The organism is Vibrio sp. 14G-20 (genome assembly GCF_026241515.1).
In the GTDB taxonomy this organism is placed as follows: Bacteria; Pseudomonadota; Gammaproteobacteria; order Enterobacterales; family Vibrionaceae; genus Vibrio.
This window is the reverse complement of record NZ_JAPHPW010000011.1, coordinates 57,516-115,186: the sequence shown is the minus strand read 5'-3', so window position 1 is coordinate 115,186 and position 57,671 is coordinate 57,516. Positions and strand designations below refer to the sequence as shown.

Here is a 57,671-nt window from a genome sequence, read left to right as displayed (position 1 = left end):
ACACGTTTGTCTACCTATAAGCGCATTGCGAGTGTGAGTGACACCGACGAATTGGCCGAGTTGAAAGTCGAGCTGATTGATCGCTTCGGCCTTTTGCCTGATGCAACCAAGAACTTGTTGTCAGTTTCTGAGCTAAAATTAGCCGCAGCGTCTATCAAAGCGAAGAAAATTGAGGCTCACGATAAGGGTGGATTCTTAGAATTCTACCCGGATGCTGACATAAACCCGGCCTACCTTGTTAAACTGTTGCAATCTCAACCGCAAAAGTTTTCAATGGAAGGACCAACAAAGTTCAAGTTTACGATACCATTGGTCGACAGACGGAAACGAATTCAATTTGTTAGTGATTTATTGGGCGAATTCAGACAAAACTTGCTGCCTTCAGCATAAAGCCCAATCCACTTGCACATATAAATTATCCAGCCGGTAGTTCGGCTGGAAGACGGAGTAAAAATGAAAAGACTGATCCCACTGCTACTATTGTTCGTCTCACTGCCAAGTTTGGCGCAGAGACAATTTGATATAGAAGTGATCATTTTTAAGCGCGCTGTTGATGCAGAGAAGGTGAACGAATCTTGGCCAAATACACAGCCTAAGATTTCACTTGAGCGCGTTGGTTCATTTCAAGATACCCAATACCGAGCAAAGAAAGGCGTTCAAATGCTGCCTTACTCGGAATACAAGTTAACGCCTCAGAAAGACAAGTTACGTAAACACGCTGGCTTTGAAGTTCTGATGCATACCGCTTGGCGTCAAGGTGACCAAGGTAAGAGCTCTGCACCTGTTTTCCACATTCAAGCAGGTAAAGATTTCTCTAAACAATTTAATGCTGATGGCTCTGAAAAAGGTGCGGTTACAACCACCACAGCTACAACAACAGGTGCTGATGGCTTCCAAGAAGAGACTATTGACAAACCACTCTACGAATTAGACGGCAAGCTACAAATCTACGTTCAGCATTACCTATACGCTGAAACGACATTGGATTTAAAAGCGCCAAGCGTTCGTGAAGTGACTCTACAAGAGCAACAAATCGAGCTAGATTCACCAGTAAGTGGTGCAGAAAGTAACGTTCAAGTGGGCAACCTAACTGAGATTTCTCCGACAGTTGAAGTACAAGAGTTCCTTAAGAGCTACCGCATGGACCAAAAACGTCGTATGCGCAGTACAGAAACTCACTATCTTGACCACCCACTTCTTGGAATGGTGATTCAAGTTCGACGCGTAGCGCAATAACTAGCGTAATAAGAGTAGCTCAACAACTCAGCTATTCTTATATAGAACTGTATCAATACGCCCTCCATTGTGAGGGCGTTTTATTAGTACAGGCTATATTCACGCCCTTACCTAACATTTACACGTTACTTGGTACGTCCTATGAGCCCTGAATTTCAGATCAACACAAAAAACCTTAGCCTTAAAATCATTGAGGCCTCAGATGCTCAAGAATTTTCTCAGCTGGTTAAGTCCTCCCCTAGCTTACTGCCATGGGTCGACTGGTATCGTAGCGAGTTTTCTATCGTCGAAGCCGAGAAGTTTATTCTAGCGACTCGCTTAAACTGGGTGAAAGCCGATGCGTTTGGCTTTGGCATCTTTGAACGAAAAAGCGACAAGTTAGTCGGTATGGTTGCGATCAATGAGCTTTACCACACCTTTAATATGGCGAGCTTAGGTTATTGGGTGGGTGATGACTTTCAAAAGAGAGGGATCGCCAAAGAAGCGATGCTCGCCCTATTTGAATTCTGCTTCGCGCAACTCAAGTTAACGCGTTTGGAGATTGTCTGTGATACCGAGAACCTACCAAGCCAAAAGCTGATAGAGAAGTGTGGCGCTGAGCGAGAAACCATTGCCAAGAATCGATTTCTGTTTAACGGTAAGTCAAAAGATGGCGTGGTTTATTCTGTGCTACCTCCAACGTCTTAACAGCAAAAGTTAGTTCAATACGAGTGATAGCACATAATCGACACGATCAAAAAAGAGCCCCGAAGAGCTCTTTTTTATTATCAGCGTAATGCACTTAGAAGGCTTACCTGATTAGTGAAGCTTCAGGTTTGGACGAAGTACACGGTTAATACGACCAACCAACATCATCAGTGATGTTTTGATCAAGCCGTGAAGCGCCATCTGGTGCATGCGGTACAAAGAGATGTAAACCACACGAGCAATACGACCTTCAACCATCATCGAACCTTTAGTCAGGTTACCCATCAAGCTACCTACCGTAGAGAAACGGCTTAGTGAAACTAGCGAGCCTTTATCTTTGTAGATGTAGTCTTTCAGGTCACGACCGTTCAACTTAGCAATGATGTTGCTGAATGCGCAGCTTGCCATTTGGTGAGCTGCTTGTGCACGTGGTGGAACGAATGAACCATCTGCTTGTGTACATTGTGCCAAGTCACCGATAGCAAAGATGTTGTCATCCAGTGTTGTTTGCAGCGTGTTTTTCACAACCAACTGGTTGATACGGTTCGTCTCAAGACCACCGATATCTTTCATGAAGTCTGGTGCTTTGATACCTGCTGCCCATACCATGATTTGAGCTGGGATCTTATCGCCGTCTTTGGTTGTTAAGCCGTCAGAATCCGCTTGAGTCACCATAGTATTAGTACGAACGTTCACACCAAGCTTCGTTAGCTCAGAGTGTGCTGCACTTGAAATACGAGGAGGCAGAGCTGGAAGAATACGCTCACCTGCTTCTACAAGGTTAACATTCAGCTTGCTTGAATCTAGATCACCGAAGCCGTAAGTGCGAAGCTCTTTAACTGCGTTGTGAAGCTCTGCAGAAAGCTCAACACCTGTTGCACCCGCGCCAACAATCGCGATGTCTACCGTACCTTGACCGTTCTTAGCGTGAAGCTTTAAGAACTGGTTGTTCATTTCTGTACGGAAACGGTGTGCTTGTTCTGGACTATCAAGGAAAATACAGTTGTCACGAACGCCTGGAGTGTTGAAATCGTTTGACGTAGAACCTAGCGCCATCACAAGAATATCGTATTCAAGTTCACGGCTTGGCATCAGCAATTCACCGTGGTCATCTTTCAGTTCGCTTAGTGCAATCACTTTACGTTCACGATCGATGTCGTTCAGGCTGCCCATTTGGAAATCGAAGTAGTGGTTTTTTGCATGTGCGCGGTAGCTTAATGCATCAACACCTTCATCCAATGAGCCAGTTGCTACTTCATGAAGTAATGGTTTCCATAGGTGGCTTGCTTTACGGTCTACCAGAGTAATCTGGGCACGTTTCTTACGACCTAAAGTGCGGCCTAGCTTAGTTGCTAGTTCTAAACCACCAGCACCGCCGCCTACTACGATAATTTTTGTCACAATGACAATCCTCTACAAAATGAATAAATGGGGTTCGGTTCGATTACTCCAACCGATAAATTCTATATATCTACTCGGCCTTGTTGATAAGGCTGTGACATATTGGATAACCGCGAAAAAGAATAACGACAGCTCACCGAGTAGTTAGAGGGGTTACAAACAACAAACATTCGTTTGTCGCTCTGCTCACATGGATAAAAAAGGCGCCTACCTGAGAGATAGAACACAAATTATGGGCAAGTTTTTTCACTCGCTCTCAATTTTTTTTGATATTTATCAAAATATTTTTCTTGGGAACATTATATATAGCAAACAGATGACCGCAACAAAAAAATCCTTACCCTCAATAAGGATTCGCGACTAATTAATTAACGTTTGTGCAAACTTATCTGTAAATGCTCAAACTCACCGATAAAACAGCGATAATTGTTTTATGAAACAAAATCTCTTGGGTTCAGATGTAAAAAAGCAGCGCTCATAGAGTGCTGCTTTTATAAAACATCCAGGTTGATTAAGCGTTTTTGAACGCTTTCATTGCTTGAAGATGTTGAGAGATTTTTTTGAATTTATGATTCTCTTTCTCATCCCAGATTACATCGTAGTAATCTTCTAGCGCGGCAGCTGTTTTAGTATTATCGTGAATTTCATCTTCACGAGAAAGCACAACTAAACAGCGTCCTTTGTTTTTCATGCGGTATTGAGCAACACATTTAGTTGCGATGTCTTCGTACTCTTCTGGGCGGTCAATTCGACCTACCATGTTGTTCTCTGGTTGCAGGTTCGGGTTGAACACCACCTGCTTAATCCCACATAAGAAACCAATACGCTCAGACCAAAAACCACCTAAACCTACACCACAAATAATGGGATGCGGATCATTGGATTGCTCTATCACTTTATGCACTTCTTTTAGCAGATGCTGCATATCGTGTTTTGGATGCAAAGTACTGTAGTTGATGAAGCGCACGTCATCATCAATGAATTGCAACTGCAGTATTTTTTCGTGATTGCCCGGGCTTGTTGAGTCGAAGCCATGTAGATAGATAATCATAGTACCTCCCCCGTTAAATATTGGTACGTTTTGATCAATCTAACACGAAAAACAAGGTTTTAAAGGTAACAGCTGAGAAATTATATTTTTCACTTCCTAAACGTGATCCTAGCTACATAAAGTGTGATTCAGAGCCTCCGCTTCACGCAGATAATTTTCATCACCCCAAAGCTGATGAGCAAGTAAATACCACAGCATCGCCATCATTTGGCTTCTTGGTAACCATGCTTCTACACCATCAAGCCAAGGCTGAACATCATAGATACCTCTTAGCTGACAGTACTTCTCAACCGCTTCTGTGACTGGCACTCCAGCAACAGCAATGGTTAATGTTAAGTCGAGCCTAGGGTCTGCTAGCGCAGCATACTCCCAATCAATAATATTAATGCCATCACTGTTTCTCACTAGGTTATAACCACCCAAGTCAAAATGGCATAAAGACAGGTCAACATTAGTAATACTCGGAGCCACACGCCACTCTTGATAAATCTTAGTGCAGGCTTCGGTCTTATGAGTCGCATCAAGCTGCAGCCAATAGTGATCGACTCGCGCCGTGAAACTGAATGGTTGCAGTGGTAATCGCGCAGTATTAACCAGATGTACAGAGATCAGCGTTTTCAACAGTTCATCGAGTTCTAGATCTTCGTAAAGTGTCTCTCCCGCAATCCACTCAACCAATAAACCCTGCTCATTTACCACCTTAGGGCTTGGTCCAATACCAAGACGTTCAATTGTCGAGAGCACTTGATACTCTTCATGACGAGAAATAAAGAAGGCTTTAGTGATCGGTGTGATTGGACGCCACACATAGGCAGTGTCCTCGGCATCAACCAACTTCCAACATCGATTGGTCAAACCGCCAGTTAATGTCTGCGCTCTAACTGGAGGCTCAGAAAAATAACCATCCAGCGAACTCAAACTGGTATCAAGAAGCTTAGCCTCAGACCAAGAAAAAATTGCCATTGCTCTTCCCCATAAGCGTCTTCATTCCCTACAAAAAAGACACTGACCAAAAGCCAGTGTCTCTTCACAAACAGCACATCATGCACTGCATTGGCGTGTGACCAAGCTATACGCTGTCAAGATTAAGCCTTGCCAATACTAGACATTGTCAAATCCAGCCGCGCATAGTTGGCAAGTAAGCGAAATTAAAGGCCTAGTAGGCTCTTAGATTGTTGCTTACGGATTTCAGTCTCGTCAGCCCATTCAATCAAGCCAGACTCAAGATCCATTAGACGCATCGTCATTTTGTAGTATACGTCTTCATCGCTACCCGCTTTCTTAACGATGCTTGATAGGTTGCCGTACAGCATGTACTGAGCACCAACCATTTTACCGAATTGAATCGCTGAACTTTGGTTTACAAGCTCATCGTTGTTTTGGAAGTTCAGTTGATCACGAACAGACTCTACACGGTCCATATCAACGAAACGGAACTTTCCAGAGTTCAGCATCTTAGTACTGATTGTGTCAGTGATTGACTCAGTATCGATGTGCTCACTTGTTTTGTTCTTGATTCGCTCAACGAACACGATTGGACGCTGTTCACGAGTAATGTAAGACACTGAACCAGAAGCCATCATGCTATCGACCATTTCACCCGCAATCGTTTGAAGGTCAGTTGAACCGAAATCGATTGTCGTGGTTTCTACTGCTTGTGCATCACCGTAGCTTACCTTGTTCGAACAACCGCCTAAAATAACCGCTAAACCTAGTAGCGCAATGACACTCTTTTTCATTTTTTTTCCTCAACTTATCACTGAGTGGGGTTACCCACACTCTTAAATTCTTGTCTGTGCGAATCAATGAATTCGCTTTCTGAAACTCTAGTCGATGTTAACTAAAGCCAGTTGTCACTAAATCTATTCTAATCGAGCTTACTGCTCTCGGAACTGAACTCGGAACTGAGTCGCTTTCGGGTTTACCGACACTTCCGACAACGAAAGGCTTTCAAAGCCACGAACAATCGCTTGTTTCCAAGGACCTTGTTTTAGGTTGACCTCAAGCCCGGCATCGTCGTACCAGTAAAAACGATAAAGGATATGTTGGTCGCCTTTATAGTTACTATTTAAACGCACGATTCCTCGCGTATGACCGTCGACTAGATCGGTGCGGATATCTTCAACCTGTAAACGGCTACCCAATACCTTGTCACCAAAGAAAACGTTCTGAGTCAGACTATCAACCCTTACGCCAGCTGTATTATCAGCACAACCAGCCAGAGCCATAACCGCTGCTAAGCTCACTAACCACTTTTTCATTACAGCCTCCCTAGCTGTTTATGCCACATTGTTGCGTTGTTTCCTTGTCGAGAAATCCACACCAAGGTGGTCTGCCCGTCTCGAATATCAAAGTCATACGTTCTAGCGCCCGCTTCCAACGTATATTGACCGCTGTTTGCTACAAACGTACTGCTCTTAATCTCTGCCGGTAATGATTGCCAACTACGAGTATCTGGTTGCTCTGTCAGTGTGTTCCACACGTTGAACAAAATATTACCGACATCATCGCCTTTGGTTGCTTCTTTACGAATGCGATCTTTCGCGACTACACGTAGCGCTTGGCGAATAACAATGCTTGTCATACGTTCCGATAAATCGTTCTGCGCCATCGCGTTTACATCAGTGATCAAATGCTCTTGTAGCGGCTGCCCGCTGATTCGCAAAGCAGAAAAGCGCTCAACGTTTTGACTTGGGTAATATGGCAGCGCAAGAGAGTATATTGCCCCCTGATCGCGACTGTCATAAACAGGTAAATCTAGTCGCCAACTGTCCATAGCTTGTACAGCGCTCTGCTCTTGAAGAACAATCACTCGCCCTTCACCTGCACTAAGTTTAGAAGATTGCTTATAGCGTTTTTCTAATGTTGCTAAATCTTGTCGCATCCCTAAACGAGCGGCTGTTGCCATGGTTCTATCGATGATTTCTTGGTTATCTGGCATCACAGCCAAAGCACGACGATAGTCAACGTAGGCGCTGTTTAAATCATTTGAAGCTTCATAAAGCAGACCAGACAAGAACATCAGATACGCATTCTGTACTGACTGCAGTTTCTTACCCGCATCAGGGTAATTGGCAAGGATGCTACCCACATTGGCAGACAAGCCTTGCTTCTTCGCATCGCTGGCTGCTTTGTCTAACTCAGCCTCGCGTTGCTTCTTCGCTTGTTCTTGAACTTGGTTGGCGCGACGCATTTCGATCACCGCACCTTCTAAATCGTTTTTCTTGAGGTAATTTAAACCGAGATACAGATGAAGAAAGCCCAACTCGTAATCGGCTGGCACATACTCGGTAATATTGTCATTCACAGCCAACGCACCCACACTGGTTGCACTGTCTGAGATTGAAATCACGGCTTTTCGTTGCTGCTCAGTCACTGCCTGATCAGCCACTTCAAACGAAGCCTTACTTTCAGGGTATTTTTGATCCAGCAGATTAATTCTGCCTCTTTCAAAGTTATCAAGGATGTCGCCTGCCGCGTAATCTGGTAGCTCTTGCTGAGCCTCTGAATAATCTCCAGATTTAACGGCTTGGTAGATCGCTTTGTTTTGTGCGCTGTAATGACTGAACAGGCTTCCTGCAGACATACTCGCACAACCTACGGTCAACGCCGATAACAGGGCAATGGAAGCGAATCTAAACTGTTGCTTCACTTATCGTCTCCGTGCATGTTTAAAATGCCAACTTTATTAGGGTCTGTTGACCCTTATTGGTCTCGTTATCAAAACGAAACGTGTTGTAAAAAGGATCTCAAGCCAGTTGAAACCCTACTGATATAGCCTCTGCCTAGGCGATGCCGACATTCAGACAACAGATAGAACTTAAAGTTGGCATACAAACTACAAATTTTCCAACTAACTACTTGTGTTAACCCACTAATGAGCGCGTTTAAACTAGCTCATTAGCTTTCATTAACTCGTTAGCTTTTCATTAGCTCATTAATAGGGGGCCAAGTGGACGGCCGCCAACCAAGTGCATGTGAATATGATAAACCTCTTGGCCACCGTGAGAGTTACAGTTCACGATAAGACGATAGCCATCTTCTGCGATGCCTTCTTCTTTTGCTAACTTGCGAGCAACGGTAAACATTCGCCCCATCATCGCTTCATCTTCGACTTCAACATCGTTGGTCGTTGGAATCAGCTTGTTCGGGATAATTAGGATATGACTAGGAGCGCGAGGGTTAATATCGCGAAACGCCGTTACTAAGTCGTCTTGGTATAGCAGATCTGCAGGAATTTCTTTATTGATGATCTTACTAAAGATGGTTTCTTCAGCCATGTTTTTCTCCGATAAAACATTTACTTTTTAATGTTTTGAGTATGCGCTATGCCGCAACAAACCACAATAAATCCGCTTTAAAGCATAATAAAAAACACCGTTCAAATCAAAGAAAACCAGTGTTAGCTCTCAAGAATGGCATGTTGATTATAACTGAGGGTTATTTTTGCCGTATGCGTCATAAAATGCGTAAGCGGAGCTCAATAGAATGCTGACAATTTTGTTAGTTTTACTTTGACCTGACATTAGGTCTGCATTTTTATTAGGGAGAAAGCCATGAAGGGATCTGTGATCAAGCGTATGTACGCTGGTTTCGCACTGATCATCATCATGTTCGCAGTCACGATAACCATCATGATGAACAGCATGAATCAGATACACAGCAATTTTGAGAGTGTCTCAGAAACCTCATTACCGCTTGTTGCGCTTTCAAATCAAACAAGTGTTCAATTGCTCTCTGCTGACAAGTCATTCAAAGACTTCTTAACTACACAAAACGCTGAACGCATGTCTGCAATGCGCACAGAGTTTGCTGCATCACAAAACTCTTTTTCTGAAGTTCTAAGCAATCTAGAAGCGGCAAGCCAGAACGACGCCACACTCATCGAACGCATCGCACAACTGCGAGCGATGGAAGAACGCTACTTTACAGAAGCAGACGAAGCGATGAACAACTACGTCGCGATGTTTGAAGCACAAGAACAAGTACAAAAAGCATCACGTGACTTCCAACGCCTACATTCAGAATTAACGGTTGGCATGAAAGAGTACGTTGCTGACCAAAAAAGTATCTCTGTAAAAGTAATGGCGAAGAGCTACTTCATCAAACTGCAAGACGCAGAGGTAATCACTTCAGATGCACTAGCAAGCTCTGATGTTGCCTTCGTACAGAAAGCCGTTAACCAAAACAAGAAGGCCGTGACTCACCTAAACTACGCATACCGGGGCTTGGCGACACAGCTGCCTGCTCTTAAAAACGTCTTCGATGAATCGGTTCAAAAATTCACCAAAGACGTTGGCCAAAAAGGCGGCGTGTTAGACAAACACAACAACTATCTACAAGCGAAACAAGCGCTGTATGTGAACATCGCCAACCTTGCAGTCGAAGTAGACCAAGCTATGGCGGTATTAGATTCATTCAACGTAACCGCAGAACAACAACTTAACGCTTCACTGGCAGACGCGAGCAGCATTTACGACAAAGGCCTATTCAACGCAATTGCAATTGGTATTGTTGTCACCGTATTCGCAGCCGCAATTGGTTACCACATTGCACACAGTGTAAGAGAGCCATTAACTCGTATTCTAGGAACATTAGAAGGCCTAACTGAAGGCGATATGACTCAGCGTATCGATATTCGCTACGACAACGAATTCAGCCGTGTGAGCCGTCACATCAACACCTTGGCCGACAATCTACGTAATATTCTCGTCAAACTGAATGACGCTTCAGATGACTTAACTAAGACGGCAAGCGTAAACCAGAAGACATCTTCTGAAACGCAGGCTCAACTGAACAGCCAACGCGAACAAACGGCAACCGTTGCAACCGCAATGACAGAGATGTCTCATTCTGTGCAAGAGGTGGCGAACAGCGCGCAAAGCTCACTCACCATGGTTCAACAAGTAGAATCGGCTTCTGAATCTGGACGTCAGATCATGAACACCAACATCAGTACCATTAATCAGCTTGAGGTTCGCCTTACTGAATCAGTGGGTGCTGTAGGCGAGCTACAACAGATGAGTAGTCAAATTGGTTCAATCCTTGACGTAATTCGTGGCATTGCTGAACAAACCAACCTACTTGCACTTAATGCGGCAATCGAAGCAGCGCGGGCTGGTGAACAAGGTCGTGGTTTTGCAGTCGTTGCCGATGAAGTCCGAGTGCTAGCGCAAAAGACCACTCAATCAACCTCTGAAATCGAGACCATGATCAGCAACCTACAATCAAGCTCGAAAACTGCAAGTAACGTAATTGAAAGCTGTATGAGCGATATGGACATGTCGGTTCAACAAGCTTCAAGTGCAAACAGCGCGATGGAAGAGATCCAAGCCTTGATTCTAGAGATTAGCCACATGAGTACACACATCTCTCAAGCAGCCGCTGAGCAGAGTGAAACGTCTGGTGATATCGCACGCAACATCGAAGACATCAACCACATCGCAGATAAGAGTTACCAAGCGATGTCTTCAATTGCGGAGGCAAGCCAAAACCTAACAATTCTGGCGAATCAGCAAGGTGATTTAGTACATCAATTCAAACTATAGATAAATGAAGAATCGATAGATATTTAGTGAGATTGTTGAGACTTCTTACCCAATAGTGGTAACTAATTGAGCTAGGGCAACTTTTATCAAGGGTTGCCCTTGTTTTTTATGAGCTTTGTCATTATATGATTATTAAGGCTTGCTGCTTCCCGTTTTTTTCTTTCACCTTTATGAGCGAGCCGCTATTAAGGAATTTATATGGCTGTTCATGTTGGCATTATCGATCAAGACCCCATTCGCTTGCTCACCCCATTACTTGATAACCGAACGGTCAGCACTCACATCGTGTTTATCGGCGACAAAAATCAAGTAAGTATGTACAAACGTTTAGACAGCGTTTTGCAGAAGCGCGACATTACGAGTGAGTTTTTCGAAATTCCGACCATCGTAAATACGTCCGTCATTAAAGAATCTATCCAAACCCTTGCCGAAGACCTCAAAGCACGAGGTCAAGAAGTGAAGCTCAACGCAAGTTGTGGCCTTCGTCACCGCCTACTTTCTGTGTACGAAGTATTCCGTACTTACCACTGGCCAATCTTCGTGGTTGAACCAAATAGCGACAAGCTTTGCTGGTTGTACCCGAATGGTAAAGAAGATGCACAGGTTCAAGACCGTATCACTATCGACGACTACCTGACTGTGTTCGGTGCTCGCGGTGAATTCAGCGATGTTCAGCTGTCTCCGCAACTGGATCAGAAACTTTATGAACTGGGTGAACGTTGGGCAAGTAATGCACTAGAACTCGGCCCTGGCCTTGCGACATTGAACTACCTAGCAACGACATGCCGTAAAGAACAAAAACTTGATGTAGGGCTATCTGAGAAGCAACAAGGCTATCGCGAGCTCAACATGCTGCTGAGCGATTTGGTTGAAGCTAAAATTGCGACTTACGACAACGGTATTTTGACCTTTGCCAATGAAGACGCACGCCGCTTCTCAAACGGTGAATGGCTTGAAACATTGGTTCACAGCACAGTTAAACAAATCCAAGACGACATGCCGACCATTCAAGACCGTTCTTTGAATGTTCAGGTATACCGTCAACTGGGCGAACGTGAGGTTCGTAATGAGCTTGATGTTGCCTCTGTGGTGAACAATAAGCTGCACATCATCGAATGTAAGACCAAAGGCATGCGTGATGATGGTGATGACACCTTGTACAAACTGGAATCGCTTAGAGACCTGCTAGGTGGTCTACAAGCACGTGCCATGCTGGTGAGCTTCCGCCCTCTTCGTCATAACGACATCACACGAGCAGAAGATCTTGGCCTTGCATTGATTGGCCCTGACGAATTAAAAGATCTTAAAACACACCTAACGGCATGGTTTACGGCTGCGGGTGGTAGCGAAGACCTAGAGTACTAAAATCAAATAAACTCATGAGAGCTCAATGCTCTTAAGCAGATTGTTAAAAAGGCGAATGACGATTAAGTCACTCGCCTTTTTTGTTGTCTGTTTTCTCTATTGATTACTTTCAGACGGCACAAAAAAATGGCCGCATCATTCGATGCGGCCATTTTCAAAATTTAATGTCACTTGAAGACTAAAAGCACTTTAATACTTAAAGCATTTTACGAGCAGCTTCTACAACCACTTTGATTGAGCGCGCTTCCGTTACTTTTAGAGTGTCGTGATCAGGCGTCTCTTTTTGAGTACGGTTGATGATTACACCAGCAACACAACCTGCTTTCAGACCAGAACTTGCACACATTGTTAGTAGTGTTGCAGATTCCATCTCGAAGTTTAGAACGCCCATGTCTTGCCATTCTTGCATAGAACCTTGGAAGCGCTTAACAACACGACCAGAGAACGTGTCGTAACGTTCTTGACCTGGGTAGAACGTATCACTTGATGCCGTTACACCCATGTGAACTGTTGCACCTGATTCGTCAACTGCCGCTTTCATTGCTGTTGCTACTTCGAAGTCAGCAACGGCTGGGAACTCCATTGGAGCAAAGTGCAGGCTAGCGCCGTCTAAACGAACAGAACCTGTAGAAACGATCATGTCGCCAACGTTTACGTGTGGTTGGATAGCACCAGTAGTACCAACACGAAGGAAAGTGCGAACACCCAGTTGAGCTAGTTCTTCTACAGCGATAGAAGTAGAAGGACCACCGATACCTGTAGAACATACAACAACTGGCTTGCCGTCTAGTTCTGCGCGGTAAAGTGTGTATTCACGATGGCTAGCAAGAAATACTGGATTCTCCATCTCTTCTGCAATTTTTTGTACACGAGCAGGATCACCAGGGATGATCGCAAGAGTAGCACCGTTAAGATCTGCTTCAGTAACACCTAAATGGAAAACAGCTTGAGACATAGTTCGCTCCTTTTGGCTTATTGGGCTTTTTACCCTTATTTAAGCTCATAGTAAATTCGTGGGGTACGAACACACTCTAACCAAGCTCACCACAAAATGAAGTGACACCCGTCACACGAATGATCGCAACAAGATTTCAAGTTTCACGAAAAACCGATTGGCATCACAAAAATAAGCAATCAATACGCCTGTGTTGCATACTAATGAGACAAAAAGCGCCTTTAACGTATTACCGCTAAAAGCGCTTTATATATTAAGAATGCTCTATGTTGATGAGCTCGATTTAATCCGCTTTAGATTTGAATCGAAGCAGACGCAATGCGTTCAATGTCACCAATGCCGTTGCACCACTATCGGCCAACACTGCAACCCACAGGCCAGTAATACCGAACAAGCTTGTCACCAAGAACACGCCTTTCAAACCGAGTGCGAGTGCGACGTTTTGACGGATGTTATTCATGGTCGCTTGCGATAGCTCAATCATCGCTGGCAGTTCCGTTAAGCGGTTATGAGTCAGTGCTGAGTCAGCCGTTTCTAAGGCGACATCAGTCCCTCCGCCCATTGCGATACCTACGTTAGCGGTTTTCATCGCTGGCGCGTCATTGATACCATCGCCGACCATCGCCACGTGCGACTGTTGAGACAACTCCTCAACGTAAGATACCTTGTCGCTTGGCAATAGGCTTGCCTTGTACTGCATACCAATCTTGCGACTGATCGCTGCCGCACTTCGCGGGTTATCGCCAGTCAGCATGATAGATTGAATACCCAAGTCATTGAGTCGTTCAATCGCAAGCTTAGCGTCACTGCGTAACGTATCTTGCCAAGCAATCAGACCAATCACCGTCGTAGCTCGCTCTGTTGATTCTTCTTGTTCTTTAACCTCAAGAGCAACTACAACCGTCTTGCCCTCGCCTTCTAATGCTTCTACCTGAGAAACCACATCAACACCAAGATCGAACGTGACTTTAGACGGTGACAGAACCTGATACTTAACACCATCAACATCGCCTTCAACACCACTACCAATCAACGCTTTCTTGTTGTGCGATTCAGGAATCTCAATATTCAGCTCTTTTACTTTAGCGACAAGCGACTGCGCCAATGGATGAGTAGAGCCCACTTCAATCGCCCCAACCACACGCAGCATCGCATCTTGTTGCCAACCCGATAGAGCCTGAATATCCGTAACCTGAGGCTTGCCTTCTGTCAAAGTACCCGTCTTGTCGAATGCAATGGTTTGGATTTTTCCAAGCTGTTCTAGCGCAGCGCCGCCTTTGATTAAAGCACCACGTTTTGCTGCTGCTGCTAAACCAGAGGTAATCGCTGCTGGCGTAGAAATAACCAATGCACAAGGACAAGCAATCAGTAATAAGGCTAGGCCACGATAAACCCACGTTTCCCAAGGTTGAGCAAACAACAATGGAGGTGTGATGATCACCAACAAGGCAACCAACATCATTAACGGTGTGTACCAACGGCTGAACTTATCGAGGAATCGCTCTAGTGGTGCTTTACGAGATTCAGCTTCTTCAATCAGATGAAGAATACGGTCGATCGCGTTCTCACCTTGTTTTGAAGTGATGGTGATACGAACCACTTTATCGACCACCACAGCGCCAGCCATGATGCTATTGCCTTCGATATGTTCAATAGGAACAGATTCACCGGTTAACGCACTTTCATCAAAGCTTGCTGCGTCTGTAATCAATTGACCGTCAGCAGGCAAACGAGAACCCGCAGCTACTTCAATAACATCACCAGGAACCAGTTCACTGACTGCAACTTCTACACGTTCACCGTTGATGATCTTGGTTGCGTTTTCTGGTACCAATGCCATTAGCGCTTGAACGCCACTTCTTGCTCTAGATGAAGCAAAGGCTTCTAAGCGCTCACCAATCAAGAACAACAATAGAACCATCGCTGCTTCCACAGTTTCGCCAAGGTACAAAGCACCCAGCGCGGCAACACTCATTAAGGTTTCAATAGCAAACGGTGTTCCTGAACGTGCCAGCTGAACCGCTTTCTTCGCCACCGGATATAAACCAAGTAGACAAGTTACCGTAAACAAGCCTTCACTTAACTGAGGGGAGGTACTTTTCAGAAGCGCAGCAAACAGCATTGCCACTGCAATCGCGACAATCTGCAAATTAGGTTGGATATGAGCTTGCCAAAAAGTCTCAGGTTGTTGTTTTTCTTTCTTTGAACCGACTTCCTTAAGAGGGAAACCCGTTTTGATAGAGACCTGTTCAATGGTGTCGGCAAGGCTTTCATTATCGAATTTCACAACCAGCTTTTCGGTAGCAAAGAGAACCTTTGCTTGAATAACACCGTCAATGTTACTGATCGCATTTTCTATTTTTCTTGCACAAGCTGGGCAGTCCATTCCGGCAACCAGCCAACTTTTCGAAAATTGGGCGTCGAGAGATAAGGTTGAGGACTGACTGTCTTCTTCTCCACTATCCGACGAACTGCAACAATCATCTCCAGACGATGACGGAGCAGCAGAAGAGCTACAACACCCAGATGAAGTACCTGCTGCTGTGATGCTTGAAATTTTAGGGCTAGAGCAACTGGCTCCTGCCGTTTGAGTTTGAACGTCCACTTTTGCTGAGCGGCACGCTGCATGTTTTGCGCACATAAAATATCTCCTAAATACTCAAAAGCCTTGAGGTTGTTGCTAACGCACGAGCAACATAACCTTAAGTTCAACATGAGTATAAACCTTGGAGGCTACTCCAAGGTCAAGAAGAAGTTATCAAGAAAACAATAATATTATGTCAGCACCGATGGCTTACTGAGATTTAAGCTCCGCACACTCTTCACGGTTCGTCGATACATCATCGATAAGAACTGCATCATGTGAACAAAACGGCTGAGTGTTCAAGCTGACAATCGACACATCATCTTCTACAGGGTCGACTAGAGAGCCTTGCATCAGCTCAGCGATATGATGTCGAAGCACCAAGATACCTAAAATTCCGAACAGAACATTACCCAAAGCTTGACCATAGATAACACCCAAAGCGCCATACCATTGTGAACCCAAGTAAACGAATGGCAGAGTACCCAGTGTCGCCTTACCTAAGTTCAACGCCGTTGAATAAAGAGGCTTACCTAGATTATTGAACGAAGTGTTCGCGACAAACAGTGCACCGTTAAAGGTAAAGGTCAGCGCCACATAGGTACAAAACGCAGCAACAATAACGGCCGCATCACCTTGCAGGCTAAAGCCTTGAATCACATAGCCTTGCATGAAGTACAAAAGAATACACACAGCGATGGTGTACACAGTGGTCACTAACAGCGAGTTGTTCAGCGTCTCTTTGACTCTGTCCATTCGCTCAGCACCGAAGTTCTGACCAATGATTGGCCCTACCGCACCAGACAAGGCAAAAATCACCGCAAAACAAACTGGCGTTAAACGGCCAATCACGGCAAAGCCCGCGACAAAATCCTCACCATATTGTGCGATACCCGTTGTCACAATCGCGTTACCAATCGGTGTTGCGGTATTGGTGATAATCGCAGGCAACGCAATCGCTAGTATTGGGCGAATATTAAGGCGCCATTGCACAAAAGAAGGGGGAGCAACCAATTGATGGCTGCGAATCAGAGGGTAAAGCGAGAAGAACAACACCGAGAAGCGAGCAATAACCGAAGCGATAGCCGCCCCTTCGATGTTCCAACCAAAACCAAAAATAAACAGCGGATCGAGAATCGCGTTAACAATGCCGCCTGACAAAGTCGCCCACATCGAACGTTTCGCATCGCCCGCCGCTCTTAAGCCCGCACCCGCTGCCATCGCTAACGCCAAAAATGGACCACTTGGCAGCAAAATCTGTAGGTACGCCTCAGCACGCTCGGCCGCAATCCCTTTTGCGCCTATCGCGGCTAACAACTCTGGAATATAAGCGAACATGATTGCAGTAACGGTCGAACTGATAACCAACGCAGTCAGCATGATACTGGTGCTTAGGTTTCGAGCGTGTTCTTGATTCTTTGAACCGATAGCTTTAGACACTAATGCGCCCATGGCAATGGAAGTACCAATCGAAACGGAGGTAGAGAAAAAAGTCAGCGTACCAGCAAAGCCTACCGCAGCAGCCAATTCAACCTGCCCGAGCATACTGATAAACAGCATGTCGAGTAAATCGACCACAAATAACGCCATCAAACCGACAGAGCCAGCTCCCGACATCACCAATATGTGGCGCATCGTTGAACCTTCAACAAACTTTGCCGTTTGATTTGACATGAAATCTCCAAAAGTTGGAATACCCAAGAGCTAACGCCCAATAAACTAATCAACCGGCTAGAGATCCACAAAGAAAGGATCGACCAAGAAAAGTTCTATACAGAAAAAAGGCGCGAGTGCGCCTTTTTCAATTGAGGGTATTGAGAAAAATAATCGTTCTTAACACGCTACTATACCTGATGTTTGAAGCATTCTTCCAAGTTCTTGCCGATTGCTCTCAAAACATCAGTTCTGGTGATAATACCCACCAGTTTTCGATTATCGATCACAGGGTATGCTTTAGGTTTTCCAACCTGCATCATGTCTGCTAATTCAATAATGGATAAATCAGGTGAAACAGACAGTACTTCTTGGTACATGCAGTCACCCACAATGTGTGTGTCTTGGCAGAAGTAACTGACCTTCACTAATTTCTCGAGTAAATCTTGCTCTGAAAGGAAGCCAATCACTTGTTCGTTATCATCGATTACGGGCCCACCCATGTGGTGGCTACGCATCACTTTGTCTAACGCTAGACTTAACGGCATATCAGGAGTAAATGTCACAACCTGCTGCGTCATGTAATCTTTCACTTTAATAGAATGCATTGCGTTCTCCCTAAATACTTTGCGTCATATATTTTTCTATCTCGTTAAGTTAATTGTTGTCTAAAATCTTGATTTTACTAAATGGATTTCAACAATTTTATTGATAGGCAAAACCTAACAAGACAAAAAAGTGAGACAAACAAAGGGTTGAGCACGTTTTCGAACACTAAAAAAAGAAAAAAATAGCCCTTACAAAGCCTTACTTTCTCTTGCTTAACCTTACTTCACCGAACTAGCCTGCGTAAATAAACCCTGTAATCTTCACCGCACTAATAATTAGAAATCCCGATTTAGGAAGTTTATGCAACACGACAACAACATGTACGCGTATGTTTATGCAGGTAACGACGGTACAGAAAACACACTCATCGCCACTATCGATAATCAAGAACAACCGCTTATTTCAAGCTGCGTTGATGAGATAAAACGCATGTCGTGTTTAGCCATTGACTTAGCAGCAAAACACGACCTAAAAGTGAAGCTGGTAAAATATCAAAGAGAGCAAGAGATCGACTTCGGCCTATTCATAAAATAGTGAATCCGACACTGGTTTGGTTAATCACGAACTGGCAGCCACAGTAACAATAGCAAAGCATTAGCAAGCGCAATAGCCATGAATGGCTGCCGAATTCGACCTGACAAGCCTAACGGGTAAAGGATATAATGATCAGACGGCGCCCTTGCCGATTTTCATTGTCCAAATACGGTTTACTATGTCTTCTCAAACGTATCTCTCTAACTCCTTATCTAAGTTAAAAAGCTACTTTAGCAAGTTACTGGATTTCCAATCACGCATTTGGGTGGTTCATATCTTTGAAGACTCCATTACCGATCAGTCGTTTGTGATTAATGAAGATGGATTTAAAGAACCGCTAGAGTGGATGAAAAAACGTGATTACCAAGCGAGAATGCTTGATCGTGTTGATAAGATGAAAATCTCACAGGTGATTGAGATTCAGTTCGAAGACAAAATGCATCGCTTGATGCGAGTGAAGTAGCTTTATTGTTTGGGCGTTCACGAAAAGCCCTTGCTAGAAATTAAGCATAAAAAAGGCCAGCGCTCGCTGACCTTCTCTCATTGGTTACAAACCACCATCTAACGCGCACAATACTCATACCACAGGCGCACCGCTTTCTGGTATGCCTCAGTTTTATCGTGCGTATCTGCAAAGAGAATAGCTGTCATGCTGTCGACAACGGTATTCGCCATTAGCGCCATCTCTTCAGCCGATGTGCCAAGTACACATTGACTAGGAAGTGGCAACTCTAGGTTCATCATCTCTTCCCAGTAGAACGATTCGACTTTGTCAGGGGAGCTCATCCACACCGTTTGGCTAACTTTAGGATTATATTCCGACTCACCGTTCATCCCTTTGAATGAAATCACCGAGTGGGATTTATTGCCAATAACATGCTCAACTTCCGCATGAAGTTGTGGAAAGCCAGGATGGAAACTGCCACGCAGACCTAAACGGCCACCACCAGGATTCAATGCTCGAACTACCGTGTTAATTGGTGTTCTCAAACCGTAGCGGTGTTTCCAACCAATCATGGTTTGTGCTTCGGGCGCAAAGTTAGCTAGCGGTAAATAAGCAATGCCGTCTTGTTCAAGAATCGACTTAGCATGTTCAGGGTTCTCAGCACTTTGCACACCGACATCTTGCAAATGGCTTTCAACGTGCGTCCTACCGCTCGGCTTATCCATATAGCCATGCATTAACACTTTATAGCCATTGTCAGCTAAGATTTTTGCTGCCAACAAGTTCCAAGGCTTACCACTGGCGTTATCGTTACGCTTACCTGCATAACACGGCCAATCAATATCGGCGCCCAAGTCTGGCACTCGAGATTGAAACGCTTTTACAAAGCCAGCGATCTCTTCATTGGTTTCATTCTGCACACGAATCAGCATCAGTAGCATAGCCATTTGGTCGTCACCGACCTCTCCGCTTAAATACTCATCCATGATGCGGTAGGCTTGTTCGAACGATAAAGGCTTGCGCCCTCTTTCTCCTCGTCCAACTGTACGAATACACTCTAAAATACTACTCATTGATTGTTTATTCTCTTCCGTTGATATCAATAAAATTCGAATACACTTTCGATTCTATGATACCCACAGTGCATTGCAAAGCGATTCAGTTGTTATCGATCGAATTACCAATACGTGGATTGGTGTTCTAAAAGTAAACTTACTGGTGTACAATTATCGTATGCAATGCTAACCGCGACATATTGAGTAGTATCCCGATGACTGTAAAAAAAACGCTGAGCCAAAGAAAACGTGAATCGATCGTTGCCGCTGCTATCGCAGAGTTTACTGAGCATGGCTACAAGGCCACCAGCATGGATAAAATATCGAGCCGCGCGGAGGTATCAAAACGCACCGTATACAATCACTTTGCCAGCAAAGAACTGCTTTTAGATGAGATTCTAGACAGTATTTGGAGCAAAACTCTGGCCGCGACGCATTTCCCTTATCAAGCAGAACTGCCACTTGAAGAACAACTTTCGTCGATAGCCAACCAAGAACTTGAGTTACTTGAGTCAGAAGGCTTTATCGACCTGTCACGTGTACTCTTTTCTGAGTATTTCCATAATGCCGAACTGGCACATCAAGCGATGGAAAAATATTCCCAAGCGGAAAGTGGACTCACAACCTGGATTAAAGCTGCATTAGCAGACGGTCGTTTAGTAGAACTAGACCCACAATTCGCCTCCACGCAGTTCATTGGCCTGCTTAAGTCTTTTGCATTTTGGCCGCAAATCATTGGCCATGTGCCGTCACCGGATGCTGCGCACAAACAAGTGATCATTACTTCAAGTGTCGAGATGTTCCTTAAGCAATATCGGGCGTGATTTTGGTGGTTGACGAGAATTTAACCACAATAAAACCATCACTGGTATCCGCTGTTATTTTCCCTATACTGCAACCCACTTTCGTCATTACGACTCAGTAAAACTTCAACTTTAGGTAGCCCTATGATTACTTTCACCACCAACTTTGGCGATATCGAGATTGAACTGAACCTTGAAAAAGCGCCAGTAACGTCGAAAAACTTCCTTAAATACTGCCAAGACGGTTTCTACGAAGGCACGACATTTCACCGTGTTATTGAAGGTTTCATGATTCAAGGTGGTGGTCACACTATCGACATGACAGAAAAACCAACTCGCGCTCCAATCGTCAACGAAGCAAACCGTGGCTTGAAGAATGTGATTGGTTCTGTGGCAATGGCTCGTACTGATGCACCACATTCTGCAACGGCGCAGTTCTTCATCAACCTTGATGACAACGATTTCCTAGATCACACCTCAACAACCAATGCTGGTTGGGGTTACGCGGTATTCGGTAAGGTTTCGGCGGGTATGGATGTCGTAAACAAAATTGCGGAAGCACCAACAACCATTCGCTGGGGACACGAAGATGTGCCTTGCGAAGATATTGTGATTACAAAAGTCACTATTCGCGACTAATTCATTCACGTCCTTTCCCGCCCCTAGTGCATTCGAATTGATAGCACAAAGAAAAGAAGGCTGTGCGATAGGACTATGGTGGTAAGGGTTCGACTTTACCACCTGTATTCAAAGATCGTTGTTAGAATCGTTACCAACGAGAACGATAAGTACGGTGACACCCTTTGCAGGTCTTATTCGCAGAATTTAACCCTTGCTCTGCACTCGACAAGTCTTGTTCAACACTCGCCTGATACAGCTCTGCAAAGCCTTGGTTCATCTGTAACATCAGTTGGTTAAATTTCTCAGGCTTGCTCCAAATCTCCTTCTTGGCCTTACCTCCTGTGTCAGCTTCAGCAAAACTCGCGTTCAAGACATCACCATGTTCCACCAACATGTCACTTAACTCGCCCACCTTCAGCCAATCCACTTCACTGCTATTCAATTCTGAATCGACTTGTTTACTGACCTCTTCAATAGAGCTAAAAGCCTGTTGACGATTATTTACAACATCCGCTGCGGCTGCAGAGATCATAGGTAGAGCAATCGTTGGTAGTGCGATGATTAAAGCGATCGTGAATTTTTTCATAGTGTCATTCCTAATGGTTAAGTGATTCAGTGATTTCTTCGTTAATTACTGATTGGTTTCTTAGTGAATTACGGCTTGATAGTTCAACCGTAATCGAAGAGATGCATTTAATTTACACAACAATAGTTGCACATGCAACTATTGTTGTGTAAATTATTCTCATAAAGCAAATTTACGAACAGGAAAAGCATTATGAAAATCTGGGATCTACCAACTCGACTTTATCACTGGCTTCAAGCCGCACTCTTTATTGGTCTTGCAGCATCAGGATTTAACGGACAAGGCCCCCATGTTTACTTAGGCCTCGCACTGTTCAGTCTGATTTTATGGCGCTTGGTTTGGGGAATCGTCGGCAGTGATACCAGTCGTTTTTCTCAATTCATTAGCTCCCCGAAATCGGCTTGGAATTACTTACGTGGAAAGGCTCGCCCAAAACCGGGACATAATCCGTTGGGTGCATGGATGGTGATAGGAATGATCACGACTCTGTTTATCCAATGTATGACAGGGCTTATTATTGCTGGTTTCTTTGATGCGATTCCAGGCTCGGAACTCGTGATTACTGATGCCGTATTCGATGTGTTATGTGCGGTACATGCCATTGCCGCTCGCATGTTAGTGGTCTTTGTCGTACTGCACTTGGTGGCTATTATCATCTACAAACTGCGCTCAAAGCCTTTGGTTCGCGCTATGATCACAGGCAAACAAAATCAATCGTTATCCACAGCTCATTTCGGAAATGGCACTCAATTGGCTTTTTCATCAAATAGAAAAGCGTTGTTGGTGCTAATTGCGTCGGTATTAGTTACGATGGCAATAGTTGTTATGTCATAAGAATTAGGGACTAACGAATGCCAGAAGAGTTTGATAGACAGAATAGTTTTGGATGGATGATCAATGTGATCGCCAACAAAGCGACCAAAGATTTCGACCTTGAGCTAAAAAAGCACGGCTTAAGCATCGCATTGTGGCCAACCCTGATGTGTTTATGGGAAGAAGAAGGCGTTACCCAGCGTGATATTGCCGCTAAGTCGAAAGTAGAAAACTCAACGACAACACGAACATTAGATAAGTTGGAAAAGCTTGAACTGGTAGAACGCAGAGCTGACCCAAACAGTCGTCGCTCTTTTAGAATCTACCTAACCGAGAAAGGTAAAGCACTTGAAGAAGTGTTAATACCCATCCCAGTTAAGTTGAATGAAGAGCTAATGGCCGCGCTTGATGCAAAAGAGCAGCAACAGATGATCGGTTTACTGAAAAAAATGGTCGCCGCTATCTAGCTCAATAGCTCAATAGCTCAATAGCTCACGCTAAAGTAACCACTTAGAAACTGAATAAGACCCTCGCTCTAAACGAGGGTTTATTTTTTCCGCGACCATTTGATGTAGCAAAACAGCGAAGCAATGATCACCGCTCCACCGACCAGTTTTTGCATCTCGACCGTTTCACCGAGCATGCTCACACTGAGTAACAGTGTCCATACTGGTTCTAGAATCATAATAAGTGCCGCCACTTCCATGTTCACTGAATGCTGCCCTACCGTTTGCAATAAGTAACGAATAGACGTCGCAACGACCGCCGACACAATAAACCAGAACACTAACGTTTTGGTGATTTCAAATTCCGGCTGTGCCGTCATAGACGCAAACGCCAAACCACTGACTCCGACTACAAAAAGCTGAATACAAATCGAAGCAATTAGCTTGATGTTCGTGATCACACGCTTGTTCATCACAAAGTGAACAGACAACAACATCGATGCTAGCAAGAAGTAAATCTGACTCTGCTCGACATTCCAACCATTGCCCAAAGTCAGCAGTAGCATGCCGATAATCGCGATAGGGAAAGACATCCAAAACGCACGATTAGGCTTAACTCGAAACAAAATCCAAGAAACAAACGGTGCAATGATCATGGCTAAGCTCATGATGAATGCCCCTTCCGACAAGCTTTCCGTCACTGAAACCGCAAACACCCATACCTGCAATGAGGCAGACAACAACAGACCCACCCCGCAAAGAGACAGAATCTGCTTAAGCGAAAGCTTACGAATGTGATGAATACAAAATGGCAGAAGAATAAGACTCGCGACGAGGAATCGCACACCAATGAACACCGGTCCAGGCATTTCTAATACCACCAGCTTAGATGCAATCCATCCCACTCCAGCTAGCAGGGTGGCAAATAGAAGGTAAAGCTCTCCGCGCATCGCTTTCACGTTCATCATTTTACTTGGTCCAATAACAAAAAAAGCAACCCGACTCTGCAAGGTTGCTTTTTATAAACATTCAACAGGATCGAGATACTATCTCAATACTCTGCTTCAGGCAGCTGTTTTTAGCCTGCGTATTCTGGGTAATCTGTTAAACCTTTTTCAGCACCACCGAACAATGTGTTTGGATCGTGCGCTGCAAGTGGGTAACCATTTTGAATACGAGCAGGTAAATCTGGGTTAGCAACAAATGGACGACCAAAACCAACCATGTCAGTTACACCTTCAGCAACGGCCTTTTCACCACGCTCGCTATCGTATTTACCCGCATAAATAAGGACACCATCGTAAGCTTCACGAACTGCCGCTTTAAATGCTTTTGGCGTTTCAGGTGCATCGTCCCAATCAACCTCTGCAATGTGCAGGTAAACAATTTTGTAAAGGTTAAGTAGTGCTGCCGCAGCTGTGTAAGTCTCTACTGGCGTAGCGTCAACCGTACCATTCAACGATGTGAACGGAGCAAGGCGTACACCAACACGGTCAGCACCGATCGCTTCAACCATAGCTTCAACCACTTCGCCTAGGAAGCGTAAACGGTTTTCAATTGAACCACCGTATTCGTCAGTGCGGTTGTTTGCTTCAGAATCGATGAATTGGTTGATTAAGTAACCATTCGCGGCATGAAGTTCGATACCATCAAAGCCCGCTTCAATCGCGTTCAAAGCCGCTTGGCGATACTGTTCAACCACTTCTTTGATGTCTTCTTTCGTCATCTCACGAGGTTCAACCACATCTACAAAGCCCGGTTCATCAGTGCCGTTATCGATGAATACTTTTACGTTTTCTGCTTTAAGTGCAGAAGACGAAATTGGTTGTTCACCACCAATGTTGTCTGGGTGTGTTACACGGCCTACATGCCAAAGTTGAGCGAAGATAACGCCCTCTTTTTCATGTACGGCATCAGTCACTTTTTTCCAACCAGCAATCTGCTCGTCAGAATAGATACCTGGAGTCCAAGCATAGCCTTGGCCCATAGGTGAGATTTGTGTGCCTTCCGCAATAATCAAACCTGCAGAAGCGCGTTGAGCGTAGTAAGCCGCCATCATGTCGTTTGCTGAATTACCAGGTTGCGTTGCACGAGAGCGAGTCATCGGAGGCATAACAATACGGTTTTTTAGTTCGATATTACCAAGTTGAATTGGTTGAAATAGTGCGTTTGTCATTGTCATTTCCTCGATTAACCTAGTTGAATCAGTTCGATTTGGTAGCCGTCTGGGTCAGTGATAAAAGCGATGTGTGTTGAACCACCTTTTACAGGGCCCGCTTCACGAGTCACATTGCCACCCAGCGATTTAATCTTGTCACATGCCGCGTAAATATCTTCCACACCCAATGCCAAATGACCAAATGCATTGCCCATTTCGTACTCGTTGGTGTCCCAGTTGTAAGTCAGTTCGATGGTTGTACCGCCTTGCTCATAACCAACAAAAACCAATGTGTAGCGGTAATCGTTATTGTCATGACGCTCAAGTTCTTTCATACCCAATACCTTGGTGTAGAACTCAATAGACTTATCTAGATCAGCAACTCGAATCATTGTGTGTAGGAATTTCATATTTCGCCCTTGATACTTTAATCTCAGCCTCGTCGCATAAAGCTAACTCGTCGTATGAAGCTAAGTAGTGTTCGTTGAGGTTAACCTTGAGGCCACCTATTTCTCTATTGCTAGGTATATTACTGAACACACACAAATCAGTGAAATTATTAAATGTTCTCATTTTAATAATTTTTTGTTATTAACATATTGACTAGTACAAACTAAAAGACACAAAAAAGGGAAGCCAATGCTCCCCTTAGATTTAGACTCTCAATTAAAACCGCAAACGCCTATCTTTAAGCGCCTTCGACATTGAGTCTGATGTACTGATGACTTGTTCTCTGAACCATTTATGAGCAGGGTCGCTGTTCTGCTTCTTCAACCAAATCAGGTAATGAGACATCGGCTGATATTCAAAGGGTGGCTTGAACAGCTGCAAACTTAACTTTTCTTGGAACTGCACGGCCATAGATAAAGGCACCACAGTGATGTAATCGGATTGGCTACACAGCAAGATATTACTGAACAGTGAACGCCCATGAAATACGATTTTACGTTGGGACAGATCCAAAGAAGTGTAGTGATTTAAACTGCGAACTTTGCGTCGTGTTCTGTCTAATACAGCATGCTTTTCACTCAGGAACTGAGCTTCGCTGATTTCACCTTGGATTCGTGGGTGATCAGATCGACACACGATCACAAACTCGCCTTCATAAAGTGTTTCACTGACGATACTTGGGTGTTCAGGCACCACAATATCGATCATCGCATCGAACTCTTGCGTCAAAAGATCTTCGTAAATGCGCTCATCACTGTCTGGTTGATCAAACACTTCTAACGACAAATTTTGGTTGGGAAGCGCCGCGAAACTATTGAGTAATACCCACTGTAAGTGCTCAGGCGCAGAGATCACAAACTTACGCTCAGAGGATTGCTCATCAAAATTCGCCATCGACTGAAAGACGCCATTGAGTTCATTGATCGGCGCTTTAATTTGTTCATACAAGCTTTGCGCATAAGACGTAGGCGCAACACCTCTGCCTTTACGAACAAAAAGCTCTTGGCCAATCTCTTTCTTTAGGCGAGCTAACGCGGTACTGATGGTCGATTGATTAGTACTGAGTTGATCCGCAGCTTTACTTAAACTGCCCTGCTCCATCACCGCAGAAAACACGGCAAGTAGATTAAAGTTGGGGATGTCGTTGCTCATAGATCATGCCTTTATTCTGGATAGTACTTTTGTGTATCTACAAATCTTATCCTATCGTAAATACGATACTATGAAATGTTAATTCGCTATTTTTCGACCCAATTTGTGAGACTACTATCAGCGCCCTAAAAACTGCTCCCAAAATAGGTTCTATTCCATGAAAAAACACGCACTTGCCATTGTAGTGTCAACGCTTTCAACTCATGCAATGGCGGCTGGCCCATTGCTTCCTGAATTAGGTTCATTGAACGCAAGTACTGCAGGAGCTGGTACCGCAGCTCTAGCAGAGAGTGCGTTAACAGCTTGGACTAATCCGGCCGGCATGTCTCAACTAAAAGAAACCAACGTTACAGTAAATGCTTCTATTTTAGACACGACATTTGATTACGCTGATCAAGGTTCAACAGGCCCCGCATTTTCAAATGGGGAGAACGCAGATGGCGGGACAACAACCCCAGCAGGCAGTTTCTACTTTGTCACACCAATCAACGATAAATTCCACGCAGGCCTTTCAGTTGCATCACAGGGTGGTTCCGGCGTTGATTATGGTGACAATTTCCACGGTGGTAATCTATTAGAAAACGTGGAGTTTATTACCGTACAAATTGCACCAGCTATATCGTACAAAGTAACTGACAAGTTTGCTGTTGGTGCTGCCATCAATCTGGAATACTTCTCAGCAAATGGTGAACTCGATGTCTTTCCGGGAGTTCTCCCAACGATTGGAGAGGGCAAGCTTGAGGCCAATGCCGACGATTTTAACGTAGGTTATACACTCAGTGCCTTTTACAAATTCAACGAAGCACATCGTATCGGTTTGATTTATCGCTCTGAAATCGCTCACTACGGTGAAGGCGATGTAAAAACAACGCAGCCAGGATTCAGAGGCAATATCGTCAACATGGATGTTGGATTAGATTTCTTCATGCCACAACACGTTCAAGCAAGTGGTGTTCATGCCGTTAATCCGCAGTGGGACATGCTTTGGAGTGTGACTTGGTATGACTTATCAACTTGGACAGACCTAACGCTCGACCTGAACAATGCACCAATTGAAATCGTTCAACGTGATTTTGATGATGTATGGAATTTCGCGATCGGTACACACTACCAACTTAATGAACAATGGCGATTAGAAACCGGAGTGAGTTACGAAACCTCACCGCAAGATGATCCGACAAAGGTATACATGGACCTCCCGGTAAGCGACATTTGGCGCTATGGAGTCGGTGCGACCTATCAAGTAAACGACAGCTGGCAAGTACGTGGTTACTACGACTACATCGACTTAGGTACACCAAACATTGATTACACTCTCGACCTTGCACCTTCGCTAGGTAACCTTAACGGTCAATACAAGAGTTATGCACACTACTTTGGCTTACAAGTGAACTATCGCTTCAAGTAACATTCAGCCCTGAACAACACTAACTCAAATAAGAATTAAATTTAGTCATCTGGCTAAATCTATATTACTTACCTGAAATTTTTAACTAAATATTAAGCTTAGTGCCCTACGCACTAAGCTTTTTTATTTGGGCTAAGCATTTCAATTAATTTTCTTTCTGCTCTCAATCGACAAGTCATTTATCGCCGTTTTGATTTACATTGATTATCAACCTAATAAACCCAACAAACAAGGGGTTATTGTCTCATTTTTCGTGACACTGTTTCACAGCCGCTTTCAGCTACTTAGTAAAGCTCTTTGTCTTTTTCACAGCGCAGGCTGAAAATTGTGCATTTCACAAAACACTGTTCTTTCAACTAAACCTATTAATTTTCGAGCGTTTTAGGCTTCAGCCCTTATTCAGCCTAATGAAGAGGTTTGGAGGAACGCTTTCTCCGCTCGCTATTTTCCTAAAGAACGACAAGCACATTAGTTCAAAAAGCAGCCCTTTATTTTTATAAAACTCACTACTAATGAATAAAGATCATTAGCTATCGTATTTGCGATGATTACAAAACGAAATATTACGTAGATTCATATTATTCACATCTTCTATATTTCTCACCAACGAATAAGCACTTCATGACTGTGAAGATGAAGTGAATGCCAAACAAGTTATGACTAAGAGTATAGATATGCTTAAAATTAAAAAGAATTTCCTTTCTGTTGCCATTACTGCAGCAGCATTACTTTCAACAACAGCAAGTGCACAAGAAAAATTATCAGTACAAGAAGCGGCAAAAAAATCAGCAAACCCAGTATCAGATGTATGGATGCTAATTACTCAAAATGATTATACTTTCCTAGAAAAAGAAGATGGTCACCATGAGATGCAAAACCGCTTCAGCTTTCAACCAGTAATGCCTGTACCTATCATGGATGGTGAATGGAACTTGGTGAACCGTTTGGTTGCCAACCACTACAGTTCACCAGGCGATCGTGAAAACGGTGACTTCTTTGAAGGACGTACAAACGGTATGGGAGACACTGTCTTTCTATCAATGGCAGCCCCTAACCGTGATGATGGGTGGATTTGGGGTGTTGGTCCAACGATGATCATGCCAACAGGTACTGATGGTTTAACGCAAGACAAGTGGCAAGTCGGCCCTGCAGCAATGGTCGCTCGCCTTGGTAAAGAAACAGGTAACCCAACCAGTATTGAAAGCTGGAACGTTGGTTTCTTAGCTCAGCAATGGTGGGACGTGGGCGGCAGTGACAGCGTTACTGAGTCAACTAATCAAGCGGACATCCAGTATTTCTTAAACTATCGTGTCAGCAACACCGCGTTAATTGGTATGACACCTAATATTCAAATTGATTGGACAAAAGATGGTTCCGACCAATTTACTGTACCTGTCGGACTAGGCTATATCGATATGTTTAAGGTTGGGCCAATGCCAGTTCGTTGGGGTGTAGAACTTCAATATTACGTAATGAAACCAGACGCAAATGTTAATACAACCAATCCAGCTGAGTATGTGCCATATGCACCAGATTGGAACCTGAAATTCTTTATTGCTCCTGTTACATTAAACCCGTTCAAATAATCGATTAAAATCCCCCTACAGGCTGGTCTAATTTATTTAATATTTTAGGCCAGTCTTTTTAGCACTTTTCATCGACTTCTATGATCCAAACCAAGTTAATGAACAATGTTTTCTATCTGTATATGAGCCTTTTCAAATAAATCGACCTACCGATTTAGAGTTATAACTACTAATCGTAATTACGATATTATCAAATCGTAATTCTGGGTAGATACTGCTCAAAACTCTTCCTATTATCCTGCTAACAAATCAATTCTTAGCCCAAACAGAATGCTGACAAATGTTTTACAACACTATGTCAATTGCCATGGAAGATCCCCTCGACAGACGAGGTATTACACGTAAAGAAGACAATAGCTAAAAGAACGAGCCTAATATTTCGTTCGACAGTGCATCGTCATTCAACCTGCGTTTCAGGCTAACAATAAGAATTGGTTTGTAGGGAAGCATATTCGCTTCTTGATACCGAGAATCGGTTGTCTGGACTGAGTAGTATCACTTTAAATACCATCTATTACTTTTGTTTATTATGCGCACCAATCTATCTACATAATAGACATCTACTTTTTAAGATGTCATTAAAAGTTAAACTTCTAGGCTGCAAATTCTCTCTTCTTATTGATGTAGGTTGAGATATGAACTTTATTAAAATCGTTTTCCAGAAAATCTGGGCCGTCGTGATGGTCTTGATTAAATTCTGCCTGTTTATGGCAGTGATGTTTGCTGGTGCATGGGCTCTTGCACCATTAGGCACTATCCATTCTAAAGACATCGACATGTCTCAATTCAACAATCATCCCAATGAAATGATGATGAACTTCTTCCAGATGGAGTCCTTCTCTGGTTACTTGTTCTCAGTGACCATTGCTGTGGTATTAGCCGGTGTTTACGGCATGTGGCAGTTGCATGAACTGGGTGTGCATAAAGCAAAAGAGCACAAAAGCGCTCACGTTCAAATCGTGTTTGCACTGTCACTTTGCGGACTCTTCATCAGCAAAACATTCTGGGTTATCGCTTTGGTTATCGCATTGGCGAACTGGAAACATATTGGTCAATCACTGAGTGATGTAATTCGCCGTGGTGTACAGCCTAAACAAGACGCGACCAATACAGAGACTGCCGCAGCCCAAGTATCACCTAAACAATCAGTAACAGAGCCATCTTCAAAAGAAAAGGCTCCAACAAAACCATCCCCTACAGAAAAAGAGGTCGCATAATGAAAGAGATGATGATTCCATACATCCTAATTGTATGGTCACTGTTTGCGACAGGCGCACTTAAGAAGAACTTCAAAAACTATACCTGGGCTGCCATTGGCGGTGTAACGATTCTTGCGGTATTAGCGGTAATCTCTCGCTTGTGGGCACCCGTTGATTTAACCAACTCAACCACAGTGAAAGCACCACACGCGGTGATGTCACCAATCTTTGGCCAGCAGATCGACCAAGTACTTGTTGAGCACAACCAAATGGTTAAAGAAGGCGACATAATCTACACGCTCGTCGACATCGATTCTGCCGCAGACAAAGCAAAGATCGAATCTTCAATTGTTCAGAAAGAAGAAGAGATCAAGCAAATGAATCGCGACTTAGAGCGTGCTGAAACGTCACCTGAAATCTTCAATATGCGTGACGTAGAAAAGTACGACTCTGATCTTCGAGTGCTGCACGCTGAACTTGTGTCGTTAAAAGCCGATTTACAAAAAGTAAATTGGGCGCAAGAAAAGAAAACCATTAGAGCTGAATTTGACGGTCAGGTCTCGATAGTGAACATTGCTGAAGGCTCTGTCATGGGTAACATGCACCTCTACAACACCAGCAAAAAATTCCTTGAGATGCGCATTTCAGACCAAACTTATGGCTATGTTCAAGTAGGAGACTTCGCTGAGTTCTTCGTTGACGCATACCCAGGTCACGTGTTCCGAGCAAAAGTACACAGCTTTAATGCCGGTACTGGTGAGTCGAGCATTTCTCCACTTCAGGGGCCACAAAGTGTCGGTCAACACGTAGTAAGAAATGGCAATGGTTTAGGTCGTACTATCGTACTTGAGATCATCGAACCAGAAGGTTACAACATCCCTATTGGTTCAACTGGTGCGGCTTGGATCTCGGCTGAGAAGCCACATCCGTTCTGGGGCTTCATTGACGTGATTGGCGCAGCAACGGTTCGCCTACAATCTTACAAATCATACCTAGGTGCTTGGTAATACTAGCGGCTTATTAATACTTAAGTTCTTGGTAAGCGCTTAAGCATTCAATGATGTAACTGTTACTCACTCGTATAACAGCCGCTCATGAACCAGCGACTAATTTCAAAACAAATGCCCCCGAATTTCGGGGCATTTTTGTATCTGCTGCAAGCTCATTTACGAATTGATTTAGATCAAGATAAATCGCCAATACAATTATTAGTCAAGTAAATCATCGGAAAAACGATGAATTGAAATCTTATTAGCGCGTAGATAGCGAGCTCCCCCACCTCTATCATTTGGCTCAAGCAATCCAATTCCTGTATCCAAATATAAGGTCACGACCATGACTAATACATTCAAAAAAATGGCGCTTCCTGTTGCTATCGCGAGCGCTCTACTTGCTTCTGGTTTTGCATCTGCAACTCCAACTGTAGAAGCGACATCGAAAGTCGGCCAAGAACTTCAGACGGCAAATGCTGTGCAATACCAAAACATTGACCTTGATGCTCGCTACAAGAGCGAGGTTCTATTCGAACACAAATCAAACATGTTCTGGGGCAAAGGCGAACGTATTCAAGTTGTTTCTAAAACAGGCGATTCTCTAGCTTACACTGCTGAGTCTGACCATGTTCACCCAATCCTCACCAAGCATGGTCGTAAAATGGACCAAGCAATCATCAAAGTGGATGACAACGTTTATCTTGGTTACGGTTTCGGTCTAGATACACCCGTCATGATTGAAGGCACGGACGGCATCATCATTGTAGATCCAGGCGAGTCGGTAGAAATGGCTCAATCGGTTAAAGAGCAGTTCCGTCAAATCACCGACAAGCCGGTTAAAGCAATCATCTACTCTCACAACCACATCGACCACATCTCTGGTGTGCGTGCGTGGGTTACTGACGAAGAAGTGGCATCAGGTGAAGTAAAAATCATCGCTGAAGAAGGCCTAACCGCTGCTGTGGCTAACTGGTCTTCAAACCTAGGTACTCTATTTGGTCACCGTACTTCTTACACAGGTGCTAAGCACGTAGAAGAAGGTGAGCACGGCACAGTAAACGACGGCCTTGGCCCTCGCTTCATGCAAGGTGCTATCTCGTTCATTGAACCAAACCTGCTTGTACCAAGCCAAAGCCACATCGAAATCGAAATTGCTGGCGTGAAAATGCACATCGAGAACGTGCCATCTGAAACTAAAGATGAGTTAGTGGTTTACTTCCCAGATCAAAAAATCCTGCACGCGGCTGAAGTACTTCAAGGTGAGAACTTCCCTAACCTTCACACTATCCGTGGTACTAAATTCCGTGACCCATCAATGTGGTTCAAGGGCATCGACGTAATGCGTAAGTTCGACACAGAGATCATGATTAACTCTCACGGTCGTCCTGTTGAAGGTAAAGAAGCGGTAGCTGACGTACTAACGGCTTACCGTGATGCGATTCAATACACTCATGACCAAACTATCCGTTACATGAACAAAGGTATGACGCCAGACGAGCTAGTTGAAGTAGTTAAACTTCCTAAGCACCTTGCAGAACACCCTTGGTTAGGTGAGCACTACGGTACTGTTGCACACGCTGTGCGTCAGATTTACGTAGGTTACAACGGTTTCTTCGAAGCGGATCCATGGCAGCTAGAGCCAATGGCTTACGAGCAACGCGCTAAAGCATTCGTAGAGATCATGGGCGGTCGTGACAACATCCTTACTACTGCACAAGCAGCAATTAAGGCTGAGAACTACACATTTGCAGCAGAAATTCTTTCTTACCCAATCACGGTAAACAAGCAAGATATGGAAGCTCGCGAGATGAAAGCACAAGCTTACAAAGCATGGGCTGCAGACCAAGTGAACATCAACTGGCGTAACTGGGCGCTTAACGCGGCGGCTGAACTAGAGAACAAACGTGACTTCTCTAACATGATCAGCTTCGCTTCTGTTGACGTTCTTACCGCGCTACCAAGCAAGCAGATCTTCGACATGATGACTTCAACGCTTATCGCAGAAAACTCGTTAGACGTAAACATGATGCTAACGTACAACTTCTCTGATACGAACGAAGCATTCACTATCGAAATCCGTAACGGTATTGCTCAGTTACACGAAGAAATAGTGAAAGGCGCAGACGTTCAAATCGACACCACTCGTGCAGTACTGAACCAAATCTTGATTGCAGGTCCAAATGCTCAACAAGTGATTGGTACCAACCTACAGTCTGGTGCATTCAAGTTCTCGAACGGCGACATCAAAGGCTTCGGTCAATTCATGAGCTACTTCGATAAGCCAATGACTCCAGAAGAGATCATGCTCATCGTTCGCTAATAGCGAGCTCGAACGGTCGCTCTTTGGCGATAGCTACTTAGCAAACAATCTCGCTAAATAGCTATCAGTCCGATTCGCTGACCGCTTCACATGGACGACAAACAAATACAGGGACCCTTTGTGGTCCCTTTTTTTATCGTCAGGTTCGGCTTCTGCCGTCAGATTCTTAACCCTGTTATAGGTATAGATAACCATTATGTTAAAACGATTTGCTCTGATTCTTTCACTCACCTCTTCACTCACGTTTGCCTGTGGTCTTCACCAAGATACCGGGTTTAGTTTGGTGACAGAGCCCGGTTCGCTCGAGGTGTTTGGCAAAGTCATCGCCGCCAGACAAGACGATGAATTCAACAATCTCAATAAGCCGGATCACTTTCGACTCTTTGCGATCAAGGCCGCGCTTGCGAAACCCCACCCAAACAAAATTGAGTTCAACTTATTCGAAGCAATCAAAGGCCACTACAGCGAAGTCAGCTTTGCTAAAGGTGTCAAAGTTTCAGGAAGAGATACATTACCAACCGAGGAAGATTTACTTCTGATCACAGAGTTAGACGTATTCGATGCGCTAGCAACAGGAACCATCTCTTGGGATCAAGCAAGCTTGCAACGTTTAATCGTCATCAACGGCCCCCAAGATAAACGAGAGCAGCTTGAAGATTGGTTTAGTGATATTTTTGAAGGGTAATAGCTTAAAGCGGGACAGATAAAAAGTCGTCAAACCCTCGGACTTCAGAACATTGAGGGTTCAACGACAAACTTAAATCAAAAAAGCGTAGGCAGCGGAATCAGTTCGAGCCCTAGTACGCCACTGATGCTCATCACCACCAGCAGAGAGACCTTGAAAACGGTCTTTGACCACTGAATGTAGTTGAGGCAATCGACCTTGCGGAATGTCACTTTGGTCCACATAAAGCAAACTGCCGCCGACACCGCTAGGTATTCATAACCCGCTTCTCCAAGCAAAAATAGCCCCAGAGCAACCGCACCAAACGCCACCACATAAGCTTTCATGTGCTGATGTGCTTTATCAACGCCCTCTTTCACCGGTAAAACAGGAATGCCTGCATCGCGGTAATCTTGAATGCGGAACATCGCAATCGCATACGAGTGTGGCATTTGCCATAAGCAGAACATGATGAACAGCAAAACCGCTTCTAAGCTCAAGTAATTCGTCACACCAAGGTAACCAACTAATGGCGGAACTGCGCCAGAGATACTGCCAACTAAGGTGCCGTAAACCGAATTACGCTTGTACCACATGGTGTAGAAAAAGACGTAAAACACATAGCCAAGCAACACCACAACCGCAGACATCGGATTAACAAATTGAAACAGCAACGCTGTGCCTGCCAATAACATAACTAACGCATAGATAAATGCCACGTCTGTATTGATATTGCCCTGAACCAACTCTCGGTTTTGGGTGCGTTTCATTTTTTGATCGATATCTCGGTCAAAGATGTTGTTCACCACGCAACCTGATGCAATCACCAGCCCCACACCTGCTAATGTTGTCAGTAACAACATCGCACTGGCTGGTTCTGTTTTCGCGGCGAGGAAGAACCCCGCCGCAACAGAAATCAGGTTGCCGAAAATGATGCCCGGTTTGGTAATAGACAAATATTTTTTCAGCATACCTTGACCTACAACTTCATGTTGACGTTCATGTTGTAGATGATCCATACCGAGCCAGCGATAAGAATCAATACAACAATGGCGGTAAACATCAGTGACACCAAGTTCCAACGCCCATCGGAAGATTTCGCTTCCATGTGCAAGAAGTACTTAAAGTGCACAAAGATTTGCACCAGCGCACAACCGAACAAGATCACGTACGTTTCTGTACTTGGTAACGCATGCGCCCACACGATGTAGAACGGAATAACGGTTAAAATCAGTGACGCAACAAAGCCTTTCACGTAATCCGTTGCACCGCTGTCTAGATGCTGTTCCATTACATCACCCCCATTAAGTACACGATGGTAAATACACAAATCCAAACGATATCAAGGAAATGCCAGAACAGGCTTAAGCACTGGAAACGCATCGACATGTTGTCATTCAAGCCTTTGGTTGAAAGTTGGTGATACGCCACCGCCATCCAGATCAGACCGAACGTTACGTGCAAGCCGTGTGTACCAACCAAGGTAAAGAACGCAGAAAGGAACGCACTCTCTTGAGGACCATAGCCTTCTGCAATCAAGTGATGGAATTCATACACTTCCATACAGATAAAGGCTAAGCCCAATACGAAAGTGACTTTTATCCATCGCTTCAGTCCGGTAACGTCTTTGCGCTTCATTGCAATCATGCCAAAGCCAAAGGTGATACTACTGAACAACAGCATCATGGTTTCGACAAACACGAACGGCAGTTCAAAGATGTCTTTGCCTGTAGGCCCTGCGATTGATCCACTCTCAAGCACGGCATAAGTCGCGAAAAGCGTGGCAAACAGGACACAGTCACTCATCAGGTAAACCCAGAAGCCAAACAACTTATTGCCCGCAGCTTCGTGGTGATGATCATGCGAGTGTGCAAGATCATAAGTGTGTGACGGAGTATTAGCTTGCATACGTCGTCTCCAAATCATCTTTATTTTCGTTGTTATCACTGTCACCGTCAGCGCTGTTACCACGACCAGAATGGTCGCCTTTCACTGACTGTTTCTTTGCTTCTTCAAGCTGCGCACGTCGAGCCGCTTCAATCGCTTTGATCTCTTCAACTTCCACGTAGTAATCCACATCGTCGTTATAGCTGTGTTGAATACACGTCACCACGATGCCCACTAGGCTTGCTGCTGCTAACCACCAGATGTACCAGATCATTGCGAAGCCAAATGCCAACGCCCATGCAGAAACATAGATACCTGTCGGTGTGTTCTTCGGCATGTGAATACGTTCGTATTCTTCTTCCTGAGTTGGGTCAAACTCACCACTTTGCTTTTGATACCAGAACGAATCGATCTCATCGCCCTTAGGCAATTTTGCAAAGTTGTAGAACGGCGGTGGTGAAGACGTTGCCCATTCGAATGTACGTCCACCCCATGGGTCACCGGTTAGATCTCGGTTTTGGTCGCGGTCACGAACACTCACGTAAATCTGAACGAACTGACACACCACACCCATCGCAATTACGCCCGTACCTGCAGCCGCAACCGCCAGTAGAGGGAAGAATTCAGGGTTGATGTCTTGGCTCAAACGACGCGTCATGCCCATAAAGCCCAGAGCGTAAAGCGGCAAGAACGCCATCAAGAAACCAATGATCCAGCAGTAAAATGCGCGTTTACCCCAAAGCTCGTTCAGAGTGAAACCAGTCGCTTTCGGGAACCAGTAACCAATCGCTGCAAAACAACCGAAGACAACGCCACCGATGATTACGTTGTGGAAGTGCGCAATCAGGAATACCGAGTTATGCAAAATGAAATCTGCGCCCGGTACTGCCATCAATACGCCCGTCATACCACCTACAGTAAAGGTGATTAGGAAACCGACCGTCCACATCATTGGTGTGGTAAAGCGGATACGACCTTTGTACATGGTGAATAGCCAGTTGAAGATCTTAACCCCAGTTGGGATAGAGATAATCATGGTCGCGATGCCGAAGAAGGCATTCACATTGGCGCCAGAACCCATGGTGAAGAAGTGATGTAGCCAAACCACAAACGCTAAAATAGTGATAGCCACTGTCGCCCATACCAACGAGGTATAACCAAACAGTTTTTTGCGTGAGAAGGTTGCCGTCACTTCGGAAAACACACCGAAGATAGGCAAAATTAGGATGTACACCTCAGGGTGTCCCCATGCCCAAATCAAGTTCACATACATCATCACGTTGCCACCAAGGTCGTTGGTGAAGAAGTGCGTGCCGATGTATCTATCCAAAGTCAGTAACGCGATGGTTACCGTTAGGATTGGGAAAGAGATGATGATCAGGATGTTGGCACACAGAGATGCCCACGTGAATACTGGCATCTTCATCATTGGCATAGACGGAGTACGCATGCGCAAAATAGTCGCGAAGAAGTTCACACCCGTTAACGTGGTACCCACACCGGATATTTGCAACGCCCATATCCAATAATCGACCCCGACTCCCGGACTTGCCTCAATGCCAGACAACGGCGGATACGCCAACCAACCCGTACGGCCAAATTCACCTAAGCCCAGTGACATGTTGGTTAGGATGATACCCACTACAAACAGCCAGAAGCTCAGGTTATTGAGGTAAGGGAACGCAACATCACGAGCACCAATTTGCAGTGGCACAATGATGTTCATCAAACCGATAACCAAAGGCATCGCGACGAAGAAAATCATGATCACGCCGTGAGCCGTGAAGATCTGGTCATAGTGATGTGGCGGTAAATAGCCTGTCTCACCCGCAGCAGAAAGCAATTGCTGACTGCGCATCATGACCGCATCGGCAAAGCCACGAACTAACATCACCATTGCCACAGCAATGTACATGAAGCCCAATTTTTTGTGGTCTACAGACGTAAACCATTCATTCCAAAGGTATTGCCACTTACCGGCTTTTGTTACCGCATACACCACTAAACCGCCCACTAAAGCGATCATGGTTAACGTGAACAAAATAATGGGTTCGTGGTAGGGAATTGAGTCTAGAGTTAATCTTCCAAACATGACGATTATCCTTGGGTTTCCGGCAAACAGTTCATTGAACCAGGGTGCTGGGTCACGACATCAGTGAATAAAAATGGTGGGATACTGGAGAAAAAAGTCACAGGTTCAGCCACACTTGGCGCAGCCAATGAACGGAACTGCTCCCAATCTTCAATACGGTCTGGGCTAGCTTTCACTTTTTCCACCCAGTTTAGAAACGCCACTTGATCAGGCATTGCTGATGCGGTGAATTTCATTTGTGAGAACCCTTTACCGCTGTAGTTCGATGCAAAACCTTTGAAGTCACCTTCATGGTTAGCAATCAAGTTCAGCTTGGTCACCATTCCCGGCATCGCGTAGATCTGCGAACCAAGACGCGGGATAAAGAACGCGTTCATGATGTTGTCTGAAGTTAGCTTAAACGTCACCGGTACATCTTTCGGGAACGCCACATAGTTAACCGTCGCAATGTTTTGCTCCGGATAGATGAACAGCCATTTCCAGTCCAGAGAGACCACTTCGATCACCATAGGTTGCACATCACTTTCCAGAGGCTTGGAGGGCTCCAGTTCGAGTGTTGAACGCCAAGTGATGGTGGCAAGGATCGCGATGATGATGATTGGAATCGTCCATACCACTATTTCAATCTTGGTTGAGTGCGCCCAGTCAGGTGCATACTCTTCTGTGGTGTTGCTTTCACGGTATCTATAAGCAAAGTAGATGGTCATCAGGATCACGGGGATGACGACAATCAGCATCAGCAACAGAGCAGTAATAATCAGCTCCTTTTCCTGAACGCCAACGCTACCTTTTGGGTCGAGCAATGCGGAGTTACATCCTTCGAGCATCAGGACGGTTCCCACCAAACCAATCCTCGACAGATTTGCTCTCGATAAAATGCGTTTATATCTTGAAGCTTCCATTAACTTTCTCGATGGTTATCCAGCCTCAGAACGAACGCCCGAGTACTGGTTGTCATGGTCATTAGAATATTTATGTGTTGAGCATGTGAAACGCCGCATCTCAAAAAGCAATGCAATAAGGCTCGTTACTGCTGAGTTAAAACCACACAGAAAACATGACTTAATTGTTACACTTTGAAATACATTGTTACATTTGGCGCATTATGAAGAGTTGAAATTGAAAGCTCACCAAACAAACTTGGAAACTAACCTTTCATTTATGAAGGCGAAAGATCAGAAATAGAATGCAATTCAGACGCACGACATTGGCGTGCCACACGAATGAAACCAGTGCTGGTAAGGGATTTACAAGAGGTCGATAAACGCTAATCCAAGAACAGGATAGACGGAAAATCCGGGGTACATTAGAAAGAGCGAATAAAGAGAAGTGTGATTGGAATCTAAATTATGAATTCACATACCATTTACATGGTATTCACCCGTAAGATTATTTAACATCACCAATCATTCATCAGTGAGATATCAGAGTGTTAGCCGATGCAATATTGTGGTGAGTCGATAGTCTTATAAGCGTAAAAAGATAAGAAAAATGGAGAGTTTGAGGTGAATTCAAAGAGAAAACACCGCCATAATCAAGCTAAACACAGCTCGATTATGGCGAGTTAAAGATAACTTACACGGCTTGATTAGCGATGGTTTTTCGCTGATTTCGAGTCATCAAGTGATAAACCACAGGCACAAAATAGAACGAGATAAGCGTGGTTAACACGGTACCGCCCACAATCGCGACCGCAAACGGAGGCCAAAAACCACCGCCCGCGATGATCAACGGCATAAAGCCCCCAACCGTAGTAATCGTTGTTGAACTGATGTGTCGAGTACACGACATCACCGCCTCTACCACCGCATCCACATTGCCTGATGAAGCTTGTTCATCGAGTTTCAATTCCGTCAGAATTACGATGGCGGCGTTAATCGCTAAGCCCGCAATCCCCAGCATGGCGATGATCACCGTAAAACCAAATGGGTAGCCGAAGATCCACACCGACAACAGCCCTAGCCCACCAGCCAATCCTGCTACCATGAAGATGATGCTACTCATTCGGAACGAGTTGAACGACATCACCACCACCAACACCATCAATACCACCACAACGGCGACATTCGAGATCAGGCTATTGACTGAATTGTCTCGTTCAGCGGATTCGCCACCAAAACCAATGGTGTAACCCGATGGCATCTCATAGCTTTCAAGTCGTTTCTGGAATTCATTAAGTACCGTTTGAGGCAAAACACCCGCTTCAATGTAACCCTCGATGGTATTCACACGCTGCCCGTTACGACGAGTAATCGCACCACGACTGGTCGTCAATTCCAGCTCTGCCAGAGTCGACACATTGATGCCCGTTGAGTACACCTCAGAGCTTATCGGCAAGCGAATATTACTCAGATGCGCTAAGTTTTCACGCGCGTCATCCGCAACACGAACACGAATTGGCACCGATTCACTGCCCTCTATCACAGAGCCGCTTTCACGACCTGTCAGCGTGGTTTGCAACATGCCTGCGAACTGGTTCAATGAAATACCGTTGAGCTTTGCAGTGTCTTCATCGACCTTCAACCACACCTTCGGCGTACCCGGTTGCAGTGTTTCCCTTGTGTGCGTCACATGAGGCACACCCGCCAGAATCAAGCGAACATCTTCACCAATTGCTTTTAACGTATCAAGATTTTCACCATACACACGCAGTTCTACTGGCGCGGTAAATGGAGGCCCTTGGTTAAGCTTTCTCACCAAGATCTGCGCCTGTGGTACTTCTTTATCTAGCACCTTTTGAAGTTCAGGAATTAGCGCATTGGCTTGATCAAAGTTTTCTGTTTTCACCATTGCTTGCGAGAAGTACGGCGCGTTGTTTTGTCTAGCTTGTAGGTTGTAATAAAACGATGGGAAGTTTGCACCCACCAGCCAATCAATGCGCTCTACTTCGGGGTAACGATGAATGATATCGTCGATTTTTTCAGAGGTATTCTTGGTCGCATAAATGCTTGCTTGAGGCGGCATGTACACCTGAATCTCAAACATGTCTCTATCTGATGGTGGGAAGAATTGCTCAGTCAGCTGAGACATACTCCAATAACCAGTAAACGGTACCAACAACACCAGAGCAATCGTGATGATTGGATGCGTCACACCAAAGCGGACAGAAGACGAGAACCAACGCGTCAACGCAGGAATTCTCAAGCCTGTCATGTACCAATGGTGCTGACCTTTCTTATCAACATCACTGAGCTGTTTCGGCAGTAACTTAGTCGCCAAGCCCGCAATTAGGGTATGTGAAATAATGTAAGAACCGATCAACGAGAAAGACACGGTAATCGCAATTCCCCCCACGAACTCACCCGAAGCGCCAGGCATCAGAATGATCGGTGCAAAGGCTAGGACAGTGGTGAGTGTCGAGCCCAGTAACGGTACCCATAAATGCTTCAATGCATTCATGGTCGCTTCGGCTCGCTGCTGCCCTTTCAGGCGATAAGCTTGAATGGTATCGACCATCACCACCGCGTTATCCACCATGATCCCGAGCGCTACAATTAAGCCCGTCACCGACATCTGGTTAATCGGCACACCGGTCATTTTCATGATCGACAGCGTAAGCAGTGACGTTAATGGCAAAGAAATCGCCACTAAGATCGCAGCACGAACACCCAAGGTGACGAACAACACAATCAAGATCAGACCAAAGCCAATCATCAGGCTTTTACCCAAATCGTCTAAGCGTGTTTCGGTATAGCCTTGCTGATTGAAAAGCACGTTGACCTGAATATTGCTCGGCAGCTCTTGCTCAAATCGACTGATGAGCGCATTGGCTCTCGACGTCCAGTTATCAACTCGCAGATCTGGGTGCATTCTTGCCGCGACAATCACACCCGGCTCACCATCAATAATGGCAATCTGGTCTTGCGGGGTTTTCTCACCACGTTTCACAGAAGCAATGTCTTCCATACGGATGATGTGACCATTGCTGTCGGTGGCGATTGGTACTTGTTTAATACGTTCAATGGAATCAAGCTCAGACTTAATCTCTAAGCCAAAGCGAGAATAAGCACTGACCAATTCACCGGCAGAGTTTTTCGCATCTGCTCCTTCCAAAGATTCTGCGATATTGGCACTTGAACGACCAAGCGCGGCAGCATCGGCAGTGCGTAAACTGATTTGAATCTCTTCTTGCGGCATACCGTATTCATCAACGAATTCAGTTCCCGACAAGGTTCGTAATCGCTTAGCGAGTTCTTTGGTATAACGCCCCAGCGTTAATCGGTCAGGCTCGCCTGCACCAGACCAAGTTAGCGCCGTAATCGTGGTAAAAGCATAGGTATGGTCGCTGTCGAGATCGGGAGAGTGAGAGCCCGCAGGCAAAATGGATTCGATGTCAGACAGTTTGTCACGAGCTTGAGACCAAACTGGCTCTGGCTCGGTAATCACATCATTGAGTTCCAAAGTAACAATCGACACACCCGGTCTTGACGTCGAGCTGACGAGTTTAACCTCACTTAACTCGCGTAGTTTGTTCTCAATAACCTCGGTGACCAAGGTTTCAACACGCTCAGCACTAGCGCCGGGAAAGCTCGTTGTGATGTTCGCGTAGCGGTTGATGATTACTGGATCTTCTGCACGCGGCAGAGTCATGAACGCAGAAATACCACTCACCATCAGCAGTGCGGTCATTAAAATAAGCAATCGAGTGTTAGAAATAGTCTCTATGATTTTCATACTATTTCCTATTCAGCAGTAACGCTGGCTGGCTTCACGGTTTGGCCGGGAACCAAACGATGTAAACCACTGGATATCACCTGCTCGCCTTCGCTGATTGCACCGCTCACGTAGGCTTGTTGGTTGTTGGCAAACAACACCTGCACGCTTCTACGTTCAACCTTATTATCTTCACCAATAACGAAGATATTCCACACACCACGTAAACCATCGATCAAACCCGTGAGTGGAACCCAGTAACCTTGGTCATCGATTTGCTCATCAAACTTAAGGTACGCAAGTTGCCCTTCTAAAACAGAAGCTTGCTCCGGAAACAGGTAACGTAGGCCAACACTGCGAGATTGAGTATCCACCATCGCCCCCGGATTAAGCAGGCTCACAGCGAAATCATCTCGCCCGACACGAATACTTGGCGAAGAAAGCGAAGTCACTTTTTGCATTTGATGGGCAGGTATACCAATGAACGCTTCTTTGCCCTCAGAAGCAAGCAGTGTCAGGGTTGGATTACCCACATTTACAACATCACCTAAAGAGACAAAGCGTGTTGCGATGGTGCCAGAATAAGGCGCAAGCACTGTCGATTTCACTAGCTTCAATTGATTGCCTTTTACTGAGGCATCAATGCGCAGCAAGTTCGCCTGCAATACACGTTGTTCACTAGTAAGAGAATCAATCTCAGCCTCGGCACTGAAGCCCTTTGCTTTCAGTGAACGTTGACGCTTCAAGTTTGCCGCCACAAGGCTCAGTTGTGCTTTCACTTCTTCGGCTTGCGCTTTTAGCTGGCTCGATTCAGTCTGTAACAGTTGAGTGTCTAATCGAATAAGGGGTTGACCTTCGGTTACTGTGTCACCGACATCGACTAGAATCTCATTCACTTTACCTGCAAGCTCGAAGCCTAAATTGGCTTGCTGACCCGCTTTAACCACACCAACATATTCACGCTGCACTGCATAAGAGGAAGACAGCGCTAAGGCCATCGTTTCTACAGTTAAAATGGTTTGGACGCTCGAAGCCGTTTGATTGGTTGAATCAACCGAATCTTGGGCTTGTTCCTTTTCTCCACATCCAACAAGAAAAGCCGATAGAGACAACGCCACCGCACTTCCCTTCATCAATTTATACATACTCACTGTTCCTATGCAGTACTCAATCATGTTCTTTTTTAGACTAACCAAACCAAACTAGACTGTCTAGTTTGGTTGTGTTAAAAATAAGTTTCATCGTTAATGATTGATAAAACCATCACAAAAAGCATAATGCTTAGCGCAGAACCAAGTGTATTAAGCTGAGCAACACCAAGTACCAAGCAAGTAACGAGAAGCAGCACGTGACTAAAATCATCAAGAGTGAACAAAAGAGATCGCAGATCTTAACCGCAGCAAGCCAGCTTTTCTCTGAGCATGGCTTCAAGATCAATATGGATCAGATAGCCAAAGCGGCGAACGTTTCCAAGCAGACGGTCTACTCTCACTTTAAAAACAAAGACGAACTTTTCGAAACCTGCATGCAGACCAAGTGTGCAGAGCGCGAACTTAGCCCTGCTGCCTTTGATATGAATGCGGCGGTGGGTGATGAGTTGGTGAAATTTGGTGTGAAGTTTCAGGATTTACTACTTGATGAACAATCACGACAAACCTTTCAGAACGCGGTGAGTCAATCCAACACGCACCCAGAAATTGCCTCTATTTATTTAGAAACAGGACCACAGAAGACCACTAAGTTACTCGCCGATTACTTGCAGACTAAGATAGAGTCTGGTGACTTAACGCTCTCTTCTACAAGCTCGCCAATCATAGCGGCACGCCAACTGCTGCTGATGTTTCATGGCAAGTCGGCGTATTGGTCATTCTTCGGTCACGATAGCGGAGAATCCGAAGAAGAAAGGCTTCACTACACTCGCGAATGTGTCGCGCTATTCTTGAACGGCAATCAGCCTCGTTAATAGCTCATAGCTAACTATCTCACAAACTAAATGTCTCATAGCACTTAGTCCGCATTCAGGGCTGATTCAAGAAGCAGTTCATAGAAACGTTTTGCGGCTGGGCCAGTCTTCGCACCTTTCGGCAGAGTCAGATGCAGCGGCACTTGATAGCCACTGCCATTTTCCACATTTAACACAGTGATCTTGTCACTTCCTCGGCTATCGACAATATGTTTAGGCAGCCTGCAATACCCTACACCCTGCTCTACCGCACCAAAGGCATGGTCGAAATTATCGACCGTAATACGCTGGCTCGACTTCAACCAACCCACATCCTTCTTCTCTCCCAACTTTTCAACCGAGCCTAAATCTCTCACCACTATTTGTGGCAGCGACGATAGGTGGTTGAGCGATATGGATGACATGCTAGCCAAAGAGTGCGAACTTGCGACAACAGGTTCCATCTTGGTGAAACCAAAAGCTTCGGCCGAGTAATTGGTAATCGGCAGGTTAATAATGGCAACATCGGCACGTTCTTGAGTGACCATTTCAGTGGTCTTCGACAATGATGTCTCAACCACTTGGATTGAAGTGGTGTTGTTCTCTGCCATAAACGCAGCCATCGGCTTATAAAGGCGCTCAAGGCAGCATAGGTGATCAACAGCGACCACAATTTCAGACTCCACACCCTTTGCTAACTGCTCACTGATCAGCTCAAGCTCCCGCGCTTGTTCCAGCATGCTGCTCGCCCTACGCAATAAGGCTTTGCCATCTTCCGATAACACTGCCCTTCGGCCTTCAACCTGAACCAAAGACACGCCCAGTTGATCTTCCAGTTTTCTCAACGCATAAATCAGCGTGGTGTGGCTCTTGTTCAATTGCAGTGCCGCCGCCTGAATGCTGCCAGCGCGATCTATCTCATAGAGTGTTTGCCATTGGTCGAGGGTGGTCTTTAATCTCATCGGTCTAAAATCCTGACAGTTAGTGGCAATATTATGAACTTTTCTGTCTGTTTTTTACAGGTAATATCTATTTCAACAGGCAATATAAATCTCAACAACAAACGAGAATGGCTTGTTTGTCTTACACACCTATTTTTAAGCGGATTTTGTTAAACGGAGAAACACCATGAAACTACTACAAGTTGATTTTGAATTTAATGGCCCTTTCGGTGAAGAAATGTCTAACGCACTCGTAGACCTAGCTAAGTCCATCAACAACGAGCCGGGCATGATCTGGAAAATCTGGACAGAAAACCAAGCCGAAAAGCTGGGCGGTGGCGTCTACCTTTTTGAAGATCAACTCAGTGCTGAGGCTTACTTAGCTATGCATGCAGCCCGCTTAAAAGAGATGGGTGTAGAAGAAGTTCGCGGCGTGATTTTTGACGTAAACCAACCGTTAACTACCATTAACAAAGGCCCAATCAACGGCTAATGGAATGAATAAAGAATTAGCGAAAGGCACGAGATAGAGAGATAACAAATGAACAATAAAACGTTTTTAAGCCTACACGGCATCATTTACGCAGGGTTTGCCTTCGCGTTGTTTTTTCTACCAACGGTCATGTGGCCTATGTACGGCGTGGAAATTAATGATAAGTACGCTTATTTTCTCTCTCAACACACCAGTATCTTCCTTGGTGGTATTGCAGCGATAACATGGTTACTGCGAGATATTGAAGCGGGACTCAGTGCTAAAAAACTCATCCAAGGCTTGGTTGTCACCAATATGCTGGGTGCCATTATCACACTGTATGCTGCTTTCACGGGTATCTTTGTTGGCTTTGGTTGGAGCGACCCTGCGTTCTTCCTCTCGCTATCAGTACTGAGCGTCTTGCAGGTTCGCAAGCAAGCTCAGTGAGTACGATTTGCAAGTAACACAAACAAAAAACACTCGGTATATGCCGAGTGTTTTTATATTCATCTTTCTATCAAGACCAAAGTTAGATTCGCTAAATAAGAGATAATCTTGATGTCTGATTTTTCTATTTGCTAGCAGAGGATGAACGACCAAGCATGCGGCTCAGTGTGCCATCTTTGTCCACTAGTTGGTGTTTCAATGCACCCAAAACATGCAGAGCAAACACCACCATAATCAAGTTCACCGCATTAACGTGAACGAAAGAAGCCGCAGACTGCAACCATTCCGTTTTCTCGCCAGCGGCGATCAACTCAATGCCGAATAGCTCTAATGCACGTCCACCAGCAACACTCATTACGGCACCTGAAATTGGCATCGCTAACGTCACTAGTAACAAGAAATGATGAACGCCTTTCGCAGCAAGCTCTTGTGCTCTCGTTAATACAGCCACACTCTCAATTGCCCCTTCTTTCAAACGCCATACAAAGCGTGAAAGTGCGACAACTAACACAATCAAACCCAACGATTTGTGCAGCCCCATTAACTCGCCTTTTTCGGGACCTCGAGGCATGCCTTCGAACTGAAGTCCAATAACAAACACAGCGATAAACAAAATGCCGGTAAGCCAATGGAAAATAACCGTCTGTTTCGATAATGATTTATTCATAATGACCACTCTATGTCTCTGACCTAGGTGTTATTTTGACTCATTATCATTACACTTAACATGGTCTTTACGTAAAGTTACGTAAAGACCAAGAAACCGCTACATACCGTTATTTTGAGTGCTCGACGTAAATCAATTCATCGGTGTTGAAGCCACGCTCTTTCGACATCGCTTTGAACTTCTCCATGACCTCAGATGAGACTTCCGGTGTTCGAGAAAGCAGCCATAGGTAATCGGTATCTGGGCCAGAAACAAACGCGTATTGGTAGTTCTCTTTATCCAGCTCGAACACCACATAAGCGCCATAGAATGGACCAAAGAACGACACTTTCAGATAACCCTGATCGCTGCCTTCAACAAAATACGCCTTACCTTCCGCTTCATTCCATTCACCATCTTCATCCGAATAGCCACGGTTAATCACCTTCACGCCACCATCATCACGCAGGCTATATTCAGCGCTGATGCTATTGAGACCACGCTCAAACGAGTGGTCCAAACGAGCCACCTCGTACCATTTGCCTAAGTATCTATCCAATTCAAACTGTTGAACGGGCTTTACTGTTTCGGGCATGCCTACGCATCCACCCAACAGAATGACACTCAGCAGCAATAATATTTTCTTCATCCTAACCTCGACTTGTTTTAATAGTAGTTCGAGTAAGTCACGTGAGAGCCCTAACTTACATCCTTGGTAATACGTTAAATCCATTTTTATAGTTCATATAACAGTAAATTATTCAGAAGCTTATGGGAATTGTTTCGTTGGTGAATGAATCAGTGTTGCTTCATTGCCGCGCGATATTGAGTCGGTGTTACCTGTTTATAGGATTTAAACTGGCGATTGAAGTTAGCTTGGTTGTCGTAACCCACCTTCTCCAGAATCAGACTAATAGGCAGTGATGTGTTGAGCAATAAATCACACGCCACGTTCAACCTAATTTTCTTTAACCGTTGACTAAAACTCTCATTGTAGTGCTTTTGAAATAGCCGCCTAACGCTACTCTCACTGATGTAGAGATGCTTAGCTAAATCATTAACTGAGATATCGCGAATAAAGTTGTTCACCAAGAAGGCTTCAATCTTGTCCAACTTATCGCTGACTTCATCTTCATCATCCGAATTGAAGACAGGGTTTATCAACTGCACCACGTCTTTATCCTCAAGCAAAAGCGCAAACAGAGAGAACAAGATCAGCAGTTGTTGATGTGGTGGCTGCTCCATCACCTTGTTCAACAGTTCCGTCGCTTTTTCTGCGGTAACAGGCGAAAACTGCAGCCCTTTCTTTGAATCTTCCAACAATGCGCGCAGAGGTTCGAGCTCACGGCAGCACGTGATTAATTGCTCTATCCAATCTTTGCGAAACCAAACCACATGCGTTTCACATATTCGTGAGTCATCTGCGCTCTCTTCTGAATAGATAGCATGAGGTAAATCTGGGCCAACCAAAATCATGTGATTGTGAAACACATCGCTTTGGTGATGCCCAATAAAGCTGTGCCCTGCAAAGTGACGATGTATCGCTATCTCGTACTCTTCATGTCTATGCCAACCGTAGCTTTTACTGTTCTCGACAATTTTCTTATAGCGCCATGATGTGCCAATTCGTTGTGGCACTTTTTCCAAGTAACCCTTCATTGCGATGCTCAGTGACTTTTTAATATTGAAAGTATACGCATCATACCATTCAAATGAGCACATTGACTGAAAAGTATTGAATATTGCGCTAACGATACTCATCCGGTGGTCACCGCTAAATATACTGCAGGTGAACTTAATCAGGAGAGCAACTATGGACACTTTATTATTAAAAATCCGCGCTATGATTCTTGCCACACGTCAGCAGTGGATCGGAGAGATCACCTACAACCACAACATTAAGGGTGATCACACTTGGAAACTCTATGGCTATACCTCTTATGACGAATACAAAAAAGATCTGCGTAAAAGCCTAAGACAAGAGTCGTAATTAAAAAGCTCATTCAAACGACAGCTTGTTGATTAAACGCAGTTTTTATTTGTCATTCATGTAGAGTTTCACACTGGCCACTCGCTTTCTATACTTATTAAACAGTGGAACATGGAATACATAAGAATGAACAACAAGCTCACTTTGCCACACACTGCATGGATCGCTTTACTCACTAGTTTAGGCGCTGTTTCGCCCGTATTTGGACAAGACAACACCGTTGTGCAACAGAAAACAGCTGTCCAAAGCCAAACTGCTGATCAAATCTTTACTAATGCCGATATCTACGGGCATCGTGAATCTGACTCGATCGTTACCCACAACGGCAAGATCATTTTCATTGGCGACCACTCGCAAGCGAAAGCTTTTCAAGGGCAGAATACCGATGTCATTGACTTAGAAAATGTCTTTGTTCTTCCGGGCTTCATTGATAATCATAACCATGTTTTCGAAGCCGCCTCAGAGCTGGGTGGTAATTGCGAACTGGATTCAGAAGCCACACTAGAAGAACAAATCCCCTACCTAGAAGCGTGTAAGATCAATGCTGATACCGATGGCAGAGGTTGGCTAATGGGTTATGGTTTTTCTTTGGGGCCGACACTCGACAGCGATTCTGAATACACACCACTAGAGATCATCGACAGTGTCTTCCCAAACCGCCCCGTGGTGATCATGGAGCAAACCTCGCACTCGATGTGGGTCAACTCTAAAGCACTGAAAATCGCACGAATCAGCCAACAATCTCCAGACCCACAAGGCGGTGCCTATCTAAAGGATCCAGACAATGGAAAGCTTAACGGCATCTTATTGGATAACGCTGGCGACCAAGTCATGGAGATGGCGTGGAACAGCCAAAGCGAGCTCTTTGAACAGAGCTACCAAGGCTTAATGTACGGTCTTGAAGAAGCGGCCGCGCACGGCATCACCACCATAGGTGACGGTCGGATGTATTGGAAACGAGGTTGGTATGACGTTTGGCTAGAAGCAGAGCAAAACCAAGATCTCACAGCGCGCGTCTCGTTGCGCCCTTGGATTTACCCATCAATGGCGATACCTTCTCAGCTCGAAGTATTCGAGAAGATGTATTCCGATGACAAAGGTCGTCTGCTATTAGTCGATCAGGTAAAAATGTACAGCGATGGTATCTTCATTAATGGCACAGCAAAAACACTCGCCCCCTACTTAGATACTTACTTACCAAACTCCCCTAATGGCTTGAACTACATTCCACCAGCACAGATGAAAGAGTGGCTCAGAGCGCTCGATAAAATTGGTTTTAGCGCGCACATTCATGCGATTGGTGACGGTGCAGTTCGAGAATCCCTTGATGCAATAGAAAGCGTGCGTCAACAAGGCTCGCAAAAACCTTATACCTTAACTCATGTTGAATTGATCAATGATGAAGATGTCCCACGCTTCAAACAACTCGATGTAACGGCGGATTTTCAAGTCGGGTCAGATTACGTAGCAAGGCATCAACACCAATGGGCGGAAGCTTTCCTTGGTGCTCGTCGCGCCAAAGCCATGATGAACCTAGACGCGATACTCAAAACCGACGCCAATATCACCCTAAGTAGTGACTGGAATGTTCACGACATAAATCCTTTGGTCGGCATCGCAAACAGCTTAATCATGGGCAAAACAGGCCTAACCGATATCTACACAGCCATCGACGCTTACACCCTCAACGCAGCCAAGAGCCTTGGAATTGAAGACGTAACAGGCTCTATTGAAGTTGGTAAGTCAGCAGACTTCGCCATTCTTGATAAAGATATCACCACCTTGTCAGCAAGAGGCATTGCCAAGACTCAAGTGTTGATGACGGTGTTGCGAGGGGATGTGGTTTACGAGAAGTAAAACCAACAAATGTATCGGATAGATTAAGGTTATACATCACACAAACGAAAACGAGCCAGCAATTAGCTGGCTCGTTTTTCATTCAGTCTCGATTGGGCGATGAACTCGCCTTCAATTATGATTGCGCTACTGGTTTGCCTTCAGCGGCTTTATCATCAAGAGCAAAGTAGATCTTCGATACAATCACTTCAGCAATCAGAATCGTAAATACCACTGCGAAGAACGCTACTACACCATTCCAAGGGCCAGTAAAGCTCACCTTCTCGCCGAACAATAAGTTAATCGCTTCTAGCATTACGAATTTTGAACCCACCAAAATGATGTAAGTAGTGATTGCTCGGTAAATCTTGGGCGCTGTACCCGGCTTACTTTTGAAGTGCTCGGCAATCTTGTGTTCCAAACCAATAGAGAGCTTCAACAATAGCTGTAGCAACAACGCCGCTATCAAAGAAATAGTGAAAGACTCAATGTTCACGAAGTCCCAGTACTCATCGAAGAAGTTAAGGACCACCAAGTCCACCAGCACAGCTAACGTGTAACCTACGAATAGACGTTGTGGTGTGTTGAATCCGTAAACTTTGTCTGATTTAGTCATTCTGTTTCTCTCTAATTGGATAAGTAGTCTCGATTTGAAATACATCTTAGCGTTCGAATCGGAGCAAAACTTACCATTTGATGACACCACAACCATTCCATTCGAAATTATTAGCTTTTATCGATTGATTATTCCTCACGTCAATAATTGGCTTCCCTCTATAAAGCAATTTTCAAAAATATAGAAAAGCACCAACAGATAAGTCTCATCATTGCTTGTCACCAAATGGCCATTTTTCAAATGCTCCCCGCCATAAGATAACTCCATCAGCGACACACACTCATTTCCAAAAGGTGCAGACTATGAAAAAGCTAATCACTAATGCGAACGTATTTAACGGTGTTGATAACAACCTAATCGAGAACGTATCAATTCTTATTGAAGACAACTTGATTACCCAAATTGGCGAGGTTGATGCAACGTTAGCGGATGAAATTATCGATGCTCAAGGTGGCACGGTAATGCCAGGTTTGATTGATGCGCACGTTCATATCACGCTATCTGCACCTTTCAATGTGATTGATACCATGACACGTGAAGAAGTGGCGATTCGCTCAGCAAAGATTTCAGAAGAGATGCTGATGCGCGGCTTTACCACCATTCGTGATGTAGCGGGTAACACGCTTGGCCTCAAGAAAAGTATCGACAACGGTTACGCAACTGGCCCACGAATTCTGCCTTCAATGGCAGCGATTTCACAAACCAGTGGTCACTCAGATTACCGCCAAAACCAAGCGCAAGAACGTTTGGCTAACGGGCACGAAGACTCGCCAATGATGAAACTTGGTGCGATGAGAGTGGCTGATGGCCGTTCAGAAGTATTAAAAGCGGTACGTGAACAACTGTTTATGGGCGCATCACAAATCAAAATCATGGCAGGTGGCGGTGCATCATCAACCTTCGACCCGCTAGACACATTGCAATTCACTTCTGACGAAATGGAAGCCGCAGTACAAGCCGCTTCAGACTACGGTACTTATGTTGCTGCGCACATCCACACTTCTGATGCGATGCGCAGAGCTGCTGAAGCTGGCGTGATGTCTTTCGAACACGCGACCATCATGGACGACGACATTGCCGAGATCATCAAAGAGAAAGGCATCTGGGTGATTCCGTCTTACTTTACCTCTTCACTGATTGCAGCGCGTAAGATCCCGCTGCCAAACGAAGAGACATACCGCAAGACAGAACGCGTAGGTAAAGCCATGTTCAAATCGGCGGAACTGATTAAGAAATACGATATTCAGAACATTGCTTTTGGCACTGACTGCGTGGGTGAAACCAACGTTCATGCAACACAATTGAATGAACTTGGTGCGATTGAGAAAACATTCGACACCATCACAGCACTTCGCATGGCGACATCAAACTGTGGACGCTTGTTCGAGATGTCGACTTACCAACACCCATACCAAGAAGGCAAGTTAGGTCAGATCGTTGAAGGCGCGTATGCCGACCTATTGATCATCGATGGCAACCCACTCGAAGGCGTTGAGTGTGTAATGCATGATGATGCTAAGAAAGTCATCATGAAAGACGGTAAGGTGTACAAAAACACGCTTTAGCGTTCAAGAGTTACTCACTGAGTAACTAAAACTCAAAGGCAGGCAAGCGAACTTTTTAGTCGCTTACTTGCCTTTTTATTAAGCGTTGTTTTATTGCTTCTATTAAACTCATGCTGTTTGTTTATGTATACCCACTTTTGACCTTTGGCTATAACTCGGGCGATCTATTTAATACAAACAGTAACGATGGCGTCATCAATTTATCAAGCCAATTATCACGCCCCGCTCAATTGAGCGCAGACCAAATTCGCGGTTATAACGAAAACCATTTAAGCATTTTGAACAACGATGACCTGTTTGAAGATATGTCTGATTTTTGGTTAACAGCTGAGCGATAACCTCTCCCTATACATAACCCGACAAACCAGTTGGCGTGAATGGTATGAACATTGGCGGTATTTGCACTGCAAGCCAACACGCTAATCTTTATCCTAATCCCATAAATAAGCACACGGAGTGACGCTAAGCCTAGCGAGCTAGGTTTCGAAACAAGGATAGTGACTTTCTAACTTGGGATAGAAACGATGACTATCAATGAATTAAAACGCAGAGATTTTTTCAAAGTTATGGGGAAAGGTGCTGTTTCTGCTGCGGCTCTCTCTCTGCCGACCTTAGCGAATGCAACGCCAACTTCACCAACAAATTTACCTTCAGATCACCAAACCGTTGACTCGCCACTAGACGCGACTGAGATGGCAAATCTGATAAGAGACAAAAAAGCCTCGCCAAAAGAATTCGTACAAGAAGCCATCTATAAAATTCACCAGACAAACGATCAAGTTAATGCGGTTGTTTCTGAGTGCTTTGACTTAGCGCTAGAGCGTGCCAACTCATTTAACCCGAACTCCCCTTTTGCAGGCGTGCCTTTCTTAGCGAAAGACTGCGTTGATGTTGTCGGGCTTGAATGCACCATGGGATCGAAGCTAAACCAAGGTAGAAAGCCCAACGCTACCTCTTGGTTTATTCGTGCAACACAGAATGCAGGGCTCAACACCATTGGTATGACGAATATCCCCGAGATGATGGCACTAGGCTGCACGCAGAATCCCCTTTATGGCGCGACGCGTAACCCATGGGATCTAAGTCGAGGTGTTCACTCATCGACTGGTGGTGGCGCAGCGGCGATTGCTGCTGGCTATGTACCATTAGTGCATTCCACTGATGGTGGCGGCTCTTCGCGCATGCCCGCTTCAGCGACAGGTATTTTTGGCTTTAAGCCAAGTCGAGAATCTTTGATTTCAGGGCTAACTGACGGCTCAACAAACGAAGATTTTACTCATCAATCGTTTATGTCGAGAACCGTTCGTGATGCAGCTTTGGCTGTATCAGTCACAGAGCATCATACAAAAAATGACTTTGAGACACCTTTTCCTCGAACCCCTATAGGAATGGTTAATGCTTCTCTTAACCGTCAGGTAAAAATTGGCGTCACCCTCAAAGATATCCACGGCAGGCTTCCCAATGAAGATACGCTCGCAGCTATTCGTTCGACGGTCTCTTTGCTCGAGAGCCTTGGACATATCGTTATCGAAGTTGAGCAACCGATCCAAGATGGCGATGTATTCATGCACAACTACATGGGCGTATTTGGCAACAAGATGGCAAGCTTTGCTGAGCAGTTCGACCGCCTAGGCATGCCGCTAGAATCGATGCTCGACAAAGTAAGCGATAACATCGTCTATTTAGCTCGTACGATGCAAGCGCGCTTGAAAGCCGCTCCTAACATGTATATCGACTCTCAAGCGCAATGCCAAAGTTTCGCGCTCACTCACAACCGAGAGTTCTTTAAAAGCATCGATATTTGGCTGACTCCTTGTGCAAACCACGTGCCTTTGGAGATCGAATATTTCGACCAGCAAGCGCACTCAGGGAAAGAGATATGGACACGTTCAGAAAAGTTAATGTCCTACACGCCTATCGAAAACGTGGCAGGTAATCCCGCCATGTCGGTTCCCTTGTATTGGAACAAGCAGAACCTTCCCGTCGGTAGCCATTTTTCTGCAGCAAGGGGCAACGACCGCCTGTTATTTGAATTGGCCTATCAACTAGAAAACGCCAAACCTTGGGCAAACAGAAAGGCCCCGATTGCGCTTTAACAAGCAATTCAATTTAGAAAATCATTCAAGTACGAGTCTATTGATGAAACATATTATTTTCCTATTTTTGGCGAGCCTGACGCTTGCACCTTACTCATACGCAGCTCTAGCACCAAGCGAAGGCTTCAGTGGCAACATGACCTTCTTAACAGGCTTCACCGCAAACTCAAGCAACCTAGATGTTGGGCAAAGCAATCATCAATCTCAAGCCGATTTAATGTCGTCGGGTAATACCGAAGCAGAGGGAATGGTCGCTGTTTTGGGTTCAATGCAATACACCTTTGGCGCTTTGAATCACAAACAGTTTTTCTTAGGTACCTCAAGAGACGACATCATCACAGGTACGTTGGCATTTGAAATTGGATATAGGCAGCAAGTCGAGAACGGTATGGTGGTTGAATTTTCTATCTTACCAACTCTGATATCAGGTGAAGTATGGGATGACCCTTATGCCGTTGACTCAAATAGAAAAGAAACCGACCTCACCGGTAATGTCGTTCGAATGCAGCTTTCAAGAATAATGGGCTCGAACTTTAATCTCGATGTCGCCTCTGGTGAGTCCGACGTTAAAAAAGAAAACACCGGCCTAAAGGGCCTTGGTTTAACTGAAGAAGAACGCGCACTAATGATTCGAGAACGAAAATATTTTTATCTCAAGTCTGGTTACCAGTATTTCTTGAAAGATGGCTCTGGCATTCTCACACCTTCAATGAATGTTTTCTCATCAGACTCTGAGGGTGATGCACTATCGTTCTTGAGCCTTGGCGCGGAAATCAACCTAGCGAAAAGATTTGGAAATCATGGCCTTGCTTTTACACTCAATGCAGCAAAACGCAGCTATGATAAAGAGAATCCAATCTTTAATGAGACTCGTGAAGACAAAGACTTTGGAGCCTTCGTTGCTTATGAATACACCAATATCTTTGGTACAAAAAACTGGTCTTTGGTATCACTACTTGGCGCCAAGACAACAAATTCGAATATTGAGTATTACCAATCATCGCAATACGTGATTTCAGTAGGTGTTGATTACAAATTCTAAAGTTGAACTGAGAGTTTCATTGCTTGTAACCCGTAAACAAATCCTTTAATTTGGGCATATTAACGAGAAGAACACTCTTCAATCACCAGTAATAACAGGGAGTTATGGTGGAAAGTTTCAGTACT

The 57,671-nt window shown here is 44.8% G+C and carries 55 protein-coding genes and 1 pseudogene (2 of these 56 cut by a window edge); 27 read left to right on the top strand and 29 right to left on the bottom strand.

Annotated features, from left to right (window positions below; translation table 11 throughout):
• The 3 genes from mfd to OQJ75_RS12325 all read left to right on the top strand — a co-directional run.
• On the top strand, nucleotides 1-390 hold the final stretch of the coding sequence (gene mfd / locus OQJ75_RS12335; protein WP_265973648.1) for a transcription-repair coupling factor. The gene continues 3,072 nt to the left of window position 1, outside the view; only the last 390 of its 3,462 coding nucleotides appear in the window; its start codon lies off the left edge, out of view; its stop codon occupies nucleotides 388-390.
• A 63-nt stretch (nucleotides 391-453) separates the two neighbouring features.
• On the top strand, nucleotides 454-1,236 hold the full coding sequence (locus OQJ75_RS12330) for a peptidoglycan binding protein CsiV (protein ID WP_265973649.1): 783 nt from the start codon (nucleotides 454-456) through the stop codon (nucleotides 1,234-1,236).
• Nucleotides 1,237-1,377: 141 nt separating this feature from the next.
• The gene (locus OQJ75_RS12325; protein WP_265973650.1) at nucleotides 1,378-1,923 is read left to right on the top strand and encodes a GNAT family N-acetyltransferase; all 546 of its coding nucleotides are present in this window, start codon (nucleotides 1,378-1,380) and stop codon (nucleotides 1,921-1,923) included.
• Between the two features lie 111 nt (nucleotides 1,924-2,034).
• Here the strand turns inward: OQJ75_RS12325 and OQJ75_RS12320 are convergent, their stop codons facing one another.
• The 7 genes from OQJ75_RS12320 to hinT form a co-directional block, all read right to left on the bottom strand.
• Entirely contained in the window at nucleotides 2,035-3,324 is a 1,290-nt protein-coding gene (locus tag OQJ75_RS12320; RefSeq protein ID WP_248387901.1) for an NAD(P)/FAD-dependent oxidoreductase, read from the bottom strand.
• Between the two features lie 511 nt (nucleotides 3,325-3,835).
• Nucleotides 3,836-4,375: an alpha/beta hydrolase YcfP gene (ycfP, locus tag OQJ75_RS12315; RefSeq protein WP_265973651.1), complete on the bottom strand. Its 540-nt coding sequence runs from the start codon at nucleotides 4,373-4,375 to the stop codon at nucleotides 3,836-3,838.
• A 108-nt stretch (nucleotides 4,376-4,483) separates the two neighbouring features.
• Nucleotides 4,484-5,338: a phosphotransferase gene (locus tag OQJ75_RS12310; protein ID WP_265973652.1), complete on the bottom strand. Its 855-nt coding sequence runs from the start codon at nucleotides 5,336-5,338 to the stop codon at nucleotides 4,484-4,486.
• Nucleotides 5,339-5,523: 185 nt separating this feature from the next.
• A complete protein-coding gene (gene lpoB, locus OQJ75_RS12305) occupies nucleotides 5,524-6,114 on the bottom strand; it encodes a penicillin-binding protein activator LpoB (RefSeq protein WP_017060223.1) in 591 nt (196 codons plus the stop codon).
• Between the two features lie 138 nt (nucleotides 6,115-6,252).
• Nucleotides 6,253-6,636 carry a YcfL family protein gene (locus tag OQJ75_RS12300; protein ID WP_017632173.1) on the bottom strand — a complete coding sequence of 128 codons (384 nt, stop codon included), beginning with the start codon at nucleotides 6,634-6,636 and terminating at the stop codon, nucleotides 6,253-6,255.
• Complete coding sequence (locus OQJ75_RS12295; RefSeq protein WP_265973653.1) at nucleotides 6,636-8,027, bottom strand: COG3014 family protein; 1,392 nt, start codon at nucleotides 8,025-8,027, stop codon at nucleotides 6,636-6,638. The genes OQJ75_RS12300 and OQJ75_RS12295 overlap by 1 nt, the downstream gene beginning before the upstream one ends.
• Before the next feature lie 277 nt (nucleotides 8,028-8,304).
• Nucleotides 8,305-8,655, bottom strand: a complete 351-nt coding sequence (hinT, locus tag OQJ75_RS12290; RefSeq protein WP_004736268.1) for a purine nucleoside phosphoramidase — start codon at nucleotides 8,653-8,655, stop codon at nucleotides 8,305-8,307.
• 276 nt (nucleotides 8,656-8,931) lie between these two features.
• On the opposite strand from hinT, the gene OQJ75_RS12285 reads away from it, so the two are divergent.
• Nucleotides 8,932-10,923 (top strand): methyl-accepting chemotaxis protein, encoded by a 1,992-nt coding sequence (locus OQJ75_RS12285; RefSeq protein WP_265973654.1) that lies wholly within the window; start codon nucleotides 8,932-8,934, stop codon nucleotides 10,921-10,923.
• 198 nt (nucleotides 10,924-11,121) lie between these two features.
• Nucleotides 11,122-12,288: a DUF1887 family protein gene (locus OQJ75_RS12280; protein WP_048609362.1), complete on the top strand. Its 1,167-nt coding sequence runs from the start codon at nucleotides 11,122-11,124 to the stop codon at nucleotides 12,286-12,288.
• Between the two features lie 196 nt (nucleotides 12,289-12,484).
• Here the strand turns inward: OQJ75_RS12280 and udp are convergent, their stop codons facing one another.
• The 4 genes from udp to OQJ75_RS12260 form a co-directional block, all read right to left on the bottom strand.
• The gene (gene udp, locus OQJ75_RS12275; protein WP_017065292.1) at nucleotides 12,485-13,243 is read right to left on the bottom strand and encodes a uridine phosphorylase; all 759 of its coding nucleotides are present in this window, start codon (nucleotides 13,241-13,243) and stop codon (nucleotides 12,485-12,487) included.
• A gap of 283 nt (nucleotides 13,244-13,526) precedes the next feature.
• Nucleotides 13,527-15,884: a zinc/cadmium/mercury/lead-transporting ATPase gene (locus OQJ75_RS12270; RefSeq protein ID WP_265973655.1), complete on the bottom strand. Its 2,358-nt coding sequence runs from the start codon at nucleotides 15,882-15,884 to the stop codon at nucleotides 13,527-13,529.
• Nucleotides 15,885-16,037: 153 nt separating this feature from the next.
• Nucleotides 16,038-17,501: an MATE family efflux transporter gene (locus OQJ75_RS12265; protein WP_265973656.1), complete on the bottom strand. Its 1,464-nt coding sequence runs from the start codon at nucleotides 17,499-17,501 to the stop codon at nucleotides 16,038-16,040.
• 170 nt (nucleotides 17,502-17,671) lie between these two features.
• A complete protein-coding gene (locus OQJ75_RS12260; RefSeq protein ID WP_248374486.1) occupies nucleotides 17,672-18,088 on the bottom strand; it encodes a CBS domain-containing protein in 417 nt (138 codons plus the stop codon).
• 301 nt (nucleotides 18,089-18,389) lie between these two features.
• Between OQJ75_RS12260 and OQJ75_RS12255 the strand changes: the two genes are divergently transcribed.
• Nucleotides 18,390-18,623 (top strand): hypothetical protein, encoded by a 234-nt coding sequence (locus OQJ75_RS12255; RefSeq protein ID WP_248374485.1) that lies wholly within the window; start codon nucleotides 18,390-18,392, stop codon nucleotides 18,621-18,623.
• 178 nt (nucleotides 18,624-18,801) lie between these two features.
• Nucleotides 18,802-19,086 carry a hypothetical protein gene (locus OQJ75_RS12250; RefSeq protein ID WP_265973657.1) on the top strand — a complete coding sequence of 95 codons (285 nt, stop codon included), beginning with the start codon at nucleotides 18,802-18,804 and terminating at the stop codon, nucleotides 19,084-19,086.
• A gap of 98 nt (nucleotides 19,087-19,184) precedes the next feature.
• Here OQJ75_RS12250 and OQJ75_RS12245 read toward each other — a convergent pair whose 3' ends face one another.
• Nucleotides 19,185-20,171 (bottom strand): glycosyl transferase family protein, encoded by a 987-nt coding sequence (locus tag OQJ75_RS12245; RefSeq protein WP_265973658.1) that lies wholly within the window; start codon nucleotides 20,169-20,171, stop codon nucleotides 19,185-19,187.
• A gap of 167 nt (nucleotides 20,172-20,338) precedes the next feature.
• Here OQJ75_RS12245 and OQJ75_RS12240 point away from each other — a divergent pair, with 167 nt between their 5' ends.
• Both OQJ75_RS12240 and OQJ75_RS12235 read left to right on the top strand, forming a co-directional pair.
• Entirely contained in the window at nucleotides 20,339-20,947 is a 609-nt protein-coding gene (locus tag OQJ75_RS12240; protein WP_265973659.1) for a TetR/AcrR family transcriptional regulator, read from the top strand.
• A 123-nt stretch (nucleotides 20,948-21,070) separates the two neighbouring features.
• A complete protein-coding gene (locus OQJ75_RS12235) occupies nucleotides 21,071-21,565 on the top strand; it encodes a peptidylprolyl isomerase (protein ID WP_193840686.1) in 495 nt (164 codons plus the stop codon).
• 130 nt (nucleotides 21,566-21,695) lie between these two features.
• On the opposite strand, the gene OQJ75_RS12230 is transcribed toward OQJ75_RS12235, so the two are convergent.
• Complete coding sequence (locus OQJ75_RS12230; RefSeq protein WP_265973660.1) at nucleotides 21,696-22,133, bottom strand: c-type cytochrome; 438 nt, start codon at nucleotides 22,131-22,133, stop codon at nucleotides 21,696-21,698.
• A gap of 192 nt (nucleotides 22,134-22,325) precedes the next feature.
• Here OQJ75_RS12230 and OQJ75_RS12225 point away from each other — a divergent pair, with 192 nt between their 5' ends.
• Complete coding sequence (locus OQJ75_RS12225) at nucleotides 22,326-22,967, top strand: cytochrome b/b6 domain-containing protein (RefSeq protein WP_265973661.1); 642 nt, start codon at nucleotides 22,326-22,328, stop codon at nucleotides 22,965-22,967.
• Nucleotides 22,968-22,984: 17 nt separating this feature from the next.
• Complete coding sequence (locus tag OQJ75_RS12220; RefSeq protein ID WP_265973662.1) at nucleotides 22,985-23,413, top strand: MarR family winged helix-turn-helix transcriptional regulator; 429 nt, start codon at nucleotides 22,985-22,987, stop codon at nucleotides 23,411-23,413.
• Between the two features lie 80 nt (nucleotides 23,414-23,493).
• Here the strand turns inward: OQJ75_RS12220 and OQJ75_RS12215 are convergent, their stop codons facing one another.
• From OQJ75_RS12215 to OQJ75_RS12200, 4 genes are all read right to left on the bottom strand, one after another.
• Nucleotides 23,494-24,360, bottom strand: coding sequence for a DMT family transporter (locus OQJ75_RS12215; RefSeq protein WP_265973663.1), 867 nt, complete (start codon nucleotides 24,358-24,360; stop codon nucleotides 23,494-23,496).
• Between the two features lie 110 nt (nucleotides 24,361-24,470).
• Nucleotides 24,471-25,568, bottom strand: a complete 1,098-nt coding sequence (locus OQJ75_RS12210; RefSeq protein WP_265973664.1) for an alkene reductase — start codon at nucleotides 25,566-25,568, stop codon at nucleotides 24,471-24,473.
• A 14-nt stretch (nucleotides 25,569-25,582) separates the two neighbouring features.
• Nucleotides 25,583-25,960: a lactoylglutathione lyase gene (gene gloA / locus OQJ75_RS12205; protein ID WP_008221701.1), complete on the bottom strand. Its 378-nt coding sequence runs from the start codon at nucleotides 25,958-25,960 to the stop codon at nucleotides 25,583-25,585.
• A gap of 256 nt (nucleotides 25,961-26,216) precedes the next feature.
• On the bottom strand, nucleotides 26,217-27,152 hold the full coding sequence (locus tag OQJ75_RS12200) for a LysR family transcriptional regulator (protein ID WP_172380143.1): 936 nt from the start codon (nucleotides 27,150-27,152) through the stop codon (nucleotides 26,217-26,219).
• 157 nt (nucleotides 27,153-27,309) lie between these two features.
• Here OQJ75_RS12200 and OQJ75_RS12195 point away from each other — a divergent pair, with 157 nt between their 5' ends.
• From OQJ75_RS12195 to OQJ75_RS12170, 6 genes are all read left to right on the top strand, one after another.
• Nucleotides 27,310-28,560, top strand: coding sequence for an OmpP1/FadL family transporter (locus OQJ75_RS12195; protein WP_265973665.1), 1,251 nt, complete (start codon nucleotides 27,310-27,312; stop codon nucleotides 28,558-28,560).
• Nucleotides 28,561-29,234: 674 nt separating this feature from the next.
• Nucleotides 29,235-30,146, top strand: a complete 912-nt coding sequence (locus OQJ75_RS12190) for a hypothetical protein (protein WP_265973666.1) — start codon at nucleotides 29,235-29,237, stop codon at nucleotides 30,144-30,146.
• 635 nt (nucleotides 30,147-30,781) lie between these two features.
• Nucleotides 30,782-31,363 carry a magnesium transporter gene (locus tag OQJ75_RS12185; protein ID WP_265973667.1) on the top strand — a complete coding sequence of 194 codons (582 nt, stop codon included), beginning with the start codon at nucleotides 30,782-30,784 and terminating at the stop codon, nucleotides 31,361-31,363.
• Nucleotides 31,363-32,352, top strand: coding sequence for an efflux RND transporter periplasmic adaptor subunit (locus tag OQJ75_RS12180; RefSeq protein WP_050646894.1), 990 nt, complete (start codon nucleotides 31,363-31,365; stop codon nucleotides 32,350-32,352). The genes OQJ75_RS12185 and OQJ75_RS12180 overlap by 1 nt, the downstream gene beginning before the upstream one ends.
• Before the next feature lie 328 nt (nucleotides 32,353-32,680).
• Nucleotides 32,681-34,657: an alkyl sulfatase dimerization domain-containing protein gene (locus OQJ75_RS12175; protein ID WP_265973668.1), complete on the top strand. Its 1,977-nt coding sequence runs from the start codon at nucleotides 32,681-32,683 to the stop codon at nucleotides 34,655-34,657.
• A gap of 196 nt (nucleotides 34,658-34,853) precedes the next feature.
• Nucleotides 34,854-35,342, top strand: coding sequence for a hypothetical protein (locus OQJ75_RS12170; protein ID WP_265973669.1), 489 nt, complete (start codon nucleotides 34,854-34,856; stop codon nucleotides 35,340-35,342).
• Nucleotides 35,343-35,419: 77 nt separating this feature from the next.
• Here the strand turns inward: OQJ75_RS12170 and cyoE are convergent, their stop codons facing one another.
• The 7 genes from cyoE to OQJ75_RS12135 form a co-directional block, all read right to left on the bottom strand.
• Nucleotides 35,420-36,292 (bottom strand): heme o synthase, encoded by an 873-nt coding sequence (cyoE, locus tag OQJ75_RS12165; RefSeq protein WP_102384196.1) that lies wholly within the window; start codon nucleotides 36,290-36,292, stop codon nucleotides 35,420-35,422.
• Between the two features lie 8 nt (nucleotides 36,293-36,300).
• Entirely contained in the window at nucleotides 36,301-36,612 is a 312-nt protein-coding gene (gene cyoD, locus OQJ75_RS12160; RefSeq protein WP_016792487.1) for a cytochrome o ubiquinol oxidase subunit IV, read from the bottom strand.
• Entirely contained in the window at nucleotides 36,612-37,229 is a 618-nt protein-coding gene (gene cyoC, locus OQJ75_RS12155; protein WP_010439790.1) for a cytochrome o ubiquinol oxidase subunit III, read from the bottom strand. Before cyoC ends, cyoD begins: the two co-directional genes overlap by 1 nt.
• Nucleotides 37,219-39,300, bottom strand: a complete 2,082-nt coding sequence (gene cyoB / locus OQJ75_RS12150) for a cytochrome o ubiquinol oxidase subunit I (protein WP_016791086.1) — start codon at nucleotides 39,298-39,300, stop codon at nucleotides 37,219-37,221. Before cyoB ends, cyoC begins: the two co-directional genes overlap by 11 nt.
• 5 nt (nucleotides 39,301-39,305) lie before the next feature.
• Nucleotides 39,306-40,202, bottom strand: a complete 897-nt coding sequence (gene cyoA / locus OQJ75_RS12145; RefSeq protein WP_265973670.1) for a ubiquinol oxidase subunit II — start codon at nucleotides 40,200-40,202, stop codon at nucleotides 39,306-39,308.
• Nucleotides 40,203-40,875: 673 nt separating this feature from the next.
• Entirely contained in the window at nucleotides 40,876-43,974 is a 3,099-nt protein-coding gene (locus tag OQJ75_RS12140) for an efflux RND transporter permease subunit (RefSeq protein ID WP_265973671.1), read from the bottom strand.
• An 8-nt stretch (nucleotides 43,975-43,982) separates the two neighbouring features.
• Nucleotides 43,983-45,098, bottom strand: coding sequence for an efflux RND transporter periplasmic adaptor subunit (locus tag OQJ75_RS12135; RefSeq protein ID WP_265973672.1), 1,116 nt, complete (start codon nucleotides 45,096-45,098; stop codon nucleotides 43,983-43,985).
• Between the two features lie 203 nt (nucleotides 45,099-45,301).
• Between OQJ75_RS12135 and OQJ75_RS12130 the strand changes: the two genes are divergently transcribed.
• Nucleotides 45,302-45,916 carry a TetR/AcrR family transcriptional regulator gene (locus OQJ75_RS12130; protein ID WP_102432624.1) on the top strand — a complete coding sequence of 205 codons (615 nt, stop codon included), beginning with the start codon at nucleotides 45,302-45,304 and terminating at the stop codon, nucleotides 45,914-45,916.
• 44 nt (nucleotides 45,917-45,960) lie between these two features.
• Here OQJ75_RS12130 and OQJ75_RS12125 read toward each other — a convergent pair whose 3' ends face one another.
• Complete coding sequence (locus OQJ75_RS12125; RefSeq protein ID WP_265973673.1) at nucleotides 45,961-46,857, bottom strand: LysR family transcriptional regulator; 897 nt, start codon at nucleotides 46,855-46,857, stop codon at nucleotides 45,961-45,963.
• 166 nt (nucleotides 46,858-47,023) lie between these two features.
• On the opposite strand from OQJ75_RS12125, the gene OQJ75_RS12120 reads away from it, so the two are divergent.
• Together OQJ75_RS12120 and OQJ75_RS12115 are read left to right on the top strand one after the other, a co-directional pair.
• Nucleotides 47,024-47,329, top strand: a complete 306-nt coding sequence (locus tag OQJ75_RS12120; protein ID WP_017633097.1) for a monooxygenase — start codon at nucleotides 47,024-47,026, stop codon at nucleotides 47,327-47,329.
• A gap of 48 nt (nucleotides 47,330-47,377) precedes the next feature.
• Nucleotides 47,378-47,755: a hypothetical protein gene (locus OQJ75_RS12115; RefSeq protein WP_265973674.1), complete on the top strand. Its 378-nt coding sequence runs from the start codon at nucleotides 47,378-47,380 to the stop codon at nucleotides 47,753-47,755.
• A 124-nt stretch (nucleotides 47,756-47,879) separates the two neighbouring features.
• Here OQJ75_RS12115 and OQJ75_RS12110 read toward each other — a convergent pair whose 3' ends face one another.
• From OQJ75_RS12110 to OQJ75_RS12100, 3 genes are all read right to left on the bottom strand, one after another.
• The gene (locus OQJ75_RS12110; protein WP_265973675.1) at nucleotides 47,880-48,422 is read right to left on the bottom strand and encodes a cytochrome b; all 543 of its coding nucleotides are present in this window, start codon (nucleotides 48,420-48,422) and stop codon (nucleotides 47,880-47,882) included.
• Between the two features lie 109 nt (nucleotides 48,423-48,531).
• Nucleotides 48,532-49,050, bottom strand: coding sequence for a lipocalin family protein (locus tag OQJ75_RS12105; protein WP_026084473.1), 519 nt, complete (start codon nucleotides 49,048-49,050; stop codon nucleotides 48,532-48,534).
• A gap of 149 nt (nucleotides 49,051-49,199) precedes the next feature.
• Nucleotides 49,200-50,162 carry a helix-turn-helix domain-containing protein gene (locus tag OQJ75_RS12100; RefSeq protein WP_265973676.1) on the bottom strand — a complete coding sequence of 321 codons (963 nt, stop codon included), beginning with the start codon at nucleotides 50,160-50,162 and terminating at the stop codon, nucleotides 49,200-49,202.
• A gap of 52 nt (nucleotides 50,163-50,214) precedes the next feature.
• On the opposite strand from OQJ75_RS12100, the gene OQJ75_RS12095 reads away from it, so the two are divergent.
• Both OQJ75_RS12095 and OQJ75_RS12090 read left to right on the top strand, forming a co-directional pair.
• Nucleotides 50,215-50,391, top strand: coding sequence for a hypothetical protein (locus OQJ75_RS12095; RefSeq protein WP_016768530.1), 177 nt, complete (start codon nucleotides 50,215-50,217; stop codon nucleotides 50,389-50,391).
• A 126-nt stretch (nucleotides 50,392-50,517) separates the two neighbouring features.
• The gene (locus OQJ75_RS12090; protein WP_265973677.1) at nucleotides 50,518-52,248 is read left to right on the top strand and encodes an amidohydrolase; all 1,731 of its coding nucleotides are present in this window, start codon (nucleotides 50,518-50,520) and stop codon (nucleotides 52,246-52,248) included.
• 115 nt (nucleotides 52,249-52,363) lie between these two features.
• Here the strand turns inward: OQJ75_RS12090 and OQJ75_RS12085 are convergent, their stop codons facing one another.
• Nucleotides 52,364-52,843, bottom strand: coding sequence for a hypothetical protein (locus OQJ75_RS12085; RefSeq protein ID WP_265973678.1), 480 nt, complete (start codon nucleotides 52,841-52,843; stop codon nucleotides 52,364-52,366).
• Nucleotides 52,844-53,145: 302 nt separating this feature from the next.
• On the opposite strand from OQJ75_RS12085, the gene OQJ75_RS12080 reads away from it, so the two are divergent.
• The 5 genes and pseudogenes from OQJ75_RS12080 to OQJ75_RS12065 form a co-directional block, all read left to right on the top strand.
• Nucleotides 53,146-54,408 (top strand): metal-dependent hydrolase family protein, encoded by a 1,263-nt coding sequence (locus OQJ75_RS12080; protein ID WP_265973679.1) that lies wholly within the window; start codon nucleotides 53,146-53,148, stop codon nucleotides 54,406-54,408.
• A gap of 137 nt (nucleotides 54,409-54,545) precedes the next feature.
• Nucleotides 54,546-54,746 (top strand): annotated as a pseudogene (locus OQJ75_RS22530) (alpha/beta hydrolase); the annotation flags it as partial.
• Between the two features lie 186 nt (nucleotides 54,747-54,932).
• Nucleotides 54,933-56,504 (top strand): amidase, encoded by a 1,572-nt coding sequence (locus OQJ75_RS12075; RefSeq protein ID WP_265973680.1) that lies wholly within the window; start codon nucleotides 54,933-54,935, stop codon nucleotides 56,502-56,504.
• Nucleotides 56,505-56,547: 43 nt separating this feature from the next.
• A complete protein-coding gene (locus tag OQJ75_RS12070; protein ID WP_065205603.1) occupies nucleotides 56,548-57,546 on the top strand; it encodes a DUF2860 family protein in 999 nt (332 codons plus the stop codon).
• A gap of 104 nt (nucleotides 57,547-57,650) precedes the next feature.
• On the top strand, nucleotides 57,651-57,671 hold the 5' portion of the coding sequence (locus tag OQJ75_RS12065; RefSeq protein ID WP_265973681.1) for a helix-turn-helix domain-containing protein. 999 nt of this gene lie beyond the right edge of the window; 21 of the gene's 1,020 nt are visible here — the first part of the coding sequence; it begins with the start codon at nucleotides 57,651-57,653; its stop codon lies off the right edge, out of view.

Coding starts and splice junctions, on each gene's coding strand:
- OQJ75_RS12235 (WP_193840686.1), top strand. CDS start 21,071: ATGATTACTTTCACCACCAACTTTGGCGATATCGAGATTGAACTGAAC.
- OQJ75_RS12070 (WP_065205603.1), top strand. CDS start 56,548: ATGAAACATATTATTTTCCTATTTTTGGCGAGCCTGACGCTTGCACCT.
- OQJ75_RS12125 (WP_265973673.1), bottom strand. CDS start 46,857: ATGAGATTAAAGACCACCCTCGACCAATGGCAAACACTCTATGAGATA.
- OQJ75_RS12285 (WP_265973654.1), top strand. CDS start 8,932: ATGAAGGGATCTGTGATCAAGCGTATGTACGCTGGTTTCGCACTGATC.
- OQJ75_RS12280 (WP_048609362.1), top strand. CDS start 11,122: ATGGCTGTTCATGTTGGCATTATCGATCAAGACCCCATTCGCTTGCTC.
- OQJ75_RS12310 (WP_265973652.1), bottom strand. CDS start 5,338: ATGGCAATTTTTTCTTGGTCTGAGGCTAAGCTTCTTGATACCAGTTTG.
- ycfP (WP_265973651.1), bottom strand. CDS start 4,375: ATGATTATCTATCTACATGGCTTCGACTCAACAAGCCCGGGCAATCAC.
- gloA (WP_008221701.1), bottom strand. CDS start 25,960: ATGAAATTCCTACACACAATGATTCGAGTTGCTGATCTAGATAAGTCT.
- OQJ75_RS12090 (WP_265973677.1), top strand. CDS start 50,518: ATGAACAACAAGCTCACTTTGCCACACACTGCATGGATCGCTTTACTC.
- OQJ75_RS12080 (WP_265973679.1), top strand. CDS start 53,146: ATGAAAAAGCTAATCACTAATGCGAACGTATTTAACGGTGTTGATAAC.
- OQJ75_RS12330 (WP_265973649.1), top strand. CDS start 454: ATGAAAAGACTGATCCCACTGCTACTATTGTTCGTCTCACTGCCAAGT.
- OQJ75_RS12270 (WP_265973655.1), bottom strand. CDS start 15,884: ATGTGCGCAAAACATGCAGCGTGCCGCTCAGCAAAAGTGGACGTTCAA.
- OQJ75_RS12255 (WP_248374485.1), top strand. CDS start 18,390: ATGCAACACGACAACAACATGTACGCGTATGTTTATGCAGGTAACGAC.
- OQJ75_RS12085 (WP_265973678.1), bottom strand. CDS start 52,843: ATGACTAAATCAGACAAAGTTTACGGATTCAACACACCACAACGTCTA.
- OQJ75_RS12210 (WP_265973664.1), bottom strand. CDS start 25,568: ATGACAAACGCACTATTTCAACCAATTCAACTTGGTAATATCGAACTA.
- udp (WP_017065292.1), bottom strand. CDS start 13,243: ATGTCTCAAGCTGTTTTCCATTTAGGTGTTACTGAAGCAGATCTTAAC.
- OQJ75_RS12175 (WP_265973668.1), top strand. CDS start 32,681: ATGACTAATACATTCAAAAAAATGGCGCTTCCTGTTGCTATCGCGAGC.
- OQJ75_RS12220 (WP_265973662.1), top strand. CDS start 22,985: ATGCCAGAAGAGTTTGATAGACAGAATAGTTTTGGATGGATGATCAAT.
- cyoB (WP_016791086.1), bottom strand. CDS start 39,300: ATGTTTGGAAGATTAACTCTAGACTCAATTCCCTACCACGAACCCATT.
- OQJ75_RS12135 (WP_265973672.1), bottom strand. CDS start 45,098: ATGTATAAATTGATGAAGGGAAGTGCGGTGGCGTTGTCTCTATCGGCT.
- OQJ75_RS12180 (WP_050646894.1), top strand. CDS start 31,363: ATGAAAGAGATGATGATTCCATACATCCTAATTGTATGGTCACTGTTT.
- OQJ75_RS12115 (WP_265973674.1), top strand. CDS start 47,378: ATGAACAATAAAACGTTTTTAAGCCTACACGGCATCATTTACGCAGGG.
- OQJ75_RS12240 (WP_265973659.1), top strand. CDS start 20,339: ATGACTGTAAAAAAAACGCTGAGCCAAAGAAAACGTGAATCGATCGTT.
- OQJ75_RS12195 (WP_265973665.1), top strand. CDS start 27,310: ATGAAAAAACACGCACTTGCCATTGTAGTGTCAACGCTTTCAACTCAT.
- OQJ75_RS12250 (WP_265973657.1), top strand. CDS start 18,802: ATGTCTTCTCAAACGTATCTCTCTAACTCCTTATCTAAGTTAAAAAGC.
- OQJ75_RS12120 (WP_017633097.1), top strand. CDS start 47,024: ATGAAACTACTACAAGTTGATTTTGAATTTAATGGCCCTTTCGGTGAA.
- OQJ75_RS12190 (WP_265973666.1), top strand. CDS start 29,235: ATGCTTAAAATTAAAAAGAATTTCCTTTCTGTTGCCATTACTGCAGCA.
- hinT (WP_004736268.1), bottom strand. CDS start 8,655: ATGGCTGAAGAAACCATCTTTAGTAAGATCATCAATAAAGAAATTCCT.
- OQJ75_RS12185 (WP_265973667.1), top strand. CDS start 30,782: ATGAACTTTATTAAAATCGTTTTCCAGAAAATCTGGGCCGTCGTGATG.
- OQJ75_RS12225 (WP_265973661.1), top strand. CDS start 22,326: ATGAAAATCTGGGATCTACCAACTCGACTTTATCACTGGCTTCAAGCC.
- OQJ75_RS12325 (WP_265973650.1), top strand. CDS start 1,378: ATGAGCCCTGAATTTCAGATCAACACAAAAAACCTTAGCCTTAAAATC.
- lpoB (WP_017060223.1), bottom strand. CDS start 6,114: ATGAAAAAGAGTGTCATTGCGCTACTAGGTTTAGCGGTTATTTTAGGC.
- OQJ75_RS12230 (WP_265973660.1), bottom strand. CDS start 22,133: ATGAAAAAATTCACGATCGCTTTAATCATCGCACTACCAACGATTGCT.
- cyoC (WP_010439790.1), bottom strand. CDS start 37,229: ATGCAAGCTAATACTCCGTCACACACTTATGATCTTGCACACTCGCAT.
- cyoA (WP_265973670.1), bottom strand. CDS start 40,202: ATGGAAGCTTCAAGATATAAACGCATTTTATCGAGAGCAAATCTGTCG.
- cyoE (WP_102384196.1), bottom strand. CDS start 36,292: ATGCTGAAAAAATATTTGTCTATTACCAAACCGGGCATCATTTTCGGC.
- OQJ75_RS12265 (WP_265973656.1), bottom strand. CDS start 17,501: ATGTCAAATCAAACGGCAAAGTTTGTTGAAGGTTCAACGATGCGCCAC.
- OQJ75_RS12095 (WP_016768530.1), top strand. CDS start 50,215: ATGGACACTTTATTATTAAAAATCCGCGCTATGATTCTTGCCACACGT.
- cyoD (WP_016792487.1), bottom strand. CDS start 36,612: ATGGAACAGCATCTAGACAGCGGTGCAACGGATTACGTGAAAGGCTTT.
- OQJ75_RS12110 (WP_265973675.1), bottom strand. CDS start 48,422: ATGAATAAATCATTATCGAAACAGACGGTTATTTTCCATTGGCTTACC.
- OQJ75_RS12140 (WP_265973671.1), bottom strand. CDS start 43,974: ATGAAAATCATAGAGACTATTTCTAACACTCGATTGCTTATTTTAATG.
- OQJ75_RS12300 (WP_017632173.1), bottom strand. CDS start 6,636: ATGAAAAAGTGGTTAGTGAGCTTAGCAGCGGTTATGGCTCTGGCTGGT.
- OQJ75_RS12100 (WP_265973676.1), bottom strand. CDS start 50,162: ATGAGTATCGTTAGCGCAATATTCAATACTTTTCAGTCAATGTGCTCA.
- OQJ75_RS12215 (WP_265973663.1), bottom strand. CDS start 24,360: ATGATGAACGTGAAAGCGATGCGCGGAGAGCTTTACCTTCTATTTGCC.
- OQJ75_RS12200 (WP_172380143.1), bottom strand. CDS start 27,152: ATGAGCAACGACATCCCCAACTTTAATCTACTTGCCGTGTTTTCTGCG.
- OQJ75_RS12075 (WP_265973680.1), top strand. CDS start 54,933: ATGACTATCAATGAATTAAAACGCAGAGATTTTTTCAAAGTTATGGGG.
- OQJ75_RS12105 (WP_026084473.1), bottom strand. CDS start 49,050: ATGAAGAAAATATTATTGCTGCTGAGTGTCATTCTGTTGGGTGGATGC.
- OQJ75_RS12260 (WP_248374486.1), bottom strand. CDS start 18,088: ATGCATTCTATTAAAGTGAAAGATTACATGACGCAGCAGGTTGTGACA.
- OQJ75_RS12170 (WP_265973669.1), top strand. CDS start 34,854: ATGTTAAAACGATTTGCTCTGATTCTTTCACTCACCTCTTCACTCACG.